The sequence below is a fragment of the Streptomyces sp. NPDC056987 genome (assembly GCF_042673865.1).
GTDB lineage: Bacteria > Actinomycetota > Actinomycetes > Streptomycetales > Streptomycetaceae > Streptomyces.
Map to the genome: position 1 here is coordinate 21,147 of NZ_JBHURV010000049.1, position 50,473 is coordinate 71,619.

The 50,473-nt window shown below is 71.3% G+C and carries 36 protein-coding genes and 2 tRNA genes; 27 read left to right on the forward strand and 11 right to left on the reverse strand.

Annotation, left to right across the window (positions count from 1 at the left end; genetic code table 11):
* Positions 1–171 precede the first annotated feature (171 nt).
* Together ACFTZC_RS36700 and ACFTZC_RS36705 are read right to left on the reverse strand one after the other, a co-directional pair.
* Positions 172–1,200: an aspartate-semialdehyde dehydrogenase gene (locus tag ACFTZC_RS36700; protein WP_382897627.1), complete on the reverse strand. Its 1,029-nt coding sequence runs from the start codon at positions 1,198–1,200 to the stop codon at positions 172–174.
* 215 nt (positions 1,201–1,415) lie between these two features.
* On the reverse strand, positions 1,416–4,778 hold the full coding sequence (locus ACFTZC_RS36705) for a S8 family serine peptidase (RefSeq protein ID WP_382897629.1): 3,363 nt from the start codon (positions 4,776–4,778) through the stop codon (positions 1,416–1,418).
* Between the two features lie 255 nt (positions 4,779–5,033).
* Here ACFTZC_RS36705 and ACFTZC_RS36710 point away from each other — a divergent pair, with 255 nt between their 5' ends.
* Positions 5,034–5,525 carry an NUDIX hydrolase gene (locus ACFTZC_RS36710; RefSeq protein WP_382897632.1) on the forward strand — a complete coding sequence of 164 codons (492 nt, stop codon included), beginning with the start codon at positions 5,034–5,036 and terminating at the stop codon, positions 5,523–5,525.
* Positions 5,526–5,614: 89 nt separating this feature from the next.
* Entirely contained in the window at positions 5,615–6,799 is a 1,185-nt protein-coding gene (locus ACFTZC_RS36715; protein ID WP_382897634.1) for a serine hydrolase domain-containing protein, read from the forward strand.
* Positions 6,800–6,836: 37 nt separating this feature from the next.
* Here the strand turns inward: ACFTZC_RS36715 and ACFTZC_RS36720 are convergent, their stop codons facing one another.
* Together ACFTZC_RS36720 and pepN are read right to left on the reverse strand one after the other, a co-directional pair.
* Positions 6,837–8,090, reverse strand: coding sequence for a hypothetical protein (locus tag ACFTZC_RS36720; protein ID WP_382897637.1), 1,254 nt, complete (start codon positions 8,088–8,090; stop codon positions 6,837–6,839).
* 154 nt (positions 8,091–8,244) lie between these two features.
* Positions 8,245–10,824 carry an aminopeptidase N gene (gene pepN, locus ACFTZC_RS36725; RefSeq protein WP_382897640.1) on the reverse strand — a complete coding sequence of 860 codons (2,580 nt, stop codon included), beginning with the start codon at positions 10,822–10,824 and terminating at the stop codon, positions 8,245–8,247.
* 166 nt (positions 10,825–10,990) lie between these two features.
* Between pepN and ACFTZC_RS36730 the strand changes: the two genes are divergently transcribed.
* Positions 10,991–11,629, forward strand: coding sequence for a DsbA family protein (locus tag ACFTZC_RS36730; protein WP_382897643.1), 639 nt, complete (start codon positions 10,991–10,993; stop codon positions 11,627–11,629).
* A gap of 170 nt (positions 11,630–11,799) precedes the next feature.
* On the opposite strand, the gene ACFTZC_RS36735 is transcribed toward ACFTZC_RS36730, so the two are convergent.
* Entirely contained in the window at positions 11,800–12,441 is a 642-nt protein-coding gene (locus ACFTZC_RS36735) for a superoxide dismutase (RefSeq protein ID WP_382897644.1), read from the reverse strand.
* 269 nt (positions 12,442–12,710) lie between these two features.
* Between ACFTZC_RS36735 and ACFTZC_RS36740 the strand changes: the two genes are divergently transcribed.
* The gene (locus tag ACFTZC_RS36740) at positions 12,711–13,295 is read left to right on the forward strand and encodes a biotin transporter BioY (RefSeq protein ID WP_382897647.1); all 585 of its coding nucleotides are present in this window, start codon (positions 12,711–12,713) and stop codon (positions 13,293–13,295) included.
* Positions 13,296–13,321: 26 nt separating this feature from the next.
* Here ACFTZC_RS36740 and ACFTZC_RS36745 read toward each other — a convergent pair whose 3' ends face one another.
* Together ACFTZC_RS36745 and ACFTZC_RS36750 are read right to left on the reverse strand one after the other, a co-directional pair.
* Positions 13,322–14,668 (reverse strand): FAD-binding oxidoreductase, encoded by a 1,347-nt coding sequence (locus ACFTZC_RS36745; protein ID WP_382897650.1) that lies wholly within the window; start codon positions 14,666–14,668, stop codon positions 13,322–13,324.
* 98 nt (positions 14,669–14,766) lie between these two features.
* Positions 14,767–16,185: an amino acid permease gene (locus ACFTZC_RS36750; RefSeq protein WP_382897653.1), complete on the reverse strand. Its 1,419-nt coding sequence runs from the start codon at positions 16,183–16,185 to the stop codon at positions 14,767–14,769.
* Positions 16,186–16,419: 234 nt separating this feature from the next.
* Here ACFTZC_RS36750 and ACFTZC_RS36755 point away from each other — a divergent pair, with 234 nt between their 5' ends.
* Entirely contained in the window at positions 16,420–16,911 is a 492-nt protein-coding gene (locus tag ACFTZC_RS36755; protein WP_382897656.1) for a ribose-5-phosphate isomerase, read from the forward strand.
* 77 nt (positions 16,912–16,988) lie between these two features.
* On the forward strand, positions 16,989–17,864 hold the full coding sequence (locus ACFTZC_RS36760) for an Fpg/Nei family DNA glycosylase (protein ID WP_382897659.1): 876 nt from the start codon (positions 16,989–16,991) through the stop codon (positions 17,862–17,864).
* Between the two features lie 57 nt (positions 17,865–17,921).
* Here the strand turns inward: ACFTZC_RS36760 and ACFTZC_RS36765 are convergent, their stop codons facing one another.
* On the reverse strand, positions 17,922–19,169 hold the full coding sequence (locus tag ACFTZC_RS36765; protein WP_382897662.1) for a GNAT family N-acetyltransferase: 1,248 nt from the start codon (positions 19,167–19,169) through the stop codon (positions 17,922–17,924).
* Between the two features lie 106 nt (positions 19,170–19,275).
* On the opposite strand from ACFTZC_RS36765, the gene ACFTZC_RS36770 reads away from it, so the two are divergent.
* Entirely contained in the window at positions 19,276–20,457 is a 1,182-nt protein-coding gene (locus ACFTZC_RS36770) for a PP2C family protein-serine/threonine phosphatase (protein ID WP_382897664.1), read from the forward strand.
* 75 nt (positions 20,458–20,532) lie between these two features.
* On the opposite strand, the gene ACFTZC_RS36775 is transcribed toward ACFTZC_RS36770, so the two are convergent.
* Positions 20,533–21,783, reverse strand: coding sequence for a cation:proton antiporter (locus ACFTZC_RS36775; protein ID WP_382897667.1), 1,251 nt, complete (start codon positions 21,781–21,783; stop codon positions 20,533–20,535).
* 313 nt (positions 21,784–22,096) lie between these two features.
* Between ACFTZC_RS36775 and ACFTZC_RS36780 the strand changes: the two genes are divergently transcribed.
* Positions 22,097–22,291, forward strand: a complete 195-nt coding sequence (locus tag ACFTZC_RS36780; protein ID WP_365813833.1) for a hypothetical protein — start codon at positions 22,097–22,099, stop codon at positions 22,289–22,291.
* An 87-nt stretch (positions 22,292–22,378) separates the two neighbouring features.
* On the opposite strand, the gene ACFTZC_RS36785 is transcribed toward ACFTZC_RS36780, so the two are convergent.
* Positions 22,379–22,452: transfer RNA gene (locus ACFTZC_RS36785), tRNA-Gly, on the reverse strand.
* A gap of 140 nt (positions 22,453–22,592) precedes the next feature.
* Between ACFTZC_RS36785 and ACFTZC_RS36790 the strand changes: the two genes are divergently transcribed.
* From ACFTZC_RS36790 to clpX, 5 genes are all read left to right on the forward strand, one after another.
* A tRNA-Pro gene (locus tag ACFTZC_RS36790) sits at positions 22,593–22,669 on the forward strand.
* Between the two features lie 180 nt (positions 22,670–22,849).
* Positions 22,850–24,313: a trigger factor gene (gene tig, locus ACFTZC_RS36795; RefSeq protein ID WP_382897671.1), complete on the forward strand. Its 1,464-nt coding sequence runs from the start codon at positions 22,850–22,852 to the stop codon at positions 24,311–24,313.
* A 393-nt stretch (positions 24,314–24,706) separates the two neighbouring features.
* A complete protein-coding gene (locus tag ACFTZC_RS36800; protein ID WP_329827430.1) occupies positions 24,707–25,312 on the forward strand; it encodes an ATP-dependent Clp protease proteolytic subunit in 606 nt (201 codons plus the stop codon).
* 86 nt (positions 25,313–25,398) lie between these two features.
* A complete protein-coding gene (locus ACFTZC_RS36805) occupies positions 25,399–26,073 on the forward strand; it encodes an ATP-dependent Clp protease proteolytic subunit (RefSeq protein ID WP_365813830.1) in 675 nt (224 codons plus the stop codon).
* 168 nt (positions 26,074–26,241) lie between these two features.
* Positions 26,242–27,534 carry an ATP-dependent Clp protease ATP-binding subunit ClpX gene (gene clpX / locus ACFTZC_RS36810; protein WP_365813829.1) on the forward strand — a complete coding sequence of 431 codons (1,293 nt, stop codon included), beginning with the start codon at positions 26,242–26,244 and terminating at the stop codon, positions 27,532–27,534.
* A gap of 107 nt (positions 27,535–27,641) precedes the next feature.
* On the opposite strand, the gene ACFTZC_RS36815 is transcribed toward clpX, so the two are convergent.
* On the reverse strand, positions 27,642–28,625 hold the full coding sequence (locus ACFTZC_RS36815; protein WP_382897675.1) for a hypothetical protein: 984 nt from the start codon (positions 28,623–28,625) through the stop codon (positions 27,642–27,644).
* A gap of 134 nt (positions 28,626–28,759) precedes the next feature.
* On the opposite strand from ACFTZC_RS36815, the gene ACFTZC_RS36820 reads away from it, so the two are divergent.
* From ACFTZC_RS36820 to ACFTZC_RS36885, 14 genes are all read left to right on the forward strand, one after another.
* Positions 28,760–31,381 carry a valine--tRNA ligase gene (locus tag ACFTZC_RS36820; RefSeq protein WP_382897678.1) on the forward strand — a complete coding sequence of 874 codons (2,622 nt, stop codon included), beginning with the start codon at positions 28,760–28,762 and terminating at the stop codon, positions 31,379–31,381.
* 149 nt (positions 31,382–31,530) lie between these two features.
* Entirely contained in the window at positions 31,531–33,054 is a 1,524-nt protein-coding gene (locus tag ACFTZC_RS36825; RefSeq protein WP_382897680.1) for a bifunctional folylpolyglutamate synthase/dihydrofolate synthase, read from the forward strand.
* A 5-nt stretch (positions 33,055–33,059) separates the two neighbouring features.
* Entirely contained in the window at positions 33,060–33,413 is a 354-nt protein-coding gene (locus tag ACFTZC_RS36830; RefSeq protein WP_382897683.1) for a DUF4233 domain-containing protein, read from the forward strand.
* A gap of 97 nt (positions 33,414–33,510) precedes the next feature.
* Positions 33,511–33,924, forward strand: coding sequence for a nucleoside-diphosphate kinase (gene ndk, locus ACFTZC_RS36835; protein ID WP_365813822.1), 414 nt, complete (start codon positions 33,511–33,513; stop codon positions 33,922–33,924).
* Positions 33,925–34,172: 248 nt separating this feature from the next.
* On the forward strand, positions 34,173–35,192 hold the full coding sequence (locus tag ACFTZC_RS36840; RefSeq protein ID WP_329827104.1) for a rod shape-determining protein: 1,020 nt from the start codon (positions 34,173–34,175) through the stop codon (positions 35,190–35,192).
* Positions 35,193–35,359: 167 nt separating this feature from the next.
* A complete protein-coding gene (gene mreC / locus ACFTZC_RS36845; protein WP_382897687.1) occupies positions 35,360–36,442 on the forward strand; it encodes a rod shape-determining protein MreC in 1,083 nt (360 codons plus the stop codon).
* Between the two features lie 11 nt (positions 36,443–36,453).
* Complete coding sequence (gene mreD / locus ACFTZC_RS36850; RefSeq protein ID WP_382897689.1) at positions 36,454–37,122, forward strand: rod shape-determining protein MreD; 669 nt, start codon at positions 36,454–36,456, stop codon at positions 37,120–37,122.
* 106 nt (positions 37,123–37,228) lie between these two features.
* A complete protein-coding gene (mrdA, locus tag ACFTZC_RS36855; protein ID WP_382897692.1) occupies positions 37,229–39,403 on the forward strand; it encodes a penicillin-binding protein 2 in 2,175 nt (724 codons plus the stop codon).
* Positions 39,404–39,406: 3 nt separating this feature from the next.
* Positions 39,407–40,606 carry a rod shape-determining protein RodA gene (rodA, locus tag ACFTZC_RS36860; RefSeq protein ID WP_382897694.1) on the forward strand — a complete coding sequence of 400 codons (1,200 nt, stop codon included), beginning with the start codon at positions 39,407–39,409 and terminating at the stop codon, positions 40,604–40,606.
* 63 nt (positions 40,607–40,669) lie between these two features.
* A complete protein-coding gene (locus ACFTZC_RS36865) occupies positions 40,670–42,259 on the forward strand; it encodes a CHAD domain-containing protein (protein ID WP_382897696.1) in 1,590 nt (529 codons plus the stop codon).
* 169 nt (positions 42,260–42,428) lie between these two features.
* The gene (locus ACFTZC_RS36870) at positions 42,429–44,354 is read left to right on the forward strand and encodes a TIGR03960 family B12-binding radical SAM protein (protein ID WP_365813815.1); all 1,926 of its coding nucleotides are present in this window, start codon (positions 42,429–42,431) and stop codon (positions 44,352–44,354) included.
* A 103-nt stretch (positions 44,355–44,457) separates the two neighbouring features.
* Entirely contained in the window at positions 44,458–44,991 is a 534-nt protein-coding gene (locus ACFTZC_RS36875; protein WP_382897699.1) for a GNAT family N-acetyltransferase, read from the forward strand.
* 251 nt (positions 44,992–45,242) lie between these two features.
* Complete coding sequence (locus tag ACFTZC_RS36880) at positions 45,243–46,025, forward strand: TIGR03936 family radical SAM-associated protein (protein ID WP_382897702.1); 783 nt, start codon at positions 45,243–45,245, stop codon at positions 46,023–46,025.
* A 234-nt stretch (positions 46,026–46,259) separates the two neighbouring features.
* The gene (locus tag ACFTZC_RS36885) at positions 46,260–50,387 is read left to right on the forward strand and encodes a ribonuclease E/G (RefSeq protein ID WP_382897704.1); all 4,128 of its coding nucleotides are present in this window, start codon (positions 46,260–46,262) and stop codon (positions 50,385–50,387) included.
* The last annotated feature ends 86 nt before the right edge of the window (positions 50,388–50,473 follow it).

Sequence of the window (50,473 nt, forward strand, 5' to 3'; positions counted from 1 at the left end):
GGCGGTTTCGCGGGGGGGGGGGGGGCCCGCAGCCCGCGGTCACTGAGACCGGGAGGCACAGAGGCACCCGCCCCGCCGCCGTAAGCCGTGCTGCGCGGGCCGCCCCGCCGCCGTAAGCCGTGCTGCGCGGGCCGCCCCGCCGCCGTAAGCCGTGCTGCGCGTGCTACGCCGTCACGCCGACAGCTCGGCCGCCACCAGCTCCGCGATCTGCACCGCGTTCAGCGCCGCGCCCTTGCGCAGGTTGTCGCCGGAGAGGAAGAGAGCCAGCCCGTTCTCCGCCGTCTCGTCGGTACGGATGCGGCCGACGTACGACACGTCCTTGCCCGCGGCCTGGAGCGGCGTCGGGATCTCGGACAGCTCCACGCCGGGCGCGTCCTTCAGCAGCTCGTACGCGCGCGCCACGCTCAGCGGACGCGCGAAGCGGGCGTTGACCTGGAGGGAGTGGCCGGAGAAGACCGGCACGCGCACACAGGTGCCGGAGACCTTCAGCTCGGGGATCTCCAGGATCTTGCGGGACTCGTTGCGGAGCTTCTGCTCCTCGTCGGTCTCGAAGGAGCCGTCGTCCACGATGCCGCCGGCGAGCGGCACCACGTTGAAGGCGATGGGGCGCTGGTAGACGGCGGGCTCGGGGAAGTCCACGGCCCCGCCGTCGTGCGTCAGCTTGTCCGCCTCGGCGACGACCTTCTGCGCCTGCCCGTGCAGCTCGGCGACGCCGGCCAGCCCCGAGCCGGACACGGCCTGGTACGTCGTGGCGACCAGCGCGGTCAGCCCGGCCTCGGCGTGCAGCGGGCGCAGCACGGGCATGGCGGCCATCGTGGTGCAGTTCGGGTTGGCGATGATGCCCTTGGGGCGGTCCGCGATCGCGTGCGGGTTGACCTCGGAGACGACGAGCGGGACCTCGGGGTCACGGCGCCAGGCGGAGGAGTTGTCGATCACGACTCCGCCCTGACCGGCGACCTTCTCGGCGAGCGCCTTCGAGGTGGCGCCGCCGGCCGAGAAGAGCACGATGTCGAGCCCCGCGTAGTCGGCCGTGGCCGCGTCCTCGACGGTGATCGGGGTGCCACCCCACTCGATGGTGGAGCCCGCGGAGCGGGCGGAAGCGAACAGCCGCAGCTCGGTGACCGGGAAGTTCCGTTCGGCCAGGATGCTGCGCATGACCGTGCCGACCTGACCGGTGGCTCCGACGATTCCGACCTTCACTGGGGCTCCTTCACTCGCGACTGTCCCGGGAACGCGTTCTCTCATGATGCGTATGTCCCCGGTCGGTTTGTCCAATCCATTGTCCGAGGAGCGGGACAAGCGGACCGGGGACCACGCGAAGGGGGGGACCGGAGACCACGCGAAGGGCGGGCGCCGGCAACGCGAAGGGCGGGCGCCCGTTCGGACGCCCGCCCCTCACCGGCTGTCACACGTGGTTACGGTGTGACGCTCTCGATGATCACGCTGCCGGTGCCCGCGGCCGTACCGCGCGCGTTCAGCAGCTTGACCTCGCCGAAGAACTGCCGGCCCGCCGGGGCCGCGCTGCTCACCAGGACGTTCGCCGAGACCTCCGCCGACGCGCCGGTCGGGAGCTTCACGGGCTTGGAGGCGTCGGCCGTGACCGAGCCCAGGGACGCCGAGTAGTACACGTCGCGGTAGTCGTACGCCGTGGTCCCGGCCGGGACCGAGTAGGCGTCCACCACGATCGTGTAAGTTCCGGCGGCCGGGTTCGCCAGGCTGACGGCCTCCTCCGAGCCCGCCGAGGTCGACGCGCCGAGCTGCACACCGTCCCGGTAGACCAGGAGGTCCAGGTCGGCGCCGTTGTCCGAGGTGCCGCCGATGGCCACGTCGAGCCGCTCGACGCCCGCGCCGAGGGTGACGGTCGTCGTCTGCTGGTCACCGTCCGAGATCGTCGGGCGGGTGACCTTCGCCGAGCCCAGCGAGCCGCCGCCGAGCGTGCCGTCGATCGCCGCGAAGCCGTTGGTGACCTTCCAGGTGACCGGCGTCGCGGTGCCGATCTTCGCCTCGGGGATCGAGGTGACCGCCGGGTCGAAGGAGGCGCCCATCAGCGTCACGTCCAGGGTGTACGGGTTGTCCAGCAGCGGCGACGTACGGCGCGACTCCACCTCGATCTCCCAGACACCGGGCGCCGGGTCCGCGTACGAGCGCACGTCGGGGCGGCAGGTGTTGTTGGGGTTCGGGTAGTTCGGGTAGCAGTTGACCGTCGAGCTGTTCTCCATCGCCACGCCGTACGGGTGCAGCGAGATGAAGCGGGTCTGGCTGTCCTTGGCGAGCCCGCCGAGCGCCACCTCCAGCGTCTTGGCGCCCTCCGGCACGGTGACGAAGTACGACGTCGAGCTGTTGCGCTGCACCGAGCCCTTCGCCGTGACGTTGTACGCGGGCTTCGACGCGCCCGTCAGCTCCTTCGCGACGACCACGGTGGCGAGGATCTGCTTGTCCACGCCCTCCGTGCGCCGGTCGTCGACCTCCAGGATCGCGCTGTGCACCCCGGCGGAACCGGGCCTGGCCTGGACCTTGACGGTCACCGGCTGGTTCAGCGGCAGCTTGACCCGGTCACCGCCGAGCAGCCGGAACGTACCGTCGTCGTACTTCCACTTCAGCCGGTGCTCCAGCGCGCCCTGCCCGCCCGTGGTCCGGGTGATGACGACGTCGTACGTACGGCTCTGGCCGGCCTTCAGCCCGCCCTCGCGGTCGTACACACCGGTGCCGAAGCCCGGGGTCTTCAGGAACTGGTCGAGCGCGGTGTCGACCGGTGCCTTCACGCCGTACTCGTGGGCGGCGACCGCGTGCTTGCCGGAGGCGCGCTCGATCGACTTCCACGCGTCCACGACATCGATCAGACCGGCGCCCTGCTCGTGCGCCTGGAGACCGGAGATCTTCGACGCGGTGCTGGTGAGCGCCGTGCGCAGCTTCGCCGGGGAGAGCCCGATCTTCTTCTGCTTCGCGGCGGAGATCAGCAGCGCGCTCGCGCCCGCGGCCTGCGGGGAGGCCATCGAGGTGCCCTGGAGCATCGAGTAGCCGGGCGGCAGCGCGTACCCCGCCTCCGCGACCGGGCCGCCGGGCGCCCAGGTCTGGGTGGAGTTGATGGCCGCGCCGGGCGCGGTGAGGGTCGGCGTGAAGCCGCCGTCCTCGCGCGGGCCCCGGGAGGAGAAGGGGAGCAGCGCGTACTTCTTCGACACGCCGGAGCCGTAGTTGGCGGCCCAGGTCTCCTTGGAGATCGACGCGGCGACGGAGACGACCTTGTCGGCCAGGGCCGGGTCGCTGATGGTGTTGGTGCCGGGGCCGTCGTTGCCCGCCGAGATGACGAGCTGGACGCCGTAGGTGTCGATGAGCCGGTTGTACAGCTCGGCACGGGCGTTGTTGCCGTCGTTGAGCGGCGGCAGACCGCCGATCGACATGTTGACGATGTCGACGCCGCGGTTGACGACGAGGTCGATCATGCCCTCGGTGAGGGCGACGCTGGTGCAGCCGCCGCTCCAGGTGCAGGCGCGCGAGGAGACCAGCTTGGCGCCGGGCGCCGCGCCGTTCATCGCGCCGCCGAAGAGCCCGTTGGCCGCGGTGATGCCCGCGACATGGCTGCCGTGCGAGCCCTCGATGACACCGATGCTGACGTAGTCGGACGTTGCGCCCGCCGCGTTGTAGACGACGTCCTTGCGGATCTCGACGGTGAACGGGATGCGCTCGACCACCGGGGTGGCCGGGTTGTCCGTGCCGAAGTAGCCGATCTGGAAACCGTCCTTGTACGGCTTCATCGCGGCGTTGTTCGTGAAGTCGCCGTCGTTGTCCAGGTCGACGCGTACGGTGCCGGTCGCCGGGTCGTACAGCACGCCCCACACGTCGGTGGTGTCGCCGTCGCGGTTGAGGTCACCGGCCATGTCGCCGCCGAGGGTGGCCCGTTCGGCGAAGGTGGTGAACTTGTACGAGCCCGCGGGGGCCTTCCACGTACGGCCGGCCGCCGTGAACGACGGGCCGCTGACCGCGCCGTTCATCCGCAGCCAGGTGCCGTCGCCGTCGGAGACCGGGTCGGTGGCGGTCACCCAGTCGACGACCTTGCGCTCACCGGTGGTGGTCTTCTGGAGCGCCGGGTGGCCCAGGTCGATGCCGGTGTCCAGGATGCCGATCGTGACGCCGCGGCCGTCGGCCTTGGGGTGCTTCTTGACGAAGTCGACCGCGCCGGTCTCGAAGGACGGGTTGTACGGGTTCTTCGCGGGCGTCCTCCGGTCCGGCGCCGGGTACTTCTGCACGGCCGGGCTCTTCGCGGAACTCTTGGCCGCGGAGTTCTTGGACGCGGAGCCCGGCGCGGTGTCGGCCGCGGGCCGCGGGTCGTCCAGCTCGATCTCCTGCTGGAGATCGATGCCGTGGACCGACGAGAGCTTCTGTGCCGCCTTGATCGCCGCGTCGGCCTTGCCGGTGGGCAGCGTCGCGCGGACGTAGCCGAGCTTGTCGTACGTCTTGCCGACCAGGGCGCCGTCGACGGCGCCCAGTTGGCCGACGACCTGCTCGGTGGCGCCGGGGGCCGTGGCGATCATCACGGTGACGTTCTTCTCGCCCTCGGCCTTCGCCTTGGCGAGCAGATCGGCGTCGGCCGCGCCCAGCTTGTCGGAGCCGGCGGACGACTTCACGGGCGCGGGGGCCGCCGGGTCGTCGGCGCCCGTCGCGGAGAACGCGGGCACCGTGCCGGCGGCCATCAGCGCGGCCACCAGGCCGGCTGCCGCCGCGACCCGGGCCACGCGTCTCGGCCCGGATATGGAGCTGTTGGATTCGATGGTCATCAGCATCCTTGTTCGGTGAAAGAGGCAGTCCGGGTTTCGGTACCGGATGACCGATCAGCTTTTCGTACAAGTCGGGGTTTTGTGGAGAGCTGCCAGGGGCGCGTTTGAGTCATGGCGGAGATCCGCCACCGCGTCACTTGCGCCAAAGGGTGGAACAAACGGGCGATCGGTACCAGGTCGACCGGTGCCGCGTGCGCGGCCGGTCGCGCACGCGGCACCGCGACCGGCCAGGCCTGCTCGGAGGGGCACTAGGCTCACGGAATGAACCAGGAGCTACGAGTGGCCGCGTACGCCGTGTGCGTCCACGACGGACAGATCCTCCTCGCGCGCTGGGTGGCGAAGGACGGCGTCAAACGCTGGACCCTCCCGGGCGGTGGCATGGACCACGGCGAGGACCCCGTCGACACGGCCGTCCGCGAGGTCGAGGAGGAGACCGGTCACCTCAGCGAGATGACGGCGCTCCTGGGAGTGGACTCGATCCGCCGCCGCTACCCGCGCAAACTGGGCGCCTTCGCCGACTTCCAGGGGCTGCGCATCATCTACGAGGGCCGGATCACCGGCGGTGAACTCCGCCCCGAGGCAAGGGGATCCACCGATCTGGCCGCCTGGCACGCGCTGGACGCGCTCGACGCCCTCGACCGGGTCGAACTCGTCGACGTCGGCGTACACCTGTGGCGCGAACGGCCGGCCCTCGGCCGGGTCACCGGTTCGGAGCACACCCCCGCCGAACCGGGCCCGGCGGAAAACGGCTGAAACCGGGTCAACCTCGGGTGGGCGGGCAACCGGTCGGACGCCGACCGGGTCCTGATCGCCGACCGCGCCCGCAGACACGAGGAGTTCGCATGAGATTACGTACGGTCCGTATCGCCTCCGCCGTGACCCTGGTGGCCGCGGTCCTCGCGGGCACCGCGCAGGCGGGGACCGCCGTGGCCGCGTCGGCCCCCGGGAGCGGAGGAACGGGCCCCGGCGGCCCCGGGCACCGCGCCACCCAGCGCGCCCTCGACGACCTCGTGGAGGAGGGCGTCCCCGGGGTACTGGCGCAGGTCAGGGACCGGCGCGGCGCCTGGTACGGCGTCGCGGGCACCGCCGATCTGACCACCGGCCGCGAACGCCAAGCGCCGGACCGCTTCCGCGTCGGCTCCCTCACCAAGACGTTCGTCGCCACCGTCGTCCTCCAACTGGAGGCGGAGGGCCGGATCGGTCTCGACGACACCGTGGAATCGCTGCTCCCCGGCGTGGTGCGCGGCAACGGCAACGACGGACGCGCCGTCACCGTCCGCCAGCTCCTCAACCACACCAGCGGGCTGTTCAACTACACCGCCGACCCGGAGTTCCGCGACAGGATCTTCACCGAGAAATTCCTGGTGCACCGTTACGAGACCTGGACACCACGCCAGTTGGCCGACCTCGCCCTGACCCACCGGCCGGACTTCGCCCCCGGCACCGGCTGGAAGTACTCCAACACCAACTACGTCCTCGCCGGGATGATCGTGGAGAAGGTGACGGGACGCCCGTACGCCGACGAGGTCGAGCGGCGTGTCCTGCGCCCGCTCGGGCTGCGCGCAACCAGCCTGCCGGGCACCGCCGTCCGGCTGCCCATGCCCTCGGGCCGCGCTTACGCCGTCCTCGCCGCCGACCCGGTGCCGAAGGTCGAGGACGTCACCGAGCTCAACCCCTCGGTCGCGGGCGCGGCCGGCGAGATGATCTCGAACACGGCCGATCTGAACACCTTCGTCACCGCACTGCTCAGAGGCGAACTGCTGCCCCCGCGCCAGCTCGCCGAGATGCGGGAGACCGTGTCGGTGACCGACGGGAAGCCGAACACCTCGGGAACGGGCTACGGGCTCGGCCTGATGCGGCTGGAGCTCTCCTGCGGCAAGGAGGTCTGGGGCCACGACGGGGAGATCCACGGCTCGCAGTCCAGCGCGGTCACGACCGAGGACGGCCGGCACGCGCTCGCCCTCAACTTCAACGGAGACTGGGCGGGGGACATCCAGAAGGTCAACGACGCCGAGTTCTGCGGCTGAGGGCCCGCCGGGGGCAGGCCCTCCCCGGCCCCTGGGCTCACCGCGGCAGGACCACCACCCGCGCCGCCGGATCCCGGTCGTCCGCCGCCATCAGCGCCGTACGGACCACGGTCGCCTGCTGCTCCAGCGACTCACGGAGCTTCTTGGGCGTGAGATGGACGACGGTGATGCCCAGCAGCTCCAGGTGCTCGCGTTTGCGTACCGTCGCCGACCACTGCTCGTCGTCCGAGAGAGCGGGCCCCCGGCGATCGGGCCCCGGGAGATCGGACCCGGGCAGGTCAGGCCCCGCGAGGCCGGACGCCGGGAGGCCGGACACCGCGGGACCGGACACCGGGAGGTCGGACACCGGGAAGTCCCGCCCGGGGCCCGGACGTCCGGCCGCCCGGCCGCCCGGCCGCGGCGCCCGCGTGTCCAGCTCGATCGCCACCGCCCGCTCCGGCCAGTAGGCGTCCACCCCGCCGAGGTGCGGGCCGCCGGGCAGCCGCAGATCGACGTTCCACACCGGCTCCGGCAGCCCGTACGACCGCACCAGCTCGTACAGCCGCCCCTCGGCCAGCGCCCGCCCCTCCGTGAGGAGCGTGTCCACGGCGTCCACCACATGCTGCCGGGAGAGCAGCCCGGACTGGCTCAGCTCCCGTACGACCGTCGCCGGGTCGCAGTGCCCGCTCCGTACCGCCTCCGTGAGCACCTCCACCACGGAGGGCGCGTCCGAGAGATGCGCGACCGCGTCGGCCACCGCGCGCGCCACGGGAGCCACCGGCCGTCCGTCGATCAGCTCGGGCAGCGGCAGCACATGGGCGCGGATCAGCCGGGCGTACCCGGTGGAGCGCAGCCGCCGGGTGCGCGGCACGAGCACGTCGATCCGCTCCAGCGCGAGCAGCGGCGGAGCGGACGCGAACCCGTAGAGTGCCAGCGCCGCGAGCCCCGTGACCATCACCGTGCTGTACGGGGCCGGGGCGGGACCCGTGGCCGGAGCCGTGGCCTGCGTGGCGGAAGGCCCCGGCTGTACGGGCACCTCCCCGGCGGCGGCCGCGGTCGGCCGGCCCGCGTACAGCAGCACCGCGTGCAGCCGCTCCTCCGCGGTCGGCGGCCCCGCGTGCAACAGGAAGACCCCCGGCAGCAGTTGCTGCCAGGGGCCACCGGCCCGGCACCGCGCGGCCGCCCGCCCGGCCGGTACGCCGTACTCCCTGAGCTGCGCCGACGAGAGCACGCGGGAGCGCACATCGGCGGAGAGCAGGGGGAGCGGGCTGGGGGGGAAGGGGCGGGGGGAGACCGGGGTGTTGTTGTTCATGTCCGGGTGTCTCCCCCCGCGAGGCGGGGGGACTAACCGCCGTGACGAATCTGTCGGCAAATCCGGACAACCTCGTACTAAAGTAAGGGTGTTCGACTGCCGATCAGACAGACCGCCTTTCCACCCGTTCCCCGGCCCCGGGCAGGCCCGTCCCTCAGCCCGCGGCCGCCGCGTCGCACTCCTGACCGCGCAGGGACCGCGCCATGTCGTCCGCCGCCTCCAGGACCAGCCGGCGCAGCGCCGGGGCCGCGTTCCGGTGCGCCGCGAGCCAGGACTCCGTCGCCTCCAGCGTCGTACGGTCGTCCTGGAGCGCCGGGAACAGCCCCCGCACCACGTACATGCCGATCTGGATCGAACGCTCCGTCCACACCCGCTCGATCGCGGCGAAGTACTTCGCCGCGTACGGCGCCAGCAGCTCGCGCTGACCGGGCCGGGCGAAGCCCGCGATCGTCGCCTCCACCAGCGCGTTCGACAGCGAGTCCGACTCGACGACCTGCGCCCACGCCTGCGCCTTGACCGCCGCGGACGGGCGCGCCGCCAGACAGCGCACCTGGTGGCGCTTGCCCGACGCCGTGTCGTCCCGCGCCAGTTCGGCGTCGATGACCGACTCGTCGGCCTGCCCGTGCGCCGCCAGCGGCTCCAGGAAGGCCCAGCGCAGCTCCTGGTCGACACTGAGCCCGTCGATCTTCGCCGTGCCCGCCAGCAGGCCCCGCAGGAGCTGGAGGTCCGACGCCGACTCGGCGACCGCCGCGAAGAAGCGCGCCCAGGTGAGCTGGTGCTGGCTGCCCGGCTCCGCCGTCCGCAGCTCGCTCAGCGCGCCCTGCGCCAGCAGCAGCGCGCCCTCCTCGCGCCAGGCGGGTGCCGCGTAGTGGGTGAGCGCCGACCGGGCCCACGCGTGCAGCATCTGGAGCACGCCGATGTCCGACTCGCGGCCCGCGTGCCGGAACACCAGCCCGATGAAGTCCCGGGCCGGCATGAGCGCGTCCCGCGTGAGGTTCCACAGCGCCGACCAGCACAGGGCGCGCGCCAGCGGGTCCGTGAGATCGCCGAGGTGGTCGCGGAGGGTGTCCAGCGACCCGGCGTCGAAGCGGATCTTGCAGTACGTCAGGTCGTCGTCGTTGACGAGGACCAGCTCGGGCCGCTCGGCCCCCGCCAGCTCCTTGACGACCGTACGCGCCCCGTCCACATCGGCCTCGGCGCGCGCGTACCGCACCAGGTCGCCGTCGGCCGTCCGCCGGTACAGCCCGACCGCCACCCGGTGCGGCCGGAGCTGCGGATGCGAGGGGGTCGCGTCCTGCACGACGGCCAGTTCCGTGATCCGGCCCTCGGCGTCACAGGTGAGCTGCGGCGTCAGCGAGTTGACCCCGGCCGTCTCCAGCCAGGCCCGCGACCAGCCCGCCAGCTCCCGCCCGGACGTCTCCTCCAGGACGGCGAGCAGATCGCCCAGCCGGGTGTTGCCGTACGCGTGCCGCTTGAAGTAACGCCGGGCGCCCTCCAGGAACGCGTCCCGTCCGACGTACGCGACGAGCTGCTTCAGCACGGACGCGCCCTTGGCGTACGTGATCCCGTCGAAGTTGAGCTTCGCGTCCTCCAGGTCGCGGATGTCCGCCGTGACCGGGTGCGTGGAGGGCAGCTGGTCGGCGCGGTACGCCCAGGACTTGCGGTTGTTGGCGAAGGTGATCCAGCCGTCGGTGAAGCGGGTCGCCTCCACCATCGAGAAGGAGCCCATGAAGTCGGCGAAGGACTCCTTCAGCCACAGGTCGTCCCACCACGTCATCGTGACGAGATCGCCGAACCACATGTGCGCCATCTCGTGCAGGATCACGTTGGCCCGGCGCTCGTACGACGCGGAGGTGACCTGGCCGCGGAAGATGTACTCCTCGCGGAAGGTCACCAGCCCCGGGTTCTCCATCGCGCCGAGGTTGTACTCGGGCACGAACGCCTGGTCGTACTTCCCGAAGGGGTACGGGTAGTCGAAGTGGTCGTGGAAGAAGTCCAGCCCCTGCTTGGTGACGAGGAAGACGTCCTCCGCGTCGAAGTACCGGGCCAGCCCCTTGCGGCAGAGCGCGGCCAGCGGGATCTCCAGCACCGTGCCGTCCGCGAACGTACGCCGGTAGGAGTCGGTCACCTCGTGGTACGGACCCGCCAGGACGGCCGTGATGTACGTCGAGATCGGCTTCGTCTCCGCGAACCGCCACGTACCGTCGGTGAGCGTCCCCTCCCCGTTGCTCCGTACCGTCCACCCCTCGGGCGCGGTCACCTCGAAGCGGTACGGCGCCTTCAGGTCCGGCTGCTCGAAGTTGGCGAAAACTCGACGGGCGTCGGCGGGCTCGTACTGCGTGTACAGGTAGACCTCGCCGTCCTCCGGGTCGACGAAGCGGTGCATGCCCTCGCCCGTACGGCTGTACGCGCACCGCGCGTCCACCGTCAGCTCGTTCTCCGCGAGCAGGTCCTCCAGCGCGATCCGCGAACCGTCGAAGACGGCCGCCGGATCCAGGTCGAGGCCGTTGAGCGTCACCGCCGTCACGCTCGGCGCGATCAGGTCGGCGAAGGTCGCCGCGCCCGGCTCGGCGCAGCGGAAGCGGATCGTGGTCACGGAGCGGAAGGTCCGTGGTCCGTCCCCGTCCGTCTCGCCGACCGCCGAACGCAGGTCGAGGGCCACCTCGTACCCGTCTACGGACAGCAGGTCGGCCCGCTCGCGGGCCTCGTCGCGGGACAGGTTCTCACCGGGCACGGTCTCTCCTCCGTTGCGTGCTTCGTCGCGGGTCTCGCTCTCCGAAACAGCAACGATCCTCGCACGCGCCGCCGACAACGCGGCGGCGCGGGGAGCGGGGAATGACCTCGGCCGGGCGACGCGTTGACGAGGTCGAGGTGCGTCCATCCGCCATATGAGGAGAGAAATGTCCGCGAAGACTCCTGTCGACTTCTGGTTCGACCCCCTGTGCCCCTGGGCGTGGATGACCTCCCGCTGGGTCCTCGAAGTGGAGAAGGTCCGTGACATCGAGGTCCGCTGGCACGTGATGAGCCTGGGGGTGCTCAACGAGGACAAGCTCGACCAGCTCCCCGAGGAGTACCGGGCGAACATGCTCCCCGGCGGCAAGTCCTGGTGGCCGGTGCGCGTGGTCATCGCGGCGCAGCAGCTCCACGGCGACGAGGTCGTCGGGAAGCTGTACACCGCGCTCGGCACCCGCATCCACAACCGGGGCGAGGGGACGAACCGCGAGTCCATCGCCGGGGCCCTGGCGGACGTGGGGCTGCCCGCCGACCTCATCGACTACGCCGAGTCCGACACGTACGACACCGAGCTGCGCGCCTCCCACAAGGAGGGCATCGACAAGGTCGGCCAGGAGGTCGGCACCCCGGTCATCGCGGTCCCCGGCGCGGACGGCGAGCAGATCGCCTTCTTCGGCCCGGTGGTCACGCCGGCGCCCAAGGGCGAGGAGGCCGCGAAGCTCTGGGACGGCACGCTGATGGTCGCGTCGATCCCGGGCTTCTACGAGATCAAGCGCACCCGCACGGCGGCCCCCAGCTTCGAGTAGCCGCGTACACCGTTCGCGTTCACCGTCCGTCCGCGATCACGGTCCGCGATCACCGAAGGGCCCCCGCGAGTCATGTCCTCGCGGGGGCCCTTCGTCCTTCCGTCCGCGCGTGAAGGGTGAGAAGACGATCACGAGCAGGACGTCTGTAGGTGGCTACAACTCCACGGCGGTCACGGCGCGAGCAGGAGGCTGTGGGCGCGCTCCTTGGCGGACGCGTAACGCTTCGCCACGTCCTGCCAGTTCACGACGTTCCACATGGCCTCGATGAAGTCCACCTTCTGGTTCTTGTACTGGAGGTAGAAGGCGTGCTCCCAGGCGTCGAAGACCAGGATCGGCACGGAGCCCTGGCCGACGTTGCCCTGGTGGTCGTAGACCTGCTCCACGATCAGCCGCGCGCCGACCGGCTCGTACGCCAGCACGCCCCAGCCCGAGCCCTGGGTGGTGGCGGCGGCCTTGGTGAGCTGCGCCTTGAAGCCCGCGAAGGAGCCGAAGGACGCGGTGAGGGCGTCCGCCAGCTCGCCGACGCCGTCCGCGGCGAGCGGTTCACCGCCGCCGTCGCCCGTCATGTTGTGCCAGTAGATGGAGTGGAGGATGTGGCCGGAGAGATGGAACGCGAGGTTCTTCTCCAGCCCGTTGATCGCTCCCCACGACTCCTTGTCGCGCGCCTCCGCCAGCTGTTCGAGGGTGTCGTTGGCGCCTTTGACATAGGCCGCGTGGTGCTTGTCGTGGTGCAGCTCGACGATCTGCGGATCGATGACCGGTTCGAGCGCCGCGTAGTCGTACGGCAGCTCGGGAAGTGTGTACACGGCCATGGCGGGCCCCTCCGGCTCTCTTATTGCACATCTTATGCAACTGCACGCTATCAGCAAGAGTGCCCGAAGGGGGCGCGCGACATCGCCGGCGGCGCGCGGCACACCCCCGGCGCCCCGGGTGCGCGGGTGTGACACCTCCGACAACGCGCTGACCTCCGCTTTGTGGACGGTTGACGGTGATACGCCGGGCGCGCGTGGGTTACGGTCGGGCTGTCCCCGGCGCCCACCACGGCGCCCCGCCACGCCCACGCCCGAACCGCGGAGTCCCCATGAGCACTGCTGCCGCCGCCCCCCGTACCGGAGTGGTTCTCGCCGACCTCCTCCCCGCCAGCCGCACCCGGGACATCGCCCTGGTCCTCGGCGGCGCCGCCCTGACCGGCCTCGCGGCCCAGATAGCCGTGCCCGTCCCGGGCTCCCCGGTCCCGGTGACCGGCCAGACCTTCGCCGCGCTGCTCGTCGGGACCGCGCTCGGCGCCCGTCGCGGTTTCCTCTCCCTCGCCGTCTACACCCTGGTCGGCATGGCCGGGGTGCCCTGGTTCTCGGCGGGCTCCTCGGGCCCCGGCGGCGCCTCCTTCGGCTATGTCCTCGGCATGCTGCTCGCCGCCACGGTGGTGGGCGCCCTGGCCCGCCGCGGCGGCGACCGCTCCGTACTCCGCACCGCCGGGACGATGGTGCTGGGCTCCGCCGTGATCTACGCGGTCGGCGTCCCCTACCTCGCGCTCTCCACCGGGATGTCACCGGCCGCCGCGCTCTCCGCGGGCCTGGTGCCCTTCCTGCTCGGCGACGCGCTCAAGGCGGCGCTGGCCATGGGCGCGCTGCCCGCCGCCTGGAAGCTCCTCGGCAACAAGGGCTGACCCCCGACGCGGGAGGCCGGGGCCCGCTACACCCCCAGCCCCCGCCCGAACAGGTTCGCCGGGTCGTACACCGACCGCAGCCCGGCGAGCCTCTCCGCCGTTCCCGCCCCGTGCAGTCCCTCCGCGCGGGCCCCGTCGCCGAACGAGAAGTTGCGTGAGCGCCCCACCGTCAGCGGGGCGAGCGCCCCGAGGACCGGACCGTACAGCGTCCGCAGCGCCGCCCGGTCCGTGCCCGCCAGCGGGGAGAGCAGCCGCACCAGGAACTCTGCCTCGCGGTGCGGTACGGCGCCCGGCACGTCGGGCTCCTTCGCCAGCGCGCCGCCGAGGTGGTTGAGCAGGACGACGCACATCACCGGCGCCGCGGGCCCCGTCGCGGCCAGCAGCTCCCGCACCGTCCCGGCGTCCGGGGTGCGGATCATCGCGCTGTCCCCGTAGTACGCGTGCGGCTGCTCCGGGTCGCTGTGGACGGACGCCGAGTCGGTGTACGGCATCTCCCGCAGGCTGTCCGCCAGGACCGGCCCGAGGGCGCGCAGCGGCGCCACCAGCCTCTCGCCCTCCGCCGCCGTACCGGTGTACGCGACCCGCACGGACACGGTGTACCGGCCGCGCAGGAACTCCGGCACCATCGGCAGATCCGGGAAGACCATCACGCTCACCCCCGACGTCAGGGTGTCGGGCAGGCCCCGGGTCCACTCCAGGTACGCCGCCACGACCTCGTCGGCCCGCGCGCCGGCGCCGCTCCCCGAGCAGTCGAAGAGCAGCGAGCCGCCGTACAGCCGCGCGACCGGCACCAGGCCGGTCTCCACCTCCGTCACCACCCCGAGCCCCGGCCCGCCCCCGCGCAGCGCCCAGAACAGCTCGGGCTCGTCCGCCGCGGTCACCCGGCGCGGCCGGCCGTCCGCGGTGACGAGCCCGAAGGCGCGTACGTGGTCGGCGGCGTACCCGTACTCCCGCGCCAGCAGCCCGAGACCGCCGCCCAGCAGATACGAGACGGCGCCGACCCCCGGGGCGGAGCCGTTCAGCGGGGCCAGCCCGTACGGCGCCGCCGCCGCGACGACCCGCGCCCAGCTCACCCCCGCCCCGATCCGCGCCGTGCGCGCCACCGGGTCGATCCGTACGCCGTCCATCCGCCGGGTGGTGATGAGCACACCGCCCTCGATCGCGCCCCCCAGCCCGTGCCCGGTGGCCTGGACGGCGACGGGCAGCCCCCGGGCGGCGGCATGGGCCACCGCGGCCGCCACCTCCCCGGCGTCGGCGGCGCCGACCACCAGCTCGGGACGGACCGGGAAACCGGTCTGGAAACCGGCGAGTTCGGTGTCGTGACCGGGGTCGCCGGGACGCAGGACAACGGCGGCACGAGGGGTGTCGGACATACGAGGGGTGTCGGACATGGGTGAGGCTCTCCGCTTCGCTCGGGTGCGACAGATGCGATGCGGAGAGCCTCGACGCCATACCTGACAGAAACCGTCAGCTATTCACCGGCCGCCACGGTGGCCTCCCTGTCCGACCGCCGCTGCCGCGCCTCGCGCACCAGCGCGACCGCCACCACGAGGGCCGCCACCAGCAGCGACAGCAGTACCTGTTCCCGCGCCGCCTCGTCGGTGAGCATGTAGACCAGCACGAACGAGATCATCGCGATCGTCGCCCAGGTCAGATACGGGAAGAGCCACATCCGTACGACCAGCTTCTCCGGCGACTCCCGCAGGATGATCGCGCGCATCCGCAGCTGCGTGAAACAGATCACCAGCCAGACGAAGAGGGCCACCGCGCCCGACGAGTTCAGCAGGAACGCGAAGACCGTGTCGGGCCACTGGTAGTTGAAGAAGACCGCGACGAAGCCGAAGGCCACCGACGACAGGATCGCCGTCTGCGGAACTCCCCGCCCGGTCGTCCGCGCGAACGACGCGGGCGCGTCCCCGCGCCGGCCGAGCGAGAACGCCATCCGGGACGCCGTGTACAGGCCGGAGTTGAGACAGGACAGCACCGCCGTGAGCACGATGACGTTCATGACCTGCCCCGCGTGCGGGATCCCGATCGAGTTCAGGGCCGCGACGTACGAGCCGTCCTTGGTGATCGACTTGTCGTTCCAGGGCAGCAGCGTCAGCACGACGAAGATCGAGCCCAGGTAGAAGACGGCGATCCGCCAGATCACGCTGTTGGTCGCCCTGGCGACGGCGCGCTGCGGGTTCGCGGACTCACCGGCGGCCAGCGTGACGATCTCGCTGCCCATGAAGGAGAACACGACCATCAGCACCCCGGTCAGGATCGCACCGGGCCCCTGGGGGAAGAACCCGCCCGCGTCCGTGAGATGCCCGAATCCGGCACCCGGGTTGTCCGAGCCCGGCAGCAGCCCGAAGACGGCCAGCAGCCCGACGACGACGAATCCGGTGATCGCCACGACCTTGATCCCGGCGAACCAGAATTCGAATTCGCCGAACGACGACACCGACGCCAGGTTGGTCCCGGTCAGCACGAGCATCACGATCAGCGCCCACGCCCACTGCGGAACGGCCGGAATCCAGCCCTCCAGGATCTGCGCGCCCGCCGTCGCCTCGACCGCCAGCACCACCACCCAGAAGAACCAGTACAGCCAGCCGATCGAGAAGCCCGCCCAGCGGCCCAGCGCCTGGTCCGCGTAGGCGGAGAAGGAGCCCGAACTGGGCCGCGCGGCGGCCATCTCGCCCAGCATGCGCATGACGAGCACGACCATCGCGCCGACCAGGGCGTACGAGAGCAGAATGGCCGGTCCGGCGGCCGCGATGCCGGAGGCGGAACCGACGAACAGGCCGGCGCCGATCACACCGCCGATCGCGATCATGGACAGGTGCCGGTTCTTGAGACCGGCGTGCAGGCCGTCGGAGGAGTTCGGATTCCCAGGCTCGCTGGGCATTCCGCCTTCCTTCGTGGGGGACGGCAGGGAGGTCATGCGAGAATCCTTACGTCTGCTGGTAACCCGAATGACGAGCTCCCGCATTCAAGCGTTCGCCTCGCTGTTGACGGAAGTGGCAATTCCGTATCTTTACCCTGGCGTGGCGCTCCGTAATGGAGCGTTGATCTGGAGCACCGCTACCCATCCGTGCCCCAGCCATGCGCGGGCCGCGCCGCGCGTGCCACACTTCGCACCATGCGCGTGTACCTCGGTTCCGACCATGCAGGCTTCGAACTCAAGAACCACCTCGTGGAGTGGCTCACCGCCCAGGGCCACGACCCGGTGGACTGCGGCCCCCACATCTACGACGCCCAGGACGACTACCCGCCGTTCTGCCTGCGCGCCGCGGAGCGCACGGCCGCGGACCCGGACAGCCTCGGCATCGTGATCGGCGGCTCGGGCAACGGCGAGCAGATCGCCGCGAACAAGGTCAAGGGCGTCCGGGCCGTCCTCGCCTGGAGCGAGCAGACGGCCGCGCTCGGCCGCGAGCACAACAACGCCAACGTCATCTCCGTGGGCGGCCGGATGCACACCCAGGACGAGGCGACCAAGTTCGTCGAGACCTTCCTCGCCACCCCGTACTCCGGCGAGGCGCGTCACACGCGCCGCATCGACATGCTCACCGCGTACGAGACGACCCACGAGCTGCCGCCGGTCCCGGCCCACCACCCGCAGCCGGAGCAGTAGCCCCACCCGTGCCGCCGGGACCGACCCCTCCCGGCGGCACAGCCATGCCGCGCCACAGAGGAAGCCGAGGAGCCACCGTGCCCGAGGGGCATACGATCCACCGCCTCGCCGAGGACCATCTCGCCCGCTTCGGCGGCCGGCCGGTACGGGTCTCCAGCCCGCAGGGCAAGTTCTCGGACAGCGCCGCCCTCCTCGACGGCCAGGTGATGACCGGCGTCGACGCGCACGGCAAACACCTCTTCCTCGGCTTCGGAGCAACGGGCGAGCCTGACGCGACGGAGAAGCCGGAGCACACCGGGGCGGCCGGCTGGGGCTGGGTCCATGTACACCTCGGGCTTTTCGGCAAACTCGGCTTCGGTACGGACCCGGCCCCGCCGCCCACCGACACCGTCCGCCTGCGACTGGCCGGCGGCGGCCACTACGCGGACCTGCGCGGCCCCACCACCTGCGCCCTGATCACCACCCCGGAGAAGCAGGCCGTCCACGACCGGCTGGGCCCGGACCCGCTGCGCGTCCGGGACGGCGCCGGCGACGGCCACGGCGACAAGGCGTGGGCCCGGATCTCCCGCTCCCGTACGACCGTCGCCGCCCTGCTCATGGACCAGAAGGTCATCGCGGGCGTCGGCAACGTCTACCGCGCCGAGGTCCTCTTCCGCCACGGCATCGACCCGTACCGGGCGGGCAAGGACCTCACCCGCCGTGAGTGGGACGCGATCTGGGCGGACCTCGTCGCCCTCATGCGCGAGGGCGTACGGCACAACCGCATCGACACCGTCCGCCCCGAGCACACCCCCGAGGCGATGGGCCGCCCGCCGCGCGTCGACGACCACGGCGGCGAGGTCTACGTCTACCGCCGCGCCCGGATGCCCTGCCTGCTCTGCGGCGCCGAGATCCGCACCGCGACGCTCGCCGCCCGCAACCTCTTCTGGTGCCCCGGCTGCCAGCGGAGGTAGCGCCCGTTCAGGAGGGCCAGGCGCTCAGGGGGGCAGGCGCTCAGGGGGGGCAGGCGCTCAGAACCCGTGCGGCAGCCACGGCGCGACGTCCGACCCGAACGCGACCGACGCCGCGTCCAGCGCGCCCGCCCGTACCTCCCGCACCCGCCCCGCGCCCGCCAGCGCGGTCAGGGCCGTATCGCCCAGGTAGACCGCGCTCAGCTCGTTCACCGAGAGCACCAGGTCGGGCGCGTCCGCGGTCCGCGCGCAGGTCGCGCCCTTCGCGTCGCCGCTGAGCCGCCAGCGCCCCTCGTTCCAGGGGCAGAAGGCGTCCGTCACCTCCAGCACCACATCCACCGGTGCCCGGTACGTCCGGGCCTCCAGCGCCGGGGCCAGCTCCACCGGCCGCAGATACAGGTCGTCCCGTACCCGCAGCGCGCACCGGCGGAGGTCGGAGACCAGATACCGGAAGGGATCGTCCACGGGCCGGCTGCGCACCCGTACCGCCGATGTCAGGTCGATCCCGAAGAGGAAACGCCACAGCTCGGCGTAGGCCACCGGGTCGGCCGCGTGAAGATCCTTCAGCTCGATCGCGCCCTTCGGGCCCGCCATGTCCCACTCCGGGCGGTTGTGGAAGAGCGTGAACCCGACCACCTCGCCGTCCCGCTCCGCCAGCACGCACTGGAGCGGGGAGAGGCCGTCGCGCCCTACGCCCGTGCCGACGACGGGCAGCCGCTCCCAGCCGGGCCGGCGGCCGAGCATCCCCGGGCGCCGCGCGACCTCCGCCGCGTACAGCGCCTCGCACGCCTCCCGTACCTCCGGGTCGTCCGGCCGCACCCGGCGCAGACGTATCCCGTCGCCGTGCCCGTCACCGCCCCCGGGCGCCTGGATCCGTACCCGGGACGTGTCGATCTCCGCGGTGAGCGCGTGGCTCGCGACGCCGTAGCCGTACCGTCCGTAGATCATCGGTTCCGACGCCGTCAGCACGGCGAGCGGTTCGCCCCAGGACCGGACGTCGTCGAGCTGGCGCCGCATCATCGAGGTGAGCACCCCGCGCCGCCGGTGCGTGGGCGCGACGCTGACCCGCGTCACGCCCGCCGTGGGCACCTGCGCGCCCCCGGGCACGGAGAGCCGGAAGCTGTACGCCCCGGCCGTGCCCACGCACTCGTCCCCGTCCCAGACACCGATCGCCCGCTCGATCTCGGCCAGATCGCGCAGCAGGTCCGGGTCCCCGACACTTCCCTCCACGCCCCCGAACGCGAGCTCCAACGCCCCCTGCCAGGAGGCGTATTCGGACCGGCTCGGCACCCTCAGATCCAGTGTCATATGCCATCAGTACCAGCCCTCGGGCGCCGAGGCGACCCGATTTCGAACACAATGTCACGGGGGTCCCCCTGCGCGGCGGCCGGGCGGCTCGGTAGGGTCCACCACGATGGCCAAGGTCGCAGGAGCGGACGCGTACTCGGCCCGGATGCGCAGGAGGCTGCACCGGGTCCGCGTCGGTGTGCGCAGATCCGCCGTCGACTACTTCCGCGGCGACGGCTCCGACTGGATCGCGCTCGTCGGGCTCCTGCTGACCGTCCCCGCCATCGCGCTGACCACGATGGCGATACCCGTCTGGTGCGCGCCCTCCGCGCTCGTCCTGCCGATCGTGGCGGGCGGCCTGGTGCTGCGTCCCGCGAGCCTGCTCAGCCTGTACGCGGCGGCCGCGGCCGCGCTGATCGTCGAGTCGATGGTCCTCGGCCCGTACCCGGACGGGGCGGCCACGGTCACGCCGGGCACCGTCCTGGTGGTGGCGGCCTGCGGGCTCTTCGGGCTGCTGATCGCCCAGTTCCGGGCGCGGGTCGGGGTGCCCTGGCGGCGCGGCGGGACCATGCTCTTCGACCTGCGCGAACGGATCCGCGTGCAGAGCGCGCTGCCCTGGCTGCCGACGGGCTGGCACCGCGAGATGGCGCTCCGCCCGGCGGGCGGCCAGTCCTTCTCCGGCGACTTCGTGGTCGCCGCCAGGACCAACGGCGGACGCACCCTGGAGGTCGTCCTCACCGATGTCTCCGGCAAGGGCATGGACGCCGGATCGCGCGCCCTGCTCCTGTCCGGCGCCTTCGGCGGGCTGCTCGGCTCGCTCCCGCCGGGCGCCTTCCTCCCCGCCGCCAACGGCTATCTGCTCCGCCAGGACTGGGACGAGGGCTTCGCCACCTCGATCCACCTCGTCCTCGACCTGGACTCCGGCGACTACGAGCTGCTCTCCGCCGGACATCTCCCCGCGCTCCAGCTCCACGCGGGCAGCGGCCGCTGGGAGGAGAAGTCGGGGGAGGGCCCGCTGCTCGGGGTGTACGAAGGGGCCCAGTTCGACCCGGTCAAGGGCTCCCTGCGCCCCGGCGACGTACTGATGCTCTTCACCGACGGACTGGTGGAGGCGCCGGGCCGGGACCTGGGCGAGGGGATCGACCGCCTCACCGGCGAGGCCGACCGCTACGTCGCCCCGGGGTTCGACGGCGCGGCCTGGCATCTCATCGAGGCGGTGGCGAAGGACGTGAACGACGACCGCGCCCTGCTCCTGATCTGCAGAGAGGCCGGGCAGACTCCGTCGAGCCCGCCCGGCCTCCCGGCCTGAGCCGGTGCGGTCGTCAGGTGAGTAGGGACATCCGGTAACAGAACGGGTATCCGGTAACAGTGCGGGCATCGCCGGTCAGCTCGTCACGGCTGCCTCTGTGTCCCTGCCGTCCCTGCTGTCCCGGCCGTCGGCGCGGGACGGCCCACCGGCCCCAGGGGAGCCGCCCGGTCCGCCACCGCCTCCCTCGTGACCTCCGCCCGGCAGGACCCGGGCGAGCCAGTGCGAGCGGCCGGCGGCCAGCGGGCCGAGGACGGCGAGGAGCAGGACGTACCCCGCGATGAAGGGCGCGAGCCGGCTGTCGAGGCCCGCTCCCGCCGCCATCGTGGCGAGGATCAGCGCGAACTCGCCGCGGGCGAGCAGGGTCGTGGAGATATTGGCGGCCGGTCCCGCGCCGAAGCCGAAGATCTTCGCCGCGGTCACCCCCGCGGCGACGTTCATCACCAGCGTCACGACGACGGCGGCGAGGACGGGCCACAGGACGGTCGGCAGATCACCGGGGTTGATCGACAGGCCGAAGGCGAAGAAGAAGATCGCGCCGAACGCGTCCCGCAGGGGGTGGACGAGCTCCCGGATCCGGTCGCCCGACGTGGTGGCGCCCAGCATCAGGCCGACCATGAACGCGCCGATGGCGTCCGCGACCCCGAACCACTCGGAGACACCGGCCACCAGGACCGCCGCGCCGAGGAAGGTGATGACGAGCAGCTCGTCGTCCTTGGTGTTCATGACCCGGCCGACGACCTTCGTCCCGAACCGGGCGGCCAGGGCGAGCAGCAGCAGGAAGCCGAAGGCCTTCCCGCCGTCCATGATCGCCGCCGACGCGCTGTCCGCGCCGGACAGGATGGGCTGGAGCGCGGCGAGGTAGAGGGCCAGGAAGATGTCCTCGACCACGATGATGCCGAGGATGGGCTTCGTCTCGGGGTTGCCGATACGGCCCATGTCGACGAGCACCTTGGTGACGATCGCCGAGGACGAGATCCCGAGCACACCGGCGAGCACCAGCGCCTCGGAGGTGCCCCAGCCCAGCGCGAAGCCGAAGCCGAGCCCGGCACCCACGTTCAGCAGAAGGTAGGCGCCGCCGGCGAGCGCCATCTTCCGGCCGCCCGCCTTGAGGTCGTCGAGGTGGAATTCCAGACCGAGGTAGAAGAGCAGCAGGACCAGGCCGAGCGCGGAGAGCATCTCCAGCTCGTGCGGGTCCTTGACCAGCACGATGCCGGGTGTGTGCGGGCCGAGGAGGATCCCGGCCAGGATGAACAGGGGGATCGTGGGCAGCCCGATACGGCCGCCCAGTCGGGCGAGAACGGCGGCGGCCAGGAAGGCGCCACCCATGGCTATGAGGGTCTCTGCGTGTCCGATGGGATCGTTCCTCCGTCGAGATCGAGTCAAAGATGCGTCAAGGAATCGTCAGTAATTAGTTTACCAAACGATTTACCGAGTAACGGAAGACGGCAGAGGTTCGTCGAGCGCAAATCGTCAACAACCGGTATCTATACGTCAATTGGCCGGAATTGATGGAGTGCCGGACCCCCACCCGCGGGAAGGTTGATGGCACGATGGTCCGAGCAGGATGTACGGGGTACGTGGTGTCGCACGCGACCCCGCGGGGCTGGGCTAGGCGGACCGACCGAGGGTGTGATCAGTTGTGGCCATCTCACTGTCTGTGGTGCTTCTGTTGGCGGTCATCCTCGTGGTGCTCATCCGCGGTGGCTCGATCAAGGCGGGTCCGGCGATCGTCGCGATCCTCTTCGGCTTCTTCCTCGCGTCCACCAACATGGCGCCGTCGGTCAACCGGTTCCTCAACTCGATAGCCGACACGATCAATCAGATCAGCTTCTGACCGGCCCACCCGCCCGTGCGGTCGGGCCGGCCCCGGAAACGCCGCCGGCCCGACCGGTGACGTACGCACCTGATCGGGCCGGGGCCGTGGAGCGGGCGACGGGAATCGAACCCGCGTAGCTAGTTTGGAAGACTAGGGCTCTACCATTGAGCTACGCCCGCACAGCACGCGCCGCAGGTCCGGACGACCCGGGCACGCACAACATCGTAGCGGGTCCCGGGCGTTCGCCGCACACCCGTAAAGCGCCGGTCAAGGATGACGGAGGAGCCCCTGCGGGGATGTACCCTTCGTGTCGCACCGACGGGGTGTGGCGCAGCTTGGTAGCGCGTCCGCTTTGGGAGCGGAAGGTCGTCGGTTCGAATCCGGCCACCCCGACCATCGTTCAAGATCACGTCGCGCGGTCACATTGTGGGGCTCTTCCCGCTTGCGGTTACTATGCAAGCTGCGTGCCCGTGTGTCTGCAGAGTCTCTGAAGAACCGGGCCGAATCCGCCGGGCCGCGCCGCGTGTGCGGCGAATCCGGCAGAACCCCAGAATCAGCCACCAAGGAGACCGAACCGTGAAGAGCGCCGTGGAGACCCTGAACCCGACTCGGGTTCGGCTCACTGTCGAGGTGCCCTTCGAGGAGCTCAAGGACAGCCTCGACGCGGCGTACAAGAAGATCAACCAGCAGGTCACGGTGAAGGGCTTCCGCAAGGGCAAGATCCCGGCCCGGATCATCGACCAGCGGTTCGGGCGTGGTGCTGTGCTGGAGGAGGCCGTCAACGACGCCCTCCCGAAGTTCTACACCGACGCGGTCAACGAGGGTGAGCTCAACGTCCTCGGCCAGCCCGACGTCGACATCACGGAGCTGAAGGACGGCGAACTGCTCTCCTTCACCGCCGAGGTGGACGTCCGCCCGGTCATCGAGATCCCGGACTACTCCGGCATCGCGGTCACGGTCGACGCCGTGGAGGTCAGCGACGAGGACGTCGAGAAGGCGGTCGAGGAGCTGCGCGACCGCTTCGCGTCCACCAACCCGGTCGAGCGCGCCGCCGCCGAGGGTGACGTCGTGACGATCGACCTGGAGGCCAAGGTCGACGGCGAGGTCCTGCCCGACGGAGTGGCGAGCGGTGTGCAGTACACCATCGGCTCCGGAGAGCTTCTCGACGGCATCGACGAGGCCGTGACCGGCCTGGAGGCCGGTGGCGAGGCCACCTTCACCTCCGAGCTGAAGGGCGGCACCGCCGAGGGCAAGGCCGCCGAGGTCACCGTCAAGGTGACGCAGGTCGCCGCCCGCGAGCTCCCCGAGCTGGACGACGAGTTCGCGCAGATGGCGAGCGAGTTCGACACCCTCGACGAGCTGAAGGCCGACAGCCGCAAGCGACTGGAGAGCGGCAAGCAGTACGACCAGGCCACCCAGGCGCAGGAGCGCGTCCTCGACGAGCTGCTGAAGCTCGCCGAGGTGCCGATCCCGGAGAAGCTGCTCGCGGAGGAGATCAACACCCGCAAGCACAACCTGGAGCACCACCAGCTCGGCCAGATGGGCCTCGACCTCGCGAAGTACCTGGAGATCCAGGGCAAGACCGAGGAGGAGTTCGACGCCGAGACCAAGGAGCAGGCGGTCAAGGGCATCAAGACCCAGTTCATCCTCGACGAGCTGGTCAACAAGGAGAAGCTGAACGTCAACCAGGAGGAGCTCACCGAGCACCTCATGCGGCGCGCGCAGTCCTCCGGCATGTCCCCCGACCAGTTCGCGCAGGCCGTCGTCGAAGGCGGCCAGGTGCCGATGCTCGTCGGCGAGGTCGCCCGCGGCAAGGCGCTCGCGGTGGTCGTCGAGGCCGCCACGGTCACCGACACCAACGGCAACCCGGTCGACCTGGAGGACGAGGAGGAGGCGGCCGAGACCGCCGCCGCCGAGGCCAGCGAGACGGCCGAGGCCCCCGCGGCGGACGCCGCCGAGGAGAAGAAGGCCGACGCCGCCGAGAAGGCCGACAGCGACGAGAAGGCCGACGACGAGAAGGCCGACAAGCCCGGCGCCTGAGCGGTCACGCTCTGACCGACGGAACCGACGGAACGGGCCCCGGACGCGACACGCGCCCGGGGCCCGCCCTGTCCGCCCGCCGGACCCCCGGCCCGCGCGGGCCGCTCCGTGGCCGCCCGGAGCCCCCGTGACGCCCCCGCACCCCCGGGGACGCCCCAGGGCGGGGAGAGGGGCCCACGGGCCCGCCCAGGCCCGTACAGACCCGGTGGCGGCCGCCCGGAGCCTCAACTACCTTGCGCTCCCAGCGAACAGCAACGGAAGCGGGATGGCCCGCGCCGACCAGCGCGTTAGGGTCCATGAATACGAGGGCAGGGGAGTCTCCCGTCCCCGGTACGAAGACGCTGAGACGGCCGCAGCCGTCAGAGACGAGCAGGTGTATACGTGACGAATCTGATGCCTTACGCCGCCGGTGAGCCGTCCCTCGGTGGTGGCCTCGGCGACCAGGTCTACAGCCGGCTGCTCGGAGAGCGGATCATCTTCCTCGGCCAGCAGGTCGACGACGACATCGCGAACAAGATCACGGCCCAGATGCTGCTCCTTGCCGCCGAACCGGACAAGGACATCTTCCTCTACATCAACAGCCCCGGTGGCTCCGTGACGGCCGGCATGGCCGTCTACGACACCATGCAGTACATCCCCAACGACGTGGTCACCATCGGTATGGGCATGGCCGCCTCCATGGGGCAGTTCCTGCTCACCGGCGGCACCGCGGGCAAGCGCTTCGCGCTCCCCAACACCGACATCCTGATGCACCAGGGCTCCGCCGGCATCGGCGGCACCGCCTCGGACATCAAGATCCAGGCGGAGTACCTGCTCCGCACGAAGAAGCGGATGGCGGAGATCACCGCCTTCCACTCCGGCCAGACCGAAGAGACGATCATCCGCGACGGCGACCGCGACCGCTGGTTCACCGTCCAGGAGGCCAAGGACTACGGCCTGATCGACGAGATCATCACCGCGGCCTCGGGCGTTCCGGGCGGCGGCGGCACCGGGGCCTGAAGGCAGGCGCCCCGAGGACACACGCCTTGAGGGCACCCACCCCGACGCCCCTTCCGACCCCGGCCCAGCCCACCGAACGCCACAGGATGGTGAACACGCACATGAACAACTTCCCCACGAGCGGCCTCTACACCGGCCCGCAGGTGGACAACCGTTACGTCGTCCCGCGCTTCGTGGAGCGCACCTCGCAGGGCGTGCGCGAGTACGACCCGTACGCGAAGCTCTTCGAGGAGCGGGTCATCTTCCTCGGCGTGCAGATCGACGACGCCTCCGCCAACGACGTCATGGCGCAGCTCCTGTGCCTGGAGTCGATGGACCCGGACCGCGACATCTCCATCTACATCAACAGCCCCGGCGGCTCGATGACGGCCCTGACGGCCATCTACGACACGATGCAGTTCGTGAAGCCGGACATCCAGACGGTCTGCATGGGCCAGGCCGCCTCGGCCGCCGCCGTGCTGCTCGCCGCCGGCACCCCGGGCAAGCGCCTCGCCCTGCCGAACGCGCGGGTGCTGATCCACCAGCCGTCCAGCCAGACCGGCCGGGAGCAGCTCTCCGACCTGGAGATCGCCGCCAACGAGATCCTCCGGATGCGCGCCCAGCTGGAGGAGATGCTGGCCAAGCACTCGACGACGCCGATCGAGAAGGTCCGCGACGACATCGAGCGCGACAAGATCCTGACCGCCGAGGACGCGCTCGCGTACGGCCTCGTCGACCAGATCGTGTCGACCCGCAAGACCACGGCCGCAGCGGCCGCCTGACACACCCGGCGCCCTTGGCGCGGCTCGTGACGGTCGCGGGCGAATGCCCGCGGCCATGTGAACCGCGCCAAGGAAGGCCCGAACCCGGGCCCGGGCAAGGTACCGTCGGATATGAGGCACAGGAGCCGCTGAACCAAAGCTGCTCCCAGGCGAAGGGGAAGCAACCTCGTGGCACGCATCGGTGATGGTGGCGACCTGCTCAAGTGCTCGTTCTGCGGGAAGAGCCAGAAGCAGGTGAAGAAGCTCATCGCGGGTCCCGGTGTGTACATCTGCGACGAGTGCATCGACCTCTGCAACGAGATCATCGAGGAAGAGCTCGCGGAGACCTCCGAGGTCCGTTGGGAGGAACTGCCCAAGCCACGCGAGATCTACGAGTTCCTTGAGGGGTACGTCGTCGGGCAGGAGCCCGCGAAGAAGGCCCTCTCGGTGGCGGTCTACAACCACTACAAGCGGGTCCAGGCCGGCGAGAACGGCGGCGCGTCCGGCCGTGACGACGCGATCGAGCTGGCGAAGTCCAACATTCTGCTGCTCGGCCCGACCGGCTCCGGCAAGACACTCCTCGCGCAGACGCTGGCGCGCATGCTCAACGTCCCGTTCGCCATCGCCGACGCGACGGCGCTGACGGAGGCCGGCTATGTCGGCGAGGACGTCGAGAACATCCTGCTCAAGCTGATCCAGGCGGCGGACTACGACGTCAAGAAGGCCGAGACCGGGATCATCTACATCGACGAGATCGACAAGGTCGCCCGCAAGAGCGAGAACCCGTCGATCACGCGTGACGTCTCCGGCGAGGGCGTCCAGCAGGCCCTGCTGAAGATCCTGGAGGGCACCACGGCCTCCGTCCCGCCGCAGGGCGGCCGGAAACACCCGCACCAGGAGTTCATCCAGATCGACACGACCAATGTGCTCTTCATCGTGGGCGGCGCCTTCGCCGGCCTGGAGAAGATCATCGAGTCGCGTGCGGGCGCCAAGGGCATCGGCTTCGGCGCCACGATCCGCTCGAAGCGGGAGATCGAGGAGAGCGACCAGTTCCAGGAGGTCATGCCGGAGGACCTGGTGAAGTTCGGGATGATCCCGGAGTTCATCGGCCGTCTCCCGGTCCTCACCTCGGTCCACAACCTGGACCGCGCCGCCCTCCTCCAGATCCTGGTCGAGCCGCGCAACGCGCTGGTCAAGCAGTACCAGCGGCTCTTCGAACTCGACGGTGTGGAGCTGGACTTCGACCGCCCGGCCCTGGAGGCCATCGCCGACCAGGCGATCCTGCGCGGCACCGGCGCGCGCGGCCTGCGCGCCATCCTGGAGGAGGTCCTCCAGTCGGTGATGTACGAGGTCCCGTCCCGCAAGGACGTGGCCCGCGTGGTGATCACGGAGGACGTGGTCCACTCCCACGTCAACCCGACCCTGGTCCCGCGCGAGCCGAGGATCGTCAAGAACGACGGCCGCCACGAGAAGTCCGCGTAGCGCACGACGAAGGGGCGCCCGGCCGGTTCCGATCCGGCCGGGCGCCCCTTCGCGTACACCGGTCCGTACGGGCCGTTCCGCCAGGGCCGGTACCCGTACGGGCTCCGCTACTTGATCTCGGTGCGGACCTCGTCGCGCAGCTTCGCGGCCTGCGTCGCCGCGTCCTCCAGGGGCATGCTCTTACCGGTGAGGACACCCGCCGCGTCGCTGTAGACCACGTACGCGACCGTGCTGTGGTCGCCCCACACGCAGACCGGCGCGGTGACGCTGCTGGGGGTGCCCGCCGTGGTGCCGGTGCCCAGGGCGACCTTCATCTCCTGGCACTTCATGATGCCGTTCTCGAACCCGTCGGGTGTGAACTCCTGCGGCTCGCCGACGAGTTCGACCTTCCCGGCGCCGCTGCTGTCGCCGCCGGCGCTCTCCGACTTCTCCGTCGACTTGGCGAACATCTTGTCGACGACCGCCGCCGGGTCGTCGATGGTGCCGAAGACACCGCTGAACTGGAGCTGCTTCGTCGTGGTGCCCGCGCCGGCCTTGTACTCGCCGGTGACGTTCTCGGGGTCGGAGATGCCCCACCCCTCGGCTTCCTTCTTGTCGCTGTCGGTGAAGGAGGTGCTGCCGGACTTGTCCGCGTCCTTCGAGAACTCGCCGTTCAGCACCGTCGCCGGCGTCGTCAGCTCGTACTTCTTGCCGTCGTCCGCGACCGAGCCGCCGCCCCCGCCCGACGTCAGGAAGTACGCGCCGCCGGCTATCACCGCGAGCGCCACCACGGAGACCCCGATGATCAGCCCGGTCTTCTTCTTCGGGGCGCCCGGCGGAGGCGGGTAGGCGCCGCCGCCGTACGGGGGCTGCTGGCCGGTCTGCTGGCCGTACGGGCCCTGGGGCTGCTGAGCGTACGGGTTCGGCTGGCCCTGCTGCGGGTAGCCGTACGGCGGCTGCTGGGGCGGGACGCCCTGGGGGGCCTGCGGCGGGTAACCGTAGCCGGGCTGCGGCGGTCCCTGCGGCGGCTGCTGGCCGTACGGGCCCGGCTGACCGTACGGTCCGGGCTGCTGAGGCTGCCCGCCGTACGGGCCCGGCTGGTTGTAGCTCATGTGCGCTGTCCCCTCGATTTTTATTCTTCACCGACATCCTGACGGAAGAGACGCCCGCGCGGGCCACCGGGGGCTGCACCGTTACATGACAACTCGTTTCAGTACACCGCTGTGACACCTCTAAACTGACCCCCGTGACCGAGAATCCACAGCAGCAGCCAGCCAGCAACCCCGAACTCCCGACCCAGTACGTCCCGGCCGAGGTAGAGGGGAAGCTGTACGAGCGCTGGGTGGACCGCGGTTACTTCGAGGCGGACGCGAAGAGCGAGAAGCCCCCCTTCGCCGTCGTCATCCCGCCGCCCAATGTCACCGGCAGCCTCCACCTGGGCCACGCCTTCGAGCACACGCTCATCGACGCCGTCACGCGCCGCAAGCGCATGCAGGGGTACGAGACGCTGTGGCAGCCCGGCATGGACCACGCGGGCATCGCCACGCAGAACGTCGTCGAGCGCGAACTGGCCAAGGACGGCAAGTCCCGGCACGACCTGGGACGTGAGGCGTTCGTCGAGCGCGTCTGGCGGTGGAAGGCCGAGTCCGGCGGGCAGATCTCCGGTCAGATGCGCCGCCTCGGCGACGGCGTCGACTGGTCGCGTGAGCGCTTCACCATGGACGAAGGTCTCTCCCAGGCTGTCCAGACGATCTTCAAGAAGCTCTACGACGACGAGCTGATCTACCGCGCCGAGCGCATCATCAATTGGTGCCCGCGCTGCCTCACCGCGATCTCCGACATCGAGGTCGAGTACCAGGACGACGACGGCGAGCTGGTCTCGCTCAAGTACGGGGACGGCGACGACTCCGTCGTCGTCGCGACCACCCGCGCCGAGACGATGCTCGGGGACACGGCCGTCGCCGTCCACCCGGACGACGCCCGCTACGCGCACCTGATCGGCAAGCAGATCAAGCTGCCGCTCACCGACCGTACGATCCCGGTCGTCGCGGACGAGCACGTCGACCCGGAGTTCGGCACGGGCGCCGTCAAGGTGACCCCGGCGCACGACCCGAACGACTTCGAGATCGGCCGCCGCCACGACCTGCCGAACATCACGGTCATGGACGAGCGCGCCGTCATCACCGTCCCCGGCCCCTTCCAGGGCCTGGACCGGATGGAGGCGCGCAGCGCCATCGTCGCCGCGCTGCGGGCCGAGGGCCGGATCGTCGCCGAGAAGCGCCCGTACAGCCACTCCGTCGGGCACTGCTCGCGCTGCAAGACGACCATCGAGCCCCGGCTGTCCATGCAGTGGTGGGTCAAGGTCGGTCCGCTGGCGCAGGCCGCCGGCGACGCCGTCCGCGACGGCCGGGTCGCGATCCACCCGAAGGAGATGGAGCCGCGCTACTTCGCGTGGGTCGACAACCTCCGTGACTGGTGCATCTCGCGCCAGCTCTGGTGGGGCCACCGCATCCCCGTCTGGTACGGGCCGGACGGCGAGATGGTCTGCGTCGGTCCCGACGAGGAGCCGCCGACCGGCGAGGGCTGGACGCAGGACACCGACGTCCTCGACACCTGGTTCTCGTCCGGGCTGTGGCCGTTCTCCACACTGGGCTGGCCGGAGCGGACCGAGAGCCTGGAGAAGTTCTATCCGAACTCCGTTCTGATCACCGGCTACGACATCCTCTTCTTCTGGGTCGCCCGGATGATGATGTTCGGCCTGTACGCGATGGACGGCACCCCGCCGTTCCACACCATCGCGCTGCACGGCATGGTCCGCGACGAGTTCGGCAAGAAGATGTCGAAGTCCTTCGGGAACACGGTCAACCCGCTCGACTGGATGGACACGTACGGCTCGGACGCGGTCCGGTTCACCCTCGCGCGCGGCGCCAACCCGGGGGTGGACGTCCCGATCGGCGAGAGCTGGGTCCAGGGGTCCCGTAACTTCGCCAACAAGGTCTGGAACGCCACGCGTTTCGCGATGATGAACGGCGCGACCGTCGAGGGACCGCTGCCCGACCCGGCCGACATGTCCGCCACCGACCGGTGGATCCTCTCCCGGCTCGGCGCCGTGGTCGCCGAGGTCGACGCGTACTACGAGGACTACCAGTTCGCGAAGCTCTCCGACGCCCTCTTCCACTTCGCGTGGGACGAGGTCTTCGACTGGTACGTCGAGCTGTCCAAGACGGTGTTCTTCGCGGGCGGCGAGCCCGCGAAGGTCTCCGGGCGCGTCCTCGGCGAGGTCCTGGACACCACCCTGCGCCTGCTCCACCCGGTCATCCCCTTCGTCACCGAGACGCTGTGGACCACGCTCACCGGCAAGGAGTCCGTCGTCGTCGCGGAGTGGCCGGCCGACAGCGGGTTCCGCGACGCGGCGGCCGAGCGGGAGATCGGGCATCTCCAGCAGGTCGTCACCGAGGTCCGCAGGTTCCGTGCCGACCAGGGGCTCCAGGACGGCCAGAGGGTCCCGGCGCGCCTGGACCTCTCCGGTACGCCGCTGGCCGCGCACGAGGCGGCCGTCCGCCAGGTGCTGCGGCTCCAGCCGGAGGGCGAGGGGTTCCAGGCCACGGCGACGCTGCCGGTCGCGGGCGCCACGGTCGCGCTGGACCTCTCCGGCATCATCGACGTCGAGGCGGAGCGCAAGCGCCTGACGAAGGACCTCGGCGCGGCCGAGAAGGAGAAGGCGCAGGCGCTCGCGAAGCTCGGCAACGAGGCGTTCCTCGCCAAGGCGCCGGACAACGTGGTCGACAAGATCCGCGGCCGGCTCACCAAGGCGGAGGCGGACATCGAGCGCCTCACCGCGCAGGTGGCCGCCCTGCCCCAGGGCTGACGCCCTCGCTCGTACGTTCCCGTACGGCACGACCTGGATCCCCCTGACCGGCACCGGTCGGGGGGATCCGTCGTCCTGCGGGGGCGTCCGGGCCGCCGGAGGAGGGGCGCGCCGGAGCCGCTGTCGGTGGTCCTCCGTAGACTGGCCCCGTGAGTGAGCACCGTCCTTCCGACCAGCCCGGCGAGCAGCGTGATTTCGATGAGTTCGACGAGATCACCGAGGCCGCGACCGACCGGGACCCCGACCTCGCGGTGATCGAGGCCGGCAGCCGTACGCTGCGCACCCAAGGCGGGCCCGCGCAGGGCGACGGTGTCCCGGCCCGCCCCGAGGACCCCGAGGTGGACCGAGCCCTGCGCGCCGTCGAGCAGGAGCTGGCGGGGCGCTGGGGCGAGACGAAGCTCGACCCGTCGCGCGCCAGGATCGAGGCGTTGATGAACGTGCTGGGCGACCCCCAGCGCGCCTACCCGACGATCCACATCACCGGCACCAACGGCAAGACGTCCACGGCCCGGATGATCGAGGCGCTGCTCGGCGCGTTCGATCTGCGCACCGGCCGCTACACCAGCCCCCACGTCCAGTCGATCACCGAGCGGATCAGCCTGGACGGGGCCCCGATCTCCGCCGAGCGCTTCATCGAGACGTACGAGGACATCAAGGCGTACGTCGAGATGGTCGACGGCATGCAGGAGTACCGGCTCTCGTTCTTCGAGGTGCTGACGGCGATGGCGTACGCGGCGTTCGCGGACGCCCCGGTGGACGTCGGTGTCGTCGAGGTCGGCATGGGCGGCACCTGGGACGCGACGAACGTCATCGACGCGTCGGTCGCCGTCGTCACCCCGATCGACCTGGACCACACGGACCGGCTCGGCTCCACGCCCGGTGAGATCGCCGCGGAGAAGGCCGGGATCATCAAGGACGGCGCGACGGTCGTCCTGGCGCAGCAGCCGGTGGACGCCGCCCAGGTGATGCTGAAGAAGGCCGTCGACATGGACGCGACGGTGGCCCGCGCCGGCATGGAGTTCGGGGTGGCCGCCCGGGAGATCGCGGTCGGCGGCCAGCTGCTGACGCTGCGCGGCCTCGGCGGGGAGTACGAGGAGGTCTTCCTCCCTCTGTACGGGGCGCACCAGGCGCACAACGCGGCGGTGGCGCTCGCGGCGGTGGAGGCGTTCTTCGGGATCGGCGCCCAGCACGCGCGGCGGCTCGACCTCGACACGGTCCGCAAGGCGTTCGCGTCGGTGTCCTCGCCGGGCCGGCTGGAGGTCGTACGGAGTTCGCCGACGGTGGTGCTGGACGCGGCGCACAACCCGGCGGGCGCGCGCGCCGCGGCCGACGCGGTCACCGAGTCGTTCGGTTTCAGCCGGCTGATCGGTGTGGTGGGGGCGAGCGGCGACAAGGACGTCCGCGGGGTGCTGGAGGCGCTGGAGCCGATCTGCACGGAGATCGTGGTCACGCGTAATTCCAGCCATCGCGCGATGGACGTGGACGAGCTGGCGGGTATCGCCGTCGAGGTCTTCGGCGAGGACCGGGTCCAGGTGGAGACGCGCCTCGACGACGCGCTGGAGGCGGCGATCACGCTCGCGGAGGAGGAGTCCGAGTTCTCCGGCGCCGGGGTGCTGGTGACCGGGTCCGTGATCACGGTCGGCGAGGCCCGGCTGCTGCTGAAGAGGGGCTGAATTCGGTGCGAACACTCTGTGCGTCGACGTTGATCGGTGAGTTCTTCGTGATCGGGTTCGCCGGTCTGGTGGCCATGAAGTCGGACGACCTGTCGGTGGGCACGGTCTGGACGGTCTGTGGTGTCGCCATGTTGTTCTCGCTGCTGCTCTGCGGGATGATCACCCGCCCCGGCGGGGTCCAGCTCGGCTGGGCGCTCCAGGTGGGCCTGGTCGCGAGCGGTTTCGTGGTCCCGGCGATGTTCGTGCTGGGGGTGCTGTTCGCGGCGCTGTGGTGGGCCTCGGTGCACTACGGCCGCGTGATCGACGAGGCGAAGGCCCGCTGGGCCGCACAGGCATCAGCAGAGGCTGACGCTGCGTAACCGGTGGTGCGGGGTGCCCTGTAGCCTCTGAGGTCCCGGACCGCGCCTCCGAGGCCCGGTTCCCGGCACCCCGCATCCCACAGAAGGAGCCCGTACAGTGAGCCAGCGCACGCTCGTCCTGCTCAAGCCCGACGCCGTACGCCGTCATCTCGTCGGTGAGATCATCGGCCGGATCGAGCGCAAGGCGGACTGGACCCTGATCGCGCTGGAGCTGCGCACGCTCGACCAGGACACGCTGGAGCAGCACTACGGCGAGCACAAGGGCAAGCCCTTCTACGAGCCGCTGGTCGCGTTCATGGCGTCGGGCCCCGTCGTCGCGCTCGTCGTCGAGGGCGAGCGGGTCATCGAGGGGGTCCGCGCGCTCTCCGGTCCCACTGACCCGATCGCCGCGGCTCCCGGGTCCATCCGGGGGGACTTCGGGACCATTGTCCGGGAGAACCTGATCCACGCCTCGGACTCCGAGGAGTCCGCCATTCGGGAACTGAAAATCTTTTTCCCGGGTCTTTCCTGACCGAGTGTCAGCCGAACGGCGCTGACGACCTGGGGCGACCGAAGGAATTCGGTCGCCTTTGGGTATATCCAGGCCACTTCCGGGAACGAGTCGCTCCGACAATTCGTCACCGTTACAGAGGTGGGCCAGCGCGCCGCCGTCGCTCCGACGGCACTACGATGGAAGCCTCCACGCCACAGCACCCACCTCGCCGTCCTGATAAGCCGTCAACGCTTGGGAAGGCCAGACGCATCCTCATGGGGAACCACATGTCGTTCATCGGCCGTGACATGGCTGTCGACCTCGGGACCGCCAACACGCTGGTGTACGTCAGGGGCCGCGGGATCGTACTCAACGAGCCGTCCGTGGTCGCCATCAACACCAACACGGGCGGCATTCTCGCGGTCGGCTCCGAAGCCAAGAAGATGATCGGCCGGACACCGGGCAACATCGTTGCCGTCCGGCCGCTGAAGGACGGCGTGATCGCCGACTTCGAGATCACCGAGCGCATGCTGCGCTACTTCATCCTCAAGATCCACAAGCGCCGCTACCTGGCCCGCCCGCGCGTCGTCGTCTGTGTGCCCTCGGGCATCACCGGGGTCGAGCGCCGCGCGGTCATCGAGGCGTCCACGCAGGCGGGCGCGCGCCAGGTGCACATCATCGAGGAGCCGATGGCCGCGGCCATCGGCTCGGGACTCCCCGTCCACGAGGCCACCGGCAACATGGTCGTCGACATCGGTGGCGGCACCACCGAGGTCGCCGTCATCTCGCTCGGCGGCATCGTCACGGCGCAGTCCATCCGCGTCGCCGGCGACGAGCTGGACAACGCGATCATCCAGCACATCAAGAAGGAGTACTCGCTCCTCCTCGGTGAGCGGACCGCCGAGAGCATCAAGATCACCATCGGGTCGGCGTACGACCTCGACAAGGACGAGCACACCGAGATCCGCGGCCGTGACCTGGTCTCCGGCCTGCCGAAGACCGTCGTCATCTCCGCCGCCGAGGTCCGCAAGGCCATCGAGGAGCCGGTCAACGCGATCGTCGACGCCGTGAAGACGACGCTCGACAAGTGCCCGCCCGAGCTCTCCGGCGATGTGATGGACCGCGGGATCGTGCTCACCGGCGGCGGCGCCCTGCTGCGCGGTCTCGACGAGCGGCTGCGCCGGGAGACCGGCATGCCGATCCACATCGCGGAGGATCCGCTGGACTCCGTCGCGCTGGGATCCGGTAAGTGTGTCGAGGAGTTCGAGGCGCTCCAGCAGGTACTGGACGCTCAGCCCCGCCGGTGACGGAACCGCCACGATCCGCCGAACGGGTGCAGGACCTCCCGTCCGGCGGATCGTCGATTCCGGCAACTCGTTGACATACGCAGACTTACATCGACCTACACAGACATACACGCGCCACCGACCGACAGATACCACCCATTCCTACGAGGAAGGCACGGCCGCCGCACGTGAGGGACACACGAGAGAGCCGTCTGCTCTTGGTGCTGCTGATCGCCATCGCGTTCGCACTGATCACGGTGGACATCCGCGGCGGTGAGGATTCCCCCGTCGACGGCGCGCGCCAGGCCGCCGCCACGGTGTTCGGTCCGGTGGAGAACGGTGTCGCGGCGGCGGTGAACCCGGTGGGCAACGCCATAGGAGCCGTACGGGACTCCGGCTCGCGGCACACCCGGATCGCCGCCCTGGAGCGGGAGAACACCGAGCTGAAGCAGCGGCTCGGCAGCGACGCCCGCAACCGCAGCCAGGTCCGCGAGCTGGACAAGATGCTCCAGCGGGCCGGCGCGGGCCAGTACGGCATCAAGGGCGCCCAGGTCATCGCCATAGGAGCGGCCCAGGGCTTCTCCTGGACGGTCACCATCGACATGGGCCGGGACGACGGCATCGCACGCGACATGACCGTGCTCAACGGCGACGGCCTGGTCGGCCGGGTCACCACCGTCGGCCCGAACACCGCCACCGTCCTGCTCGCCAACGACCCCGGGTTCACCGTCGGCACCCGCATGGAGGGCTCCGACGAACTCGGCTTCGCCACCGGCCAGGGCGACCGGCCGCTCTCCGTACAGCTGCTCAACGGCAAGGCGAAGATCCGCAAGGGCGACCGGCTGGTCACCTTCGGATCCAGCAAGGACAAGCCGTTCGTGCCCGGCGTGCCGGTCGGCGAGGTCGTCCGCGTCGACCCGTCCGGCGGCGACCTCACCCGTACGCTCTCGGTGCGGCCGTTCGTCGGCTTCACCAAGCTGGACATCGTCGGCGTCGTCGTCGAGGCGCCCCGCGAGGACCCGCGGGACACGGTGCTGCCGCCCAAGTCCAAGCCCGTCCCGACGCCCACCGTCACCGTGACGGTCACCCCCTCGCCGGACGGCGACGCGAACGTGGACGTCAACGCCGAGGCCGACGGCAATCTCGACGTCAACGGGAACGCCACCCCCATCACCGGCGCCACCCCCGGCGCCGATCCCGACGCCGCCCCCGATCCCGACGCGGGTGACACGGGCAACGGCAACGGCCAAGCGGCAGACGACCAGGAGTAGGGCTGATCCCCATGCGCTTCAACCGGATTCTGCTCTCGACCACCCTGGTCGTGGTCGCCCTCGTCGTCCAGGTCTCCGTGCTCGCCCGGCTCCAGCTGCCCGGCGCCGTACCCGACCTGATGCTCCTCATCGTCCTCGCCCTGGCCTTCGTGTACGGGCACGTCGGCGGCGCGTTCATCGGCTTCGGCGCCGGTCTGCTCTCCGACCTGGCGCCGCCCGCCGACCACGCCGCCGGTCGGTACGCCCTCGTCCTCTGCGTCATCGGCTACGCGGCCGGGCTGGTGCGCCCCGAGAAGGGCCAGATCCGCTCGGCGCTCGCCCCGATGACCGCGGTCGTCGCCGCGGCGATCTGCTCCACCCTGCTGTACGCGGGCGTCGGCGCCCTCGTCGGTGACACCGCCGCCCGCCATGTCGGCCTCGGCGGGCTGATCCTCACCGCCGCGATCTACGATCTGCTCCTCGCCCCGTTCGTCGTCCCGCTCGTCATGTGGCTGGCCAGACGCGCCGACAACGACCCGCTCGCCGAGTCCCGGGACAGCGGGGCCGGCGACATGGCCTCCGGCTGGGCCACCTCCGGCACCGGGCTGCGGATCGGCGGCCAGCGCGGCGGGCTGCGGCTGCGCAGCGCCCGTAACCGCGCGGCGCGAGCCGGACGGATCAAGGGGGTCAAGCGGCTGTGACAGCGACAGCACCGTTCATCCGCACCGCCCGCACCGTCCGGAGCGCCCACACCGCCTGCACCGTTCGTAGCGCCCGCACCGTCCGTCGCGCCCGTGGGGGGTCGCAGTGAGCAATATCCCGGAGACCGGGCGGACCCCCCGGGTCCAGATCCGGCTTGTCGTCATCCAGGTCCTCGTCTTCTCGCTCCTGCTCACCCTCGGCGGCCGGCTCTGGTACCTCCAGGTCCGCAACGGCCAGGAGTACACGGACGAGGCCAAGAACAACCATGTCCAGCAGGTCATCCAGCCCGCCGTCCGCGGCTCGATCCTCGACACGCGCGGGGTCCCGCTCGCGGACAACGAGACCCGCCTCGTCGTCTCCGTCAGCCGCACCGAGATGATGAAGATGAAGGACGACGGCAAGGGCGTCCTGACCGCACTCGCCGAGGTCCTCGGCATGAAGCCGCAGGACGTCATGGCCAAGGTCAGGCTCTGCGACGCGAAGACCCCCCGGCCCTGCTGGAACGGTTCGCCCTACCAGCCGATCCCCGTCACCGACAAGGCCACCACCCAGCAGGCGCTCCAGATCCGCGAGCGTGCCGAGGACTTCCCCGGCATCACCGCGGAGCCCACCGCCGTACGCCGCTACCCCGCGCCGGGACTCGCCAACACCGCCCAGGTCCTCGGCTACCTCTCGCCCGTCACCGACGAGGAGATCACCAAGGCGCGGGACACCGCCTCGCCGTACCTCCGCTCCGACCAGGTCGGCCGCTCCGGGCTGGAGCGCACGTACGACAAGCAGCTCCGCGGCAAGGCCGGCGTCACCCGGTACGAGGTCGACAACCTCGGCCGGGTCATCGGCCAGGCGCAGAGCGACCGGGCCGAACCCGGCGCCAATGTCGTCACCTCGATAGACGCCCGCGTCCAGGCCGTCGCCGAGTACGAGCTGAACGAGGCGATGAAGGCCGCCCGCCAGGAGATGGACCGCAACACCAACGAGAACTACAAGGCCGACTCCGGCGCCGTCGTCGTCATGGAGGCCAAGACCGGCCGGGTCGTCGCGATGGCGTCCCAGCCGACGTACGACCCCAACGCCTGGGTCGGCGGCATCTCCGTCAAGGACTACGAGCGGCTCACCGGCAAGGACTCCAACTTCCCGCTGCTGAACCGCGCGATCCAGGGCCAGGCCGCCCCCGGCTCGATCTTCAAGGTCGTGTCGTCGACCGCCGCCGTCAACGCGGGCTACCCCTTCGACGGCAACTACCCGTGCCCCAGCTCGTACAACGTCGGCAGCCAGGTCTTCAAGAACTTCGAGTCCAAGGGGTACGGCGCGATCACCATCGGCCGGGCCCTGGAGGTCTCCTGCGACACCGTGTACTACGGCCTCGCCCACAAGGAGTGGCAGAAGGACGGCGGCACCAAGCCGAAGAAGAACGCCAACGACTGGTTCTACAAGACCGCCCACCAGTTCGGCCTCGGCAAGGAGACCGGCATCGACCTCCCCAACGAGGTCAGCGGACGGGTCCCGGACCGCCAGTGGAAGCAGAAGTTCTGGGAGGCCAACAAGGCCGGCTGGTGCAAGCAGGGCAAGAAGGGCGGCACCTACGTCCAGCAGCTCGCCTACGAAGGCTGCCTCGAAGGCAACCTGATGCGCGCCGGTGACTCCGTCAACTACTCGATCGGCCAGGGCGACACGCTCGTCACCCCGATCCAGATGGCCACCATCTACTCGGCCATCGCCAACGGCGGCACCCTCTACGACCCCACCGTCGGCAAGGCCGTCATCAGCCCCGACGGCAAGCAGGTCGAGGAGATCGCGCCGAAGTCGCACGGCAAGCTGCCGATGAACAAGAAGACCCGCGACGAGATCGACGAGGCCCTCGCGGGCGTCGCGACCCGCGGCTCCGCCGCCTGGCGGTTCGGCGGCTGGCCGCAGGACAAGATCCCGATGCACGCCAAGACGGGTACGGCCGAGGTCTACGGCAAGCAGACGACCTCGTGGTTCGCCTCGTACACCGAGGACTACACGATCGTCATGACGATCGCCCAAGGTGGTACGGGGTCCGGAGCCTCCGGGCCGGCCGTCCGGAAGATCTACGAGGCGATGTACGGACTGAACGAGAAGGGCGACCAGAACCTCACGAAGGCGCTCATGCCCACCCCGCGCACCGCACTGCCCACGATCCAGCCGGACGGCTCGATCGACGCCCCGAAGGTCGCGCCGTACGAGCCGGAGCCCGAACTCCCGGCCGATGAACAGGCACTGGCGGGACCGCCCGCCGCGCCGGGCCGGAGGGACTGAGCGATGGCCGGTACAAGCGGCTTCTCGGTCTCCGGCTACGGGCCGGAGCGCGGGACCTGGGCGAAGCTCTCGGCCCGTGACTCGATGGTGCGGCGGCTCGACTGGCCGCTGCTCTTCTCCGCGCTCGCCCTGTCGGTCCTCGGCTCCCTGCTGGTCTGGTCCGCGACCCGCAACCGCACCCAGCTCAACCAGGGCGACCCGTACTACTTCCTCTTCCGCCACCTCCTCAACGCCGGTATCGGGGTCGCCCTGATGATCGGCACGGTCTGGCTCGGGCACCGCACCCTGCGCGGCGCGGTCCCCGTGCTGTATGCGCTCTCCGTGGCGCTGGTCCTGCTGGTCCTCACCCCGCTCGGCGCGACCATCAACGGCGCCCACTCGTGGATCGTCATCGGCGGCGGCTTCACCCTCCAGCCCTCCGAGTTCGTGAAGATCACGATCATCCTGGGCATGGCGATGATGCTCGCGGAACGGGTGGACGCGGGGGACCAGCTCCATCCGGACCATCGCACCGTCGCGAAATCCCTCGGCCTCGCGGTGGTGCCGATGGTCATCGTCATGCTCATGCCGGATCTCGGCTCGGTGATGGTCATGGCGGTCATCGTGCTCGGCGTCCTGCTCGCCTCCGGTGCCTCCAACCGGTGGATCATCGGCCTGGTCGGCGCGGGGGTGGCCGGCGCCGTCGCGGTCGCCGCGCTCGGGGTGCTGGACGAATACCAGATCAACCGCTTCGCCGCCTTCGCCAACCCCGAGCTGGACCCGGCGGGCGTCGGCTACAACACCAACCAGGCACGCATCGCCATCGGCTCCGGCGGACTCACCGGCACCGGGCTCTTCCACGGCTCGCAGACCACCGGCCAGTTCGTCCCCGAACAGCAGACCGACTTCGTCTTCACCGTCGCGGGCGAGGAGCTGGGCTTCCTCGGCGCCGGGCTGATCCTCGTCCTCCTCGGTGTGATCCTCTGGCGCGCCTGCCGGATCGCCCGCGAGACGACCGAGCTGTACGGCACGGTCGTGGCCGCCGGGATCATCGCCTGGTTCGCCTTCCAGTCCTTCGAGAACATCGGGATGACGCTCGGCATCATGCCCGTCGCCGGGCTGCCGCTGCCCTTCGTGTCCTACGGAGGCACCTCCATGTTCGCCGTCTGGATGGCGGTCGGCCTGCTCCAGTCCATCCGGGTCCAGCGGCCCATAACGGCATGACCCGAGGTGCCCGGTCCGGTCGTGGGGGTGCCCGAAGGCACCCCTGACGGCTAAATTCGGTACATGGCGGACAGCAAGCGTGAGATCGAGCGAAAGTACGAACTCCCCGAGCGACCGGACCACGCGGAGCTCCCGGACACCGACGCGGGCCCGGCGGGCCAGGACACCGAGGGGACGCCCGCACTGCCGGACCTCACCGGCGCCCGAGGGGTCGCCGCCGCCCGCGACCACGGCGTCCAGGACCTCGACGCCGTCTACTACGACACCCCCGGCCTGCGGCTCTACGCCGACGCCCTCACCCTGCGCCGCAGAACCGGCGGCGACGACGCGGGCTGGCATCTGAAATTCCCCGTCGCCGCCGGCATCCGCGACGAGATCAGGGCGCCGCTCTCCGACACCCTCCCGCCCGAGCTCGCCGGGCTCGTCCGCTCCCGCGTCCGGGACGCCGAGCTGATCCCCGTCGTACGGCTGCGCACCGCACGCGCGGTGACCGTGCTGCTCGACGCGGACGGCGCGCCGCTCGCCGAGGTCGCCGTCGACACCGTACGGGCCCGGCGCCTGCCCGGAACCGGCCGCGAACCCGCCGCCACCACCTGGACCGAGGTCGAGGTGGAGCTGGCCGACGGCGTCGAGGACCCCGCGGTCCTCGACGCCGTCGAGAAGAAGCTCCGCAAGGCGGGACTGCGCCCGGCCGGCGCCGCCTCGAAACTCGGCAGGGCGCTCGCGACCGGCGGGCGGACGGCGGCCGGATCCCCGGCCGCGCCGGTCACCGCCGGGGACCACATCCTCGGCTATCTGCGCGACCAGGTCACCGCGATCGTCGCCCAGGACCCCGCCGTCCGCCGCGACCTGCCCGACTCCGTCCACCAGCTCCGCGTCGCCACCCGCCGGCTGCGCTCCGCGTTCCGCACGTACCGCACGGTCCTCGACCGGGCCGTCACCGACCCCGTCGGCGAGGAGCTGAAGTGGCTCGCCGCCGAGCTGGGCGTCGACCGCGACCACGAGGTCCTGAGCGAGCGGCTGGCCGCCCGCGTCGACGCCGTGCCCGGCACCCTGCTGCTCGGCCCGGTCCGCGCCCGGCTGCGGATCTGGACGGCCGGCGGGCGCACCGGCTCCCGGGCCAGGACCGTCGCCGTACTCGACAGCGAGCGCTATCTGACCCTCCTCGCCACCCTCGACGCGCTGCTCGCGGCCCCGCCCCTGCGGCCGGGCGCGGCGAAGGCGCCGGAGAAGGTGCTCCCGGGGCGGATCAACCGGGCGTACGACCGCCTCGCGGCGCGGATCGAGGGCGCGCTCGCGCTGCCGCAGGGACCGGAACGCGACCTGGCGCTGCACAACGCCCGCAAGGCCGCCAAACGGGCCCGGTACGCGGCGGAGGCGGCCACCCCCGCCCTGGGGAAGCCCGCCAAACGGTTCGCACGGCGGATCAAGGCCGTACAGACGCTCCTCGGCGACCACCAGGACAGCGTCGTGGCCCGCGAGGTGCTGCGCGATCTCGCGGCCCGGGCGCACACGGCGGGCGAGTCCGCGTTCGTCTGGGGGCTGCTGTACGGGCAGGAGGAGGCGCTGGCCGACCGGCGGGAGCGCGAGCTGCCGCAGGTGTGGGCGGAGGCGTCGGAACCGGCACTGCGCGCCCGGCTCGGGGGCCGCTGAGCCGGGCTCCGGCAGGACGGGCCCGCGTGCCCGCGTGTCCCGAGCCGGGCGCGCGGGGTCTCGCGCGGGTGGGCGAGCGGCGGGTGCTTCCGGCCGCGTTAGGCTGGGAGGCCGCCCCTGTCCGCTCATCCTGCCGGTCCACACCTGTCAGCCCACGAAAGATTCCGTGATGCCTGTCACATCGGTCTTCCCGCAGCTCGAAGCTCTGCTCCCGCATGTGCAGAAGCCGATCCAGTACGTCGGGGGTGAGCTCAACTCCACCGTCAAGGAGTGGGACGACACCGATGTCCGCTGGGCGCTGATGTACCCGGACGCGTACGAGGTCGGACTGCCCAACCAGGGCGTCATGATCCTGTACGAGGTGCTGAACGAGCGCGAGCGCGTCCTCGCCGAGCGCACCTACAGCGTCTGGCCGGACCTCGAAGCGCTGATGCGCGAGCACGGGGTGCCGCAGTTCACCGTCGACGCGCACCGCCCCGTCTCCGCGTTCGACGTCTTCGGGCTGAGCTTCTCCACGGAGCTGGGCTACACGAACATGCTCACCGCCCTCGACCTGGCCGGGATCCCGCTGGCCGCGAAGGACCGTACGGTCGACCACCCCATCGTGCTCGCGGGCGGCCACGCGGCCTTCAACCCCGAGCCGATCGCGGAGTTCATCGACTGCGCGGTCATCGGCGACGGCGAGCAGGCGGTCCTGGAGATCACCGAGATCATCCGCGCCTGGAAGGCCGAGGACCGCCCCGGCGGCCGCGAGGAACTCCTCTTCCGGCTCGCGCGGACCGGCGGCGTCTACGTACCGGGCTTCTACGACGTCGAGTACCTCCCGGACGGCCGCATCGGCCGCGTCGTACCGAACCGCTCCGGCGTCCCGTGGCGGGTCTCCAAGCACACCGTCATGGACCTCGACGAGTGGCCGTACCCCAAGCAGCCGCTGGTGCCGCTCGCCGAGACCGTGCACGAGCGGATGTCCGTGGAGATCTTCCGCGGCTGCACCCGGGGCTGCCGCTTCTGCCAGGCCGGCATGATCACCCGCCCGGTGCGCGAGCGCTCCATCACCGGCATCGGCGAGATGGTCGACAAGGGGCTGAAGGCCACCGGCTTCGAGGAGGTCGGTCTGCTCTCCCTCTCCTCCGCCGACCACAGCGAGATCGCGGACGTCGCCAAGGGACTCGCGGACCGCTACGAGGCCGACAAGATCGGGCTCTCCCTGCCGTCCACCCGCGTCGACGCGTTCAACGTCGACCTGGCCAACGAGCTGACCAGGAACGGCCGCAGGTCGGGGCTGACCTTCGCCCCCGAGGGCGGCTCGGAACGGCTGCGCAAGGTCATCAACAAGATGGTCTCGGAGGAGGACCTGATCCGTACGGTCTCCACGGCGTACGGCAACGGCTGGCGCCAGGTGAAGCTGTACTTCATGTGCGGACTGCCCACCGAGACCGACGAGGACGTCCTCCAGATCGGCGACATGGCCGTCAACGTCATCGCCGAGGGGCGCCGGGTCTCCGGCCAGAACGACATCCGCTGCACCGTCTCCATCGGCGGCTTCGTCCCCAAGCCGCACACCCCGTTCCAGTGGGCGCCGCAGCTCAGCGCCGAGGAGACCGACGCCCGGCTGGTCAAGCTGCGCGACAAGATCCGCGGCGACAAGAAGTACGGCCGCTCGATCGGCTTCCGCTACCACGACGGCAAGCCCGGCATCGTCGAGGGCCTGCTCTCCCGCGGCGACCGCCGCGTCGGCGCGGTCATCCGGGCGGTGTACGAGGACGGCGGCCGGTTCGACGGCTGGCGCGAGCACTTCTCGTACGACCGCTGGATCGCGTGCGCGGACAAGACGCTGCCGGAGTCCGGCGTGGACGTCGACTGGTACACGACGCGCGAGCGCACCTACGAGGAGGTCCTGCCCTGGGACCACCTGGACTCGGGGCTCGACAAGGACTGGCTCTGGGAGGACTGGCAGGACTCGCTGGACGAGACCGAGGTCGAGGACTGCCGCTGGACGCCGTGCTTCGACTGCGGGGTCTGCCCGCAGATGGACACGGAGATCCAGATCGGCCCGACCGGCAAGAAGCTGCTGCCGCTGACGGTGGTCAAGTGAGCCGTCCGGGCAGGTGAGCCGCACGGCCCAGGTGAACGACACGGACCCGGCCAGGGACGAAAACCCTGGCCGGGTCCGCGTGTACCGGCGGCACAATGGGGCGATGCCGGAGTTCATCGCGCCCGACGTCCGCGTCCACGCCTCCTTCCTCGACGCCATGAAGGAGTTCGTCGAGGAGGACGAGGGCGAACGGTCCCTGCTCACCCACGAGATGGAGCAGTACGCCGGGAGCTGGCACCGGCCGGACGTCTTCGCCGCCTACTGCGCGCGGCTGAACGCCGAGCCGCTGGAGGAGACCCCGCGCATCGCGGGCTGGGTGCCGAGCACCACCCTCTGGTACGCCGACCGCGACACCTTCCTCGGCCGCCTCAACATCCGCCACCGGCTCAACCCGTTCCTGCGCGAGATCGGCGGCCACATCGGCTACGCCGTACGCCCCACCGCCCGCCGGCAGGGACACGCGACGGCCATGCTCCTCGCCGCGCTGCCGGTCGCCCGCGCGCTCGCGGTCGACCCGGTCCTCGTCACGTGCGACACCACCAACACCGCGTCGCGCAAGGTGATCGAGGCGGCCGGCGGGAGGCTGGAGGACGAGCGCGGGGGAAAACTCCGGTTCTGGATCCGCACGGACGGCTGAGGCGTCCTGAGCGGGTGTCGCGGCCTGTGGAACCGCCGGAGCACCGGGCGCGTACTCTGGGTAGTACAACGATCGTCCCCGGCGTGGCGCCCGTACCCGAGATCTCCCCGCACAGTGCGGGGAGGGTCCAGGACTCGGGGTGATCCCGCCGAAGTCACGTCCATGGGCGGCGCGTCACCGCGTACCGCCCGCACCGAGGAGAAGAACCACTGGGCAAGCGACAGCCCGAAGGCCCGCCTCCCGCACCGGCGGTGCAGCGCATCCGACTGCGCTACACCAAGCGCGGCCGCCTCCGGTTCACCAGCCACCGAGACTTCCAGCGCGCCTTCGAGCGGGCGCTGCGCCGTGCCGAGGTGCCCATGGCGTACTCGGCGGGGTTCACCCCGCACCCGAAGGTGTCGTACGCCAATGCCGCACCCACCGGCACGGGCAGCGAGGCCGAGTTCCTGGAGATCGCCCTGGTGGAGGCGCGCGACCCCGACAAGCTGCGTGAGCTGCTCGACGAGTCGCTGCCCGCGGGTCTTGACATCATCGACGCCGTCGAGGCCCGTACCTCGGGACTCGCCGACCGGCTGACCGCTTCCGTGTGGGAGCTGCGGCTGGACGGCGTGACCGAGGAGGAGGCGGTACACGCCGTCTCCGCCTTCCTCGCCGCCGGCACCGTCGAGGTGGAGCGCCGTGCGAAGAACGGTCTGCGGACCTTCGACGCACGGGCCGCCGTGGCCGGCCTGGAGGTGGCTCGTCCACAGCCTGATAGGCCGGGGGACGGGCCCTGTGCGATACTGCGGCTGGTGGTTCGGCACGTGACACCTGCCGTACGACCCGACGACGTCCTGTCCGGTCTCCGAGCTGTGGCCGACCTGGCGCCGCCGGTCCCCGCAGCGGTGACCAGGCTGGCGCAGGGGCTCTTCGACGAGGAGTCCGGCACGGTGACCGACCCGCTCGCGCCCGACCGCGAGGCAGCCCGGCCCGCCGCACCCATGGCCGCCGGACCCGCCGCCGCGACGGCGCCGGAAGGTGCAGGTTCCGCGTAAGGCGGTCGTTGTAGCGCAGCCCTGGGACTCGGGAGCCACCTGGGTCGGGCGGCGCACTGACCAGAAGACTTTCGCCAGGCCGTACGTACATCGCGTACGGAACCGGCGACTCAGACATAACAGCTCCCGTGCGGCGCCCGCGCCCCGGACGGCGGCACATCGCGCACAGCGCGGGCCGCGGCCGGACCGGAACCAGGCGTGGCGCCCGGGAGCGTGACGGGAGAACCCCCCCGCATGCTCGAGTCCACCGAACCCGGTACCCCCGGGGACACCAACGAAGAGAACAACTCACCCAGCGACACGCTGCCGCCGCGCCGCAGGCGCCGTGCCGCGTCCCGCCCGGCGGGACCGCCCACCGCGGCCGAAGGCACCGCCGCGTCGGACGCCGGTGCGACGAGCGTCGCGGAGACCGTCGCGCCGGCCATACCGGCCGCCGAGTCCGTGACGCCGGACGCGTCGGAGGCCCCGGACGCTCCGGTCGAGGCGGCGCCGCCGCGTGCGCGCCGTCGTGCCACCCGGAAGACGGCCACGCCCGAGCCGGTCGCCGAGGCTGAGGCGGCCGTGGTCGATGAGGTTTCCGCCGAGGAGCCCGCCGCGCCGCCGCGTGCGCGCCGCCGGGCCACCCGGAAGACCGCCGCGCCCGAGCCGGTCGCCGAGGCTGTTGTGGCCGATGAGGCGGCTGCCGAGGAGCCTGCCGCGCCGCCGCGCGCCCGCCGCCGGGCCACCCGTAAGGTCACGGCGCCCGAGACCGCCACGGAGCCGGTCGAGGCGGCCGTGGTCGAGGAGACCCCCGCGCCCGCCGACGGCGCCACCGTGGCACAGGCCCCGGCCGAGGAGCCCGCGCCCGCCGCGCGTCCCCGCCGGCGCGCCACCCGCAGGGCCACCGCGCCCGCCGGTGCGCCGGAGCCGGAGGCCGGGACGGCCCCGGAGGGTAACGGGAACGGCACCGTCGTCACCGGCGGCGAGAGCCTGCCCGGGGACACCGTCGCCCGGATCGCCGCGGACGAGCCCGAGGTCCAGGCCGCCGAGAAGGCCGCCACCCGGGGCCGTACGCGGCGCAGGGCCACGGCACCGGCCGCCGCGCCCGAGCCCGCCGCCGAGCAGCCCGTGGCCGAGAAGCCCGCCGCCGAGAAGCGTGTGGCCGAGAAGGCCGCCACTGACAAGCCCGTACAGCGTGAGCCCGAGCGCGCCTCGCGCCGCCGGGCCGTACGGCCCGCGGTGGCCGTCTTCCAGGCGCCCGTCTTCACCGAGCCGATGTTCCAGACCCCCGAGACCGCCGCCGCGGCGGCGGCCGCCGGTGGGCGGACCGACGCCGTGGACGAACTCGACGAGGCCGACGAGCCCGCCGAGGCCGCTGCCGCCGCGCCCGAGCCGGTGGCCGCGCCCGAGCCGTCGGGCCGCCGGAGCAGGCGCCGTCGCCGGGGCGAGGCCGCGGAGCCGGCCGCCGAGGCCGCGCCGGAGACGCCGCGCGCGCCCGTCGAGGAGCCCGCGAGCGAGAGCGACGACGAGGCGTCCGACGACGAGGCGTCCGAGTCCGCGGAATCCGCGGAGGATTCCGACGAGTACGGGGACCGTCCCTCGCGGCGCCGCCGCCGGGGTGGCCGTCGCCGTCGCCGCGGCGAGGCCGCGGACGCCGAGGACACCACGGACGAGCAGCGGGAGGAGACCGCCGCCGAGCACACCGACGAGGCGGACGGCGACCGGAGCGGCCCGGACGGCTCCGACGCGTTCGACGACGGCGAGCAGGACGACCACGACGCGTCCTCGGGCGGCTCCTCCAGCAGCCGCCGCCGTCGCCGCAGGCGGCGCCGGAGCGCCGACGGCGGTTCCGACGCCGAGCAGGGCGCCGGTGGCGGTGACGACCCGGAGCGTACGGTCGTCAAGGTCCGCGAGCCGCGCGAACGCCGGGCGAAGGACGACGGGCGCGAGCCCGGCACCGGCGCCGACGAGGTCCAGTCCATCAAGGGCTCGACCCGTCTGGAGGCCAAGAAGCAGCGCCGCCGTGAGGGGCGCGAGCAGGGCCGCCGCCGCGTGCCGATCATCACGGAGGCGGAGTTCCTCGCCCGCCGCGAGGCCGTCGAGCGCGTGATGGTCGTCCGCCAGCACGGCGAGCGCACTCAGATCGGTGTCCTGGAGGACAACGTCCTGGTCGAGCACTACGTCAACAAGGAGCAGGCGACCAGCTACGTCGGCAACGTCTACCTGGGCAAGGTGCAGAACGTACTGCCGTCCATGGAGGCCGCCTTCGTCGACATCGGCAAGGGACGCAACGCCGTCCTGTACGCCGGTGAGGTCAACTTCGAGGCGCTGGGCATGGCCAACGGCCCGCGCCGGATCGAGACCGCCCTCAAGTCCGGCCAGTCGGTGCTCGTCCAGGTGACGAAGGACCCGATCGGTCACAAGGGCGCCCGCCTGACCAGCCAGGTCTCGCTGCCGGGCCGCTACCTCGTGTACGTGCCCGAGGGGTCGATGACCGGCATCAGCCGCAAGCTCCCGGACACCGAGCGCGCCCGGCTGAAGACCATCCTCAAGAAGATCGTCCCCGAGGACGCGGGCGTCATCGTCCGTACGGCCGCCGAGGGCGCCAGCGAGGACGAGCTGCGCCGTGACGTCGAGCGGCTGCAGGCGCAGTGGGAGGACATCAAGAAGAAGTCGAAGAGCGGCAACGCCCCGACGCTGCTCTACGGCGAGCCCGACATGACCGTCCGGGTCGTCCGTGACATCTTCAACGAGGACTTCTCGAAGGTCATCGTCAGCGGCGCCGACGCGTGGCAGACGATCAGCGGTTATGTCGCGCACGTCGCGCCGGACCTCTCCGACCGGCTGTCGCGCTGGACCAGCGAGGTGGACGTCTTCGCGACGTACCGCATCGACGAGCAGCTCATGAAGGCGCTGGACCGCAAGGTCTGGCTGCCGAGCGGCGGCTCGCTGGTCATCGACAAGACCGAGGCCATGATCGTGGTCGACGTCAACACCGGGAAGTTCACCGGCCAGGGCGGCAACCTTGAGGAGACCGTCACCAGGAACAACCTGGAGGCGGCCGAGGAGATCGTCCGCCAGCTCCGGCTGCGCGACCTCGGCGGCATCGTCGTCATCGACTTCATCGACATGGTGCTGGAGTCCAACCGGGACCTGGTGCTGCGGCGTCTGCTGGAGTGCCTGGGCCGGGACCGTACGAAGCACCAGGTCGCCGAGGTCACCTCGCTGGGCCTGGTGCAGATGACCCGCAAGCGGGTGGGCCAGGGCCTGCTGGAGTCCTTCTCCGAGACCTGTGTCCACTGCAACGGCCGCGGTGTGATCGTCCACATGGAGCAGCCGGTGGCCGCCGGTGGCGGCGGCAACGGCAAGCGGGCCAAGAAGCGCGGTCGCGGCGGTGCCGGTGCGGACCACGAGCACGACCACGAGGTGACGGGTACGGCGGCGGAGTCCGACGCCGAGGCCGGGACCGAGTCGGAGGCCGAGCTCGCGGCGGAGGTGGCGGCTCCGGTCGCGCTCGCCGCGCCTCCCGCGGCGCAGCCGCTGTCGGACGCTTTCGTACCGGACGAGGAGCTGTACAGCAGCGTCGCGGAGGCCGAGGCGGCGGTACGGGGCCGGTCGCGCCGCCGTGCGTCGCGCAAGGCGTCGGCCCCGGCCGGTGCGCCCCGGGCGGCGGAGACCGTGGCCCCGGAGGCTCCGGTGGCTGCTGAGGCCCCGGTGACCCCTGAGGTCCCCGAGACCGCGGCGGCCCCGGTGGCCGAGGCGCCCGCGGAGGCCGCAGAGGCGCCCGTCGCGGACGCGGCTCCCCAGGGGCGCACGCGCCGCCGCGCCACCCGTAAGGCGTCGGCTCCGGCCGGTTCGCCGAAGGTGGCCGACGCGGAGGCGGCGGCCGAGGTCGTCGTCCCCGTGACCCCGGAGCCCGAGCCGGCCCCCGCGGAGCCGGTCGCCGAGCCGGCCGTGGAGCCGGTCGCCGAGGAGGCACCGGTGGCGGCGCCCCCGCGGGCACGCCGCAGGGCGACCCGTAAGGTCACCGCCCCCGCCGGTTCGCCGTCGGGCGCGGAGGAGGCGGCGATCGTCGTCGTGGACGCGCAGGCCAGGACCGAGGCTCCCGCCGAGGCCGAGGCGGCGCCGGAAGCGGCTCCCGAGGCCGAGGCGCCCGCGCCGGCCAAGAAGGCGGTCCGTAAGACGGCGGCCAAGAAGGCGCCGGCGAAGAAGACGGCTGCCAAGAAGACCACGGCGAAGAAGACCGTCGCGAAGAAGACGACGGCCAAGAAGTCGGCGGCCAAGACGACGAAGACCGCGAAGACCGCGGCCAAGACGTCGAAGAAGACCGCCGCGGCGGAGCAGACGGCGCCCGCCGGCGTCACGGCCTCCACCGAGGACTGATCCGCGCGGTCCCCGTGCCGCGCCCCCCCGCCCCGGCGGCGCCGGCCGCGGGGGCCCGGGCGCCACCGGGGGGGCCCGGTTGTGAC

Coding starts and splice junctions, on each gene's coding strand:
- ACFTZC_RS36705 (WP_382897629.1), bottom strand. CDS start 4,778: ATGCTGATGACCATCGAATCCAACAGCTCCATATCCGGGCCGAGACGC.
- ACFTZC_RS36710 (WP_382897632.1), top strand. CDS start 5,034: ATGAACCAGGAGCTACGAGTGGCCGCGTACGCCGTGTGCGTCCACGAC.
- ACFTZC_RS36715 (WP_382897634.1), top strand. CDS start 5,615: ATGAGATTACGTACGGTCCGTATCGCCTCCGCCGTGACCCTGGTGGCC.
- ACFTZC_RS36720 (WP_382897637.1), bottom strand. CDS start 8,090: ATGAACAACAACACCCCGGTCTCCCCCCGCCCCTTCCCCCCCAGCCCG.
- ACFTZC_RS36730 (WP_382897643.1), top strand. CDS start 10,991: ATGTCCGCGAAGACTCCTGTCGACTTCTGGTTCGACCCCCTGTGCCCC.
- ACFTZC_RS36735 (WP_382897644.1), bottom strand. CDS start 12,441: ATGGCCGTGTACACACTTCCCGAGCTGCCGTACGACTACGCGGCGCTC.
- ACFTZC_RS36740 (WP_382897647.1), top strand. CDS start 12,711: ATGAGCACTGCTGCCGCCGCCCCCCGTACCGGAGTGGTTCTCGCCGAC.
- ACFTZC_RS36745 (WP_382897650.1), bottom strand. CDS start 14,668: ATGTCCGACACCCCTCGTGCCGCCGTTGTCCTGCGTCCCGGCGACCCC.
- ACFTZC_RS36750 (WP_382897653.1), bottom strand. CDS start 16,185: ATGCCCAGCGAGCCTGGGAATCCGAACTCCTCCGACGGCCTGCACGCC.
- ACFTZC_RS36755 (WP_382897656.1), top strand. CDS start 16,420: ATGCGCGTGTACCTCGGTTCCGACCATGCAGGCTTCGAACTCAAGAAC.
- ACFTZC_RS36765 (WP_382897662.1), bottom strand. CDS start 19,169: ATGACACTGGATCTGAGGGTGCCGAGCCGGTCCGAATACGCCTCCTGG.
- ACFTZC_RS36770 (WP_382897664.1), top strand. CDS start 19,276: ATGGCCAAGGTCGCAGGAGCGGACGCGTACTCGGCCCGGATGCGCAGG.
- ACFTZC_RS36775 (WP_382897667.1), bottom strand. CDS start 21,783: ATGGGTGGCGCCTTCCTGGCCGCCGCCGTTCTCGCCCGACTGGGCGGC.
- ACFTZC_RS36800 (WP_329827430.1), top strand. CDS start 24,707: ATGCCTTACGCCGCCGGTGAGCCGTCCCTCGGTGGTGGCCTCGGCGAC.
- ACFTZC_RS36805 (WP_365813830.1), top strand. CDS start 25,399: ATGGTGAACACGCACATGAACAACTTCCCCACGAGCGGCCTCTACACC.
- ACFTZC_RS36815 (WP_382897675.1), bottom strand. CDS start 28,625: ATGAGCTACAACCAGCCGGGCCCGTACGGCGGGCAGCCTCAGCAGCCC.
- ACFTZC_RS36840 (WP_329827104.1), top strand. CDS start 34,173: ATGTCGTTCATCGGCCGTGACATGGCTGTCGACCTCGGGACCGCCAAC.
- mreD (WP_382897689.1), top strand. CDS start 36,454: ATGCGCTTCAACCGGATTCTGCTCTCGACCACCCTGGTCGTGGTCGCC.
- rodA (WP_382897694.1), top strand. CDS start 39,407: ATGGCCGGTACAAGCGGCTTCTCGGTCTCCGGCTACGGGCCGGAGCGC.
- ACFTZC_RS36865 (WP_382897696.1), top strand. CDS start 40,670: ATGGCGGACAGCAAGCGTGAGATCGAGCGAAAGTACGAACTCCCCGAG.
- ACFTZC_RS36870 (WP_365813815.1), top strand. CDS start 42,429: ATGCCTGTCACATCGGTCTTCCCGCAGCTCGAAGCTCTGCTCCCGCAT.
- ACFTZC_RS36875 (WP_382897699.1), top strand. CDS start 44,458: ATGCCGGAGTTCATCGCGCCCGACGTCCGCGTCCACGCCTCCTTCCTC.
- ACFTZC_RS36885 (WP_382897704.1), top strand. CDS start 46,260: ATGCTCGAGTCCACCGAACCCGGTACCCCCGGGGACACCAACGAAGAG.